At 72.4% G+C, this 51,989-nt stretch carries 51 protein-coding genes and 1 pseudogene (1 of these 52 running past the window's edge); 33 read left to right on the forward strand and 19 right to left on the reverse strand.

Features of this window, described 5'->3' with window-relative positions; genetic code table 11:
- A protein-coding gene (locus tag ACH4J0_RS11920; RefSeq protein WP_396238849.1) for a hypothetical protein crosses the window boundary here: on the forward strand, window positions 1-662 show its 3' portion. 343 nt of this gene lie to the left of the window's left edge; only the last 662 of its 1,005 coding nucleotides appear in the window; the start codon falls outside the window, past its left edge; the stop codon is at window positions 660-662.
- Between the two features lie 18 nt (window positions 663-680).
- Here ACH4J0_RS11920 and ACH4J0_RS11925 read toward each other — a convergent pair whose 3' ends face one another.
- The 4 genes from ACH4J0_RS11925 to ACH4J0_RS11940 form a co-directional block, all read right to left on the reverse strand.
- Window positions 681-800 (reverse strand): LuxR C-terminal-related transcriptional regulator, encoded by a 120-nt coding sequence (locus tag ACH4J0_RS11925; RefSeq protein ID WP_396238851.1) that lies wholly within the window; start codon window positions 798-800, stop codon window positions 681-683.
- A 174-nt stretch (window positions 801-974) separates the two neighbouring features.
- On the reverse strand, window positions 975-2,231 hold the full coding sequence (locus ACH4J0_RS11930; protein WP_396238967.1) for a hypothetical protein: 1,257 nt from the start codon (window positions 2,229-2,231) through the stop codon (window positions 975-977).
- A gap of 149 nt (window positions 2,232-2,380) precedes the next feature.
- The gene (locus tag ACH4J0_RS11935; protein ID WP_396238853.1) at window positions 2,381-2,989 is read right to left on the reverse strand and encodes a lytic polysaccharide monooxygenase auxiliary activity family 9 protein; all 609 of its coding nucleotides are present in this window, start codon (window positions 2,987-2,989) and stop codon (window positions 2,381-2,383) included.
- A 278-nt stretch (window positions 2,990-3,267) separates the two neighbouring features.
- The gene (locus ACH4J0_RS11940; RefSeq protein WP_396238855.1) at window positions 3,268-3,921 is read right to left on the reverse strand and encodes a TetR/AcrR family transcriptional regulator; all 654 of its coding nucleotides are present in this window, start codon (window positions 3,919-3,921) and stop codon (window positions 3,268-3,270) included.
- A gap of 128 nt (window positions 3,922-4,049) precedes the next feature.
- On the opposite strand from ACH4J0_RS11940, the gene ACH4J0_RS11945 reads away from it, so the two are divergent.
- Both ACH4J0_RS11945 and ACH4J0_RS11950 read left to right on the forward strand, forming a co-directional pair.
- The gene (locus tag ACH4J0_RS11945; RefSeq protein WP_396238857.1) at window positions 4,050-5,012 is read left to right on the forward strand and encodes an alpha/beta hydrolase; all 963 of its coding nucleotides are present in this window, start codon (window positions 4,050-4,052) and stop codon (window positions 5,010-5,012) included.
- A gap of 83 nt (window positions 5,013-5,095) precedes the next feature.
- Window positions 5,096-6,328, forward strand: a complete 1,233-nt coding sequence (locus tag ACH4J0_RS11950) for an MFS transporter (RefSeq protein WP_396238859.1) — start codon at window positions 5,096-5,098, stop codon at window positions 6,326-6,328.
- 376 nt (window positions 6,329-6,704) lie between these two features.
- Here the strand turns inward: ACH4J0_RS11950 and ACH4J0_RS11955 are convergent, their stop codons facing one another.
- Window positions 6,705-7,067, reverse strand: coding sequence for a hypothetical protein (locus tag ACH4J0_RS11955; RefSeq protein ID WP_396238861.1), 363 nt, complete (start codon window positions 7,065-7,067; stop codon window positions 6,705-6,707).
- A complete protein-coding gene (locus tag ACH4J0_RS11960) occupies window positions 7,064-7,411 on the reverse strand; it encodes a recombinase family protein (protein ID WP_396238863.1) in 348 nt (115 codons plus the stop codon). The genes ACH4J0_RS11955 and ACH4J0_RS11960 overlap by 4 nt, the downstream gene beginning before the upstream one ends.
- A gap of 127 nt (window positions 7,412-7,538) precedes the next feature.
- Between ACH4J0_RS11960 and ACH4J0_RS11965 the strand changes: the two genes are divergently transcribed.
- From ACH4J0_RS11965 to ACH4J0_RS11990, 6 genes are all read left to right on the forward strand, one after another.
- Window positions 7,539-8,390 carry a Scr1 family TA system antitoxin-like transcriptional regulator gene (locus ACH4J0_RS11965; RefSeq protein ID WP_396238865.1) on the forward strand — a complete coding sequence of 284 codons (852 nt, stop codon included), beginning with the start codon at window positions 7,539-7,541 and terminating at the stop codon, window positions 8,388-8,390.
- Window positions 8,372-8,581: a DUF397 domain-containing protein gene (locus tag ACH4J0_RS11970; RefSeq protein WP_396238867.1), complete on the forward strand. Its 210-nt coding sequence runs from the start codon at window positions 8,372-8,374 to the stop codon at window positions 8,579-8,581. The genes ACH4J0_RS11965 and ACH4J0_RS11970 overlap by 19 nt, the downstream gene beginning before the upstream one ends.
- A gap of 136 nt (window positions 8,582-8,717) precedes the next feature.
- Entirely contained in the window at window positions 8,718-9,746 is a 1,029-nt protein-coding gene (locus ACH4J0_RS11975) for a phosphotransferase family protein (RefSeq protein WP_396238869.1), read from the forward strand.
- 5 nt (window positions 9,747-9,751) lie between these two features.
- Window positions 9,752-10,981: an acyl-CoA dehydrogenase family protein gene (locus tag ACH4J0_RS11980; protein WP_396238871.1), complete on the forward strand. Its 1,230-nt coding sequence runs from the start codon at window positions 9,752-9,754 to the stop codon at window positions 10,979-10,981.
- A 58-nt stretch (window positions 10,982-11,039) separates the two neighbouring features.
- Window positions 11,040-11,504 carry a hypothetical protein gene (locus ACH4J0_RS11985; RefSeq protein WP_396238873.1) on the forward strand — a complete coding sequence of 155 codons (465 nt, stop codon included), beginning with the start codon at window positions 11,040-11,042 and terminating at the stop codon, window positions 11,502-11,504.
- Window positions 11,505-11,624: 120 nt separating this feature from the next.
- Window positions 11,625-12,902, forward strand: coding sequence for an alpha/beta hydrolase family protein (locus ACH4J0_RS11990; RefSeq protein ID WP_396238875.1), 1,278 nt, complete (start codon window positions 11,625-11,627; stop codon window positions 12,900-12,902).
- A 68-nt stretch (window positions 12,903-12,970) separates the two neighbouring features.
- Here ACH4J0_RS11990 and ACH4J0_RS11995 read toward each other — a convergent pair whose 3' ends face one another.
- From ACH4J0_RS11995 to ACH4J0_RS12005, 3 genes are all read right to left on the reverse strand, one after another.
- Window positions 12,971-13,450, reverse strand: coding sequence for a ricin-type beta-trefoil lectin domain protein (locus ACH4J0_RS11995; protein ID WP_396238877.1), 480 nt, complete (start codon window positions 13,448-13,450; stop codon window positions 12,971-12,973).
- 198 nt (window positions 13,451-13,648) lie between these two features.
- Entirely contained in the window at window positions 13,649-14,590 is a 942-nt protein-coding gene (locus ACH4J0_RS12000; RefSeq protein WP_396238879.1) for a RimK family alpha-L-glutamate ligase, read from the reverse strand.
- Between the two features lie 179 nt (window positions 14,591-14,769).
- Window positions 14,770-15,183: a winged helix-turn-helix transcriptional regulator gene (locus ACH4J0_RS12005; protein ID WP_396238881.1), complete on the reverse strand. Its 414-nt coding sequence runs from the start codon at window positions 15,181-15,183 to the stop codon at window positions 14,770-14,772.
- 79 nt (window positions 15,184-15,262) lie between these two features.
- Between ACH4J0_RS12005 and ACH4J0_RS12010 the strand changes: the two genes are divergently transcribed.
- On the forward strand, window positions 15,263-16,096 hold the full coding sequence (locus ACH4J0_RS12010) for an NAD(P)H-binding protein (RefSeq protein WP_396238883.1): 834 nt from the start codon (window positions 15,263-15,265) through the stop codon (window positions 16,094-16,096).
- Here the strand turns inward: ACH4J0_RS12010 and ACH4J0_RS12015 are convergent.
- From ACH4J0_RS12015 to ACH4J0_RS12025, 3 genes are read right to left on the reverse strand one after another with little or no spacing between them, the layout of a single operon-like run.
- Complete coding sequence (locus ACH4J0_RS12015; RefSeq protein ID WP_396238885.1) at window positions 16,082-17,056, reverse strand: NADPH:quinone oxidoreductase family protein; 975 nt, start codon at window positions 17,054-17,056, stop codon at window positions 16,082-16,084. The genes ACH4J0_RS12010 and ACH4J0_RS12015 overlap by 15 nt on opposite strands.
- The gene (locus ACH4J0_RS12020) at window positions 17,053-17,835 is read right to left on the reverse strand and encodes an SDR family NAD(P)-dependent oxidoreductase (protein WP_396238887.1); all 783 of its coding nucleotides are present in this window, start codon (window positions 17,833-17,835) and stop codon (window positions 17,053-17,055) included. The genes ACH4J0_RS12015 and ACH4J0_RS12020 overlap by 4 nt, the downstream gene beginning before the upstream one ends.
- A complete protein-coding gene (locus tag ACH4J0_RS12025; RefSeq protein WP_396238889.1) occupies window positions 17,832-18,590 on the reverse strand; it encodes an SDR family oxidoreductase in 759 nt (252 codons plus the stop codon). The genes ACH4J0_RS12020 and ACH4J0_RS12025 overlap by 4 nt, the downstream gene beginning before the upstream one ends.
- A gap of 201 nt (window positions 18,591-18,791) precedes the next feature.
- Here ACH4J0_RS12025 and ACH4J0_RS12030 point away from each other — a divergent pair, with 201 nt between their 5' ends.
- Window positions 18,792-19,418: a TetR/AcrR family transcriptional regulator gene (locus tag ACH4J0_RS12030; protein WP_396238891.1), complete on the forward strand. Its 627-nt coding sequence runs from the start codon at window positions 18,792-18,794 to the stop codon at window positions 19,416-19,418.
- Window positions 19,419-19,740: 322 nt separating this feature from the next.
- Here ACH4J0_RS12030 and ACH4J0_RS12035 read toward each other — a convergent pair whose 3' ends face one another.
- Genes ACH4J0_RS12035 through ACH4J0_RS12045 form a run of 3 tightly spaced genes read right to left on the reverse strand, consistent with a single transcriptional unit; the run spans window position 19,741 to window position 21,947 of the window.
- The gene (locus ACH4J0_RS12035) at window positions 19,741-20,829 is read right to left on the reverse strand and encodes a M14 family metallopeptidase (RefSeq protein WP_396238893.1); all 1,089 of its coding nucleotides are present in this window, start codon (window positions 20,827-20,829) and stop codon (window positions 19,741-19,743) included.
- Between the two features lie 15 nt (window positions 20,830-20,844).
- Window positions 20,845-21,177, reverse strand: a complete 333-nt coding sequence (locus ACH4J0_RS12040; protein WP_396238895.1) for a hypothetical protein — start codon at window positions 21,175-21,177, stop codon at window positions 20,845-20,847.
- A gap of 50 nt (window positions 21,178-21,227) precedes the next feature.
- The gene (locus tag ACH4J0_RS12045) at window positions 21,228-21,947 is read right to left on the reverse strand and encodes a TetR/AcrR family transcriptional regulator (RefSeq protein WP_396238897.1); all 720 of its coding nucleotides are present in this window, start codon (window positions 21,945-21,947) and stop codon (window positions 21,228-21,230) included.
- Window positions 21,948-22,291: 344 nt separating this feature from the next.
- Between ACH4J0_RS12045 and ACH4J0_RS12050 the strand changes: the two genes are divergently transcribed.
- Window positions 22,292-22,921: a maleylpyruvate isomerase N-terminal domain-containing protein gene (locus tag ACH4J0_RS12050; RefSeq protein ID WP_396238899.1), complete on the forward strand. Its 630-nt coding sequence runs from the start codon at window positions 22,292-22,294 to the stop codon at window positions 22,919-22,921.
- Between the two features lie 92 nt (window positions 22,922-23,013).
- The gene (locus ACH4J0_RS12055; protein ID WP_396238900.1) at window positions 23,014-23,403 is read left to right on the forward strand and encodes a hypothetical protein; all 390 of its coding nucleotides are present in this window, start codon (window positions 23,014-23,016) and stop codon (window positions 23,401-23,403) included.
- Between the two features lie 243 nt (window positions 23,404-23,646).
- Here the strand turns inward: ACH4J0_RS12055 and ACH4J0_RS12060 are convergent, their stop codons facing one another.
- Complete coding sequence (locus tag ACH4J0_RS12060) at window positions 23,647-24,075, reverse strand: hypothetical protein (RefSeq protein WP_396238903.1); 429 nt, start codon at window positions 24,073-24,075, stop codon at window positions 23,647-23,649.
- Window positions 24,076-24,313: 238 nt separating this feature from the next.
- On the opposite strand from ACH4J0_RS12060, the gene ACH4J0_RS12065 reads away from it, so the two are divergent.
- Entirely contained in the window at window positions 24,314-24,748 is a 435-nt protein-coding gene (locus tag ACH4J0_RS12065) for a hypothetical protein (RefSeq protein ID WP_396238905.1), read from the forward strand.
- A gap of 147 nt (window positions 24,749-24,895) precedes the next feature.
- On the opposite strand, the pseudogene ACH4J0_RS12070 reads toward ACH4J0_RS12065, so the two are convergent.
- Window positions 24,896-25,108 (reverse strand): annotated as a pseudogene (locus ACH4J0_RS12070) (diacylglycerol kinase); the annotation flags it as partial.
- 20 nt (window positions 25,109-25,128) lie between these two features.
- Here ACH4J0_RS12070 and ACH4J0_RS12075 point away from each other — a divergent pair.
- Window positions 25,129-25,296, forward strand: a complete 168-nt coding sequence (locus tag ACH4J0_RS12075) for a hypothetical protein (RefSeq protein ID WP_396238971.1) — start codon at window positions 25,129-25,131, stop codon at window positions 25,294-25,296.
- A complete protein-coding gene (locus ACH4J0_RS12080; RefSeq protein WP_396238907.1) occupies window positions 25,293-26,252 on the forward strand; it encodes a hypothetical protein in 960 nt (319 codons plus the stop codon). Before ACH4J0_RS12075 ends, ACH4J0_RS12080 begins: the two co-directional genes overlap by 4 nt.
- 79 nt (window positions 26,253-26,331) lie before the next feature.
- On the opposite strand, the gene ACH4J0_RS12085 is transcribed toward ACH4J0_RS12080, so the two are convergent.
- Window positions 26,332-26,850, reverse strand: coding sequence for a hypothetical protein (locus tag ACH4J0_RS12085; protein ID WP_396238909.1), 519 nt, complete (start codon window positions 26,848-26,850; stop codon window positions 26,332-26,334).
- Window positions 26,851-27,285: 435 nt separating this feature from the next.
- Window positions 27,286-28,029, reverse strand: a complete 744-nt coding sequence (locus ACH4J0_RS12090) for a LuxR family transcriptional regulator (protein WP_396238911.1) — start codon at window positions 28,027-28,029, stop codon at window positions 27,286-27,288.
- A 372-nt stretch (window positions 28,030-28,401) separates the two neighbouring features.
- Here ACH4J0_RS12090 and ACH4J0_RS12095 point away from each other — a divergent pair, with 372 nt between their 5' ends.
- The 17 genes from ACH4J0_RS12095 to ACH4J0_RS12175 all read left to right on the forward strand — a co-directional run.
- Entirely contained in the window at window positions 28,402-28,722 is a 321-nt protein-coding gene (locus tag ACH4J0_RS12095) for a phosphopantetheine-binding protein (RefSeq protein ID WP_396238913.1), read from the forward strand.
- A complete protein-coding gene (locus tag ACH4J0_RS12100; protein WP_396238915.1) occupies window positions 28,712-32,044 on the forward strand; it encodes an amino acid adenylation domain-containing protein in 3,333 nt (1,110 codons plus the stop codon). Before ACH4J0_RS12095 ends, ACH4J0_RS12100 begins: the two co-directional genes overlap by 11 nt.
- Window positions 32,041-34,185 (forward strand): beta-ketoacyl synthase N-terminal-like domain-containing protein, encoded by a 2,145-nt coding sequence (locus ACH4J0_RS12105; protein ID WP_396238917.1) that lies wholly within the window; start codon window positions 32,041-32,043, stop codon window positions 34,183-34,185. Before ACH4J0_RS12100 ends, ACH4J0_RS12105 begins: the two co-directional genes overlap by 4 nt.
- Window positions 34,186-34,205: 20 nt before the next feature.
- A complete protein-coding gene (locus ACH4J0_RS12110; RefSeq protein WP_396238919.1) occupies window positions 34,206-37,406 on the forward strand; it encodes an amino acid adenylation domain-containing protein in 3,201 nt (1,066 codons plus the stop codon).
- Entirely contained in the window at window positions 37,403-38,155 is a 753-nt protein-coding gene (locus tag ACH4J0_RS12115) for a thioesterase II family protein (RefSeq protein WP_396238921.1), read from the forward strand. The genes ACH4J0_RS12110 and ACH4J0_RS12115 overlap by 4 nt, the downstream gene beginning before the upstream one ends.
- A gap of 32 nt (window positions 38,156-38,187) precedes the next feature.
- Window positions 38,188-38,376 (forward strand): MbtH family protein, encoded by a 189-nt coding sequence (locus tag ACH4J0_RS12120; RefSeq protein ID WP_396238923.1) that lies wholly within the window; start codon window positions 38,188-38,190, stop codon window positions 38,374-38,376.
- 33 nt (window positions 38,377-38,409) lie between these two features.
- Window positions 38,410-39,990, forward strand: a complete 1,581-nt coding sequence (locus tag ACH4J0_RS12125; protein WP_396238925.1) for an amino acid adenylation domain-containing protein — start codon at window positions 38,410-38,412, stop codon at window positions 39,988-39,990.
- A 249-nt stretch (window positions 39,991-40,239) separates the two neighbouring features.
- Entirely contained in the window at window positions 40,240-43,290 is a 3,051-nt protein-coding gene (locus tag ACH4J0_RS12130; RefSeq protein WP_396238927.1) for a condensation domain-containing protein, read from the forward strand.
- 8 nt (window positions 43,291-43,298) lie between these two features.
- Entirely contained in the window at window positions 43,299-44,234 is a 936-nt protein-coding gene (locus tag ACH4J0_RS12135) for a TIGR03621 family F420-dependent LLM class oxidoreductase (protein ID WP_396238929.1), read from the forward strand.
- Between the two features lie 450 nt (window positions 44,235-44,684).
- Entirely contained in the window at window positions 44,685-46,568 is a 1,884-nt protein-coding gene (locus ACH4J0_RS12140; RefSeq protein ID WP_396238931.1) for an amino acid transporter, read from the forward strand.
- 8 nt (window positions 46,569-46,576) lie between these two features.
- Window positions 46,577-49,003, forward strand: a complete 2,427-nt coding sequence (locus ACH4J0_RS12145; RefSeq protein WP_396238933.1) for a DUF4118 domain-containing protein — start codon at window positions 46,577-46,579, stop codon at window positions 49,001-49,003.
- A gap of 154 nt (window positions 49,004-49,157) precedes the next feature.
- Window positions 49,158-49,589: a hypothetical protein gene (locus ACH4J0_RS12150; protein ID WP_396238935.1), complete on the forward strand. Its 432-nt coding sequence runs from the start codon at window positions 49,158-49,160 to the stop codon at window positions 49,587-49,589.
- 440 nt (window positions 49,590-50,029) lie between these two features.
- A complete protein-coding gene (locus tag ACH4J0_RS12155) occupies window positions 50,030-50,851 on the forward strand; it encodes an SDR family NAD(P)-dependent oxidoreductase (RefSeq protein WP_396238937.1) in 822 nt (273 codons plus the stop codon).
- Window positions 50,852-50,887: 36 nt separating this feature from the next.
- Window positions 50,888-50,962 (forward strand): 50S ribosomal protein bL37, encoded by a 75-nt coding sequence (locus ACH4J0_RS12160; protein ID WP_380419867.1) that lies wholly within the window; start codon window positions 50,888-50,890, stop codon window positions 50,960-50,962.
- A gap of 214 nt (window positions 50,963-51,176) precedes the next feature.
- Window positions 51,177-51,377, forward strand: coding sequence for a hypothetical protein (locus tag ACH4J0_RS12165; RefSeq protein WP_396238939.1), 201 nt, complete (start codon window positions 51,177-51,179; stop codon window positions 51,375-51,377).
- A 252-nt stretch (window positions 51,378-51,629) separates the two neighbouring features.
- The gene (gene kdpF / locus ACH4J0_RS12170; RefSeq protein WP_396238941.1) at window positions 51,630-51,719 is read left to right on the forward strand and encodes a K(+)-transporting ATPase subunit F; all 90 of its coding nucleotides are present in this window, start codon (window positions 51,630-51,632) and stop codon (window positions 51,717-51,719) included.
- A gap of 1 nt (window position 51,720) precedes the next feature.
- Window positions 51,721-51,989: potassium-transporting ATPase subunit KdpA (locus ACH4J0_RS12175; protein WP_396238943.1), on the forward strand; the 269-nt coding region annotated here is incomplete at its 3' end.

Below are 51,989 nucleotides of genomic sequence, written 5' to 3' on the forward strand. Positions count from 1 at the left end.
TCATGTCCGGCCTGGTGCCCGGCGCGGACATCGCCGCCCGGCTGGCCGCGCTGGCGGACCCGATGAGCTGGCCGCCGGAGTTCTTCGCGGCCGGTCCGCCGCCGGTCCGGTTCAACGCCCTGCTGGCCACCGCGGTCGCCACCGCCCGGAAGCACTTCACCGGTCCCGTCACCTACGCCGCCGGGCTCTGGGAGGACGTCGACTGGACGCCCTTCGACCTCGTGGCCGTCGACGCCTACCGGGACGCCGCCAACGCGGCCACCCTGCGCACCACGCTCGAGGAGCTGCACCGGCACGGGAAGCCGGTGGTGGCGGCCGAGTTCGGCTGCGCCGCGTTCACCGGGGCGGCCGACCACGGCGCGATGGCCTGGACCCTGGTCGACCGCTCGGACGGCGTACGCCGGCCGCGCCCCGGACTGGTCCGGGACGAGGCGGTCCAGGCCGGTGAACTCACCGCGCTGATCGAGCTGTTCACGGGCGCGGGACTGGCCGGTGCGTTCGTCTTCACGTACGTCACCCCCGCCTACCCGGCGTCCGAGGAGCCGGGGGAGGACCTCGACACGGTCGGCTACGGCCTGGTCCGCTCGTGGCCGGACGGGCGGACCACTCCCAAGGCCGCCTTCGAGGCCGTGGCCAGGGCGTACGCGCGCAGCACGGGCTGAGGCCCCCCGTGCGGTACCTCACTCCTCGGCGACGCCCTCCTGGATGGCCAGCACGGCGAGGCGTACCCGGTTGGCGGTGTCGGTCTTGGTCATCAGGTTGGACACGTGGGTCTTCACCGTGGTCAGGCCGATGTGCATCCGCGCGGCGATCTCAACTGTTGGACAGACCGCCCGCGATCAGCCGCAGCACCTCCCGCTCCCGCTCGGTGAACGCCGTGGTCCCGGCCGGCCGGGCGGCGCGGGTCACCGCGGGGCGGTTCCTCCTCCCCCGAACGGAGGAGCGGCCTCCTCCTTCTGGTCGGCTGCCCGTCGTCACTTGACGAGGCGGGACCAGTCGGCGGGCTGGCCGGGGTCCAGGGCGCGCAGCTTGTCGAGGACCTTCGGGTCCTGGGCGTCCAGCCAGTCGGCGACCTGGCGGAAGGAGACGCAGCGGACGCCGTCCCGGTGGCAGACGTTCTTCACCACGTCCTCGACGGCCTGCATGTAGATGCCGCCGTTCCAGTCCTCGAAGTGGTTCCCGATGAACAGCGGGGCCCGGCTGCCGTTGTAGACCCGCTCGAAGCCGGCGAGGTAGCTGTCGCGGGCCTCCTTCTCCCACTCGTCGAACTTCTTCGGATCGCCCTTGGTGGAGTTCCCGGACTGGCCGGCGAGGAAGTTGAAGTCCATCGACAGGCCCTGGCTCTCCTTGGCCGGGAAGGGCAGCATCTGGAGCGGGAAGTTCCAGATGCCCTCCTTCTTGCTGGGCCAGACCTGGAACTCGCCCGGGGAACTGGCGTCGTAGCGGAAGCCCGCCGCCTTCTCGGCCGGGAGGAGGTTCTTCTGCCCCTCCAGGCAGGGGGCGCGACCGCCGACCAGTTCCTTGGTGTAGTCGAAGGGGAGCGGAGGGAGGTCCTTGAAGCCGGTGTTGGTCTTCCAGTTGGTGACGAAGGAGACGGACTGGTCGAGCTCGCTCTTCCACTCGTCGGTGCTCCAGTCGCCACCGCCCTTCTTCCCGCAGAAGTGCCCGTTGAAGTGGGTGCCGATCTCGTTCCCGTCCAGCCAGGCCAGCCGCAGCTGCTCCAGGGTGTCCTTGATGTGGGGGTCGGTGGCGTAGTCGATGGAGGCGGCGCCCGGGTCGTGCTGGGGCGGGTGGTAGAGGGTGCGCTTGGACTTGGGCAGGGTGTAGATGCCGGTCAGGAAGTACGTCATCTGCGCGTTGTTCTCAGCGCCCAGTTTGCGGAAGCGGGAGAACAGGTGGTCGTCTCCCTCCAGGCCGCCGTCCCAGGAGAAGACGACGAACTGCGGCGGCTTCTCGCCCGGTTTGAGCTTCTCGGGCTTGGGCTGCTTGGGCTGCGGGCCGGTGTAGGAGGTGGAGCCGTCACCGAGGACGTGGACCTGGCCGTCCCAGGTCGGCGTCGGGGTGGGCGTGGGGGCTGGGGTGCCGGCGGGTTCCGGCTCCGGCTCCGCATCGGGGGCCGTGGGATCGGGGGCGGCGGCGTTCGATCTGCCCTCGGAGAAGGAGTCTCCCGTGGTGAGCGTGAGGGACGCGACGACCCCCACTGCCAACAGGACGGCTGCACCACGAGCAATCCGCACGGATTCCCCTTCTCCAGGCCTGCAGTTCGATCGAACAGAACATTCATGTGATCGATGACTTGAAAGACGGAAAAGGTTGCACGAATCGCGAAGAAAGTTCTGAGGAGGCTGCCCGCCACGGGCGGGCAGCCTCCCCTGCGGCACTACTGGGTGAAGTTCACGTCGATCACCTGGTAGAAGGCGTGCCCCGTGTCGGCCACCTCCCACACGCCGAGGATCACGTGGTAGCCCGAACGGTTCGGCAGCTTGACCGGGTGCGGCTTGTCGAGGTGCGGGTCGCTGTGGGCTTCCGGCATCTTGTCGTACGGCATGTCGCCGTACGGCTTGTAGGTCGCGAACGGCTCACGCTCGAACTGGGCGCGGCTCAGCGGAGCGGTCGGGTCCCAATCCTCCCTGGTCACGAAGTAGTTGTAGCGACGCGTCCGGTGCTTGGCCGAGAAGCCCCACTGGAAGGGCACCTCGACGCCCGCCCGGAGATCGACCTTCGGCCAGTCCCGCACCTCGTCGAGCACCGCACCGGCCGGCTCGCTGCCGCCGCTGGCGATCTTCCCGTCCGGCGGCACCGGCTTGGGGCCGCTCACGACGTCCGTCGGCACGTCCGGGTCCTTCAACCCCACCTGCGTCGCCGGGAAGAACTTTCCGGCTTCCAGCCCGTTGGACGGCCAGCCGCCCTTGAAGTGGATGTCGGCGCGAGAGCGAGGATTCGTCAGCCGCCCGTGCCTGGGGGCCACCTCACCGTTTTCCGCAGCCATTTCCATCTCCTCTCGGAGTCGGTTCGCACTGGACAGGGGCATGACAGCACACCGGGCAGGGGTCACCCGCACGGGAGCAAACTTGCTTTGCCCAGCGGAATTTGATGCTTCGTAGGCTACCTGCCGGAACCCGGTGGGCGGCGTCACGCCACTCGCAGGATCCTGTCGTGTTGTGAACCACCCGGCCCTTCACTGCCGGGCCGGTCGCTTCCCGGTCGCCGAACGGCTGGACCGGCTTCCGTGAGACGCCGAAGTCCTCGATCCGGGTATCCGGCAGGTCAGGGGATCCGGGCCTCGATGTGGCCGAGTTGGGCGGCGAGGATCTCTTCGAAGGCGGCGCGGCGGTCCGCGCCGAGGGGGCGGACGTCGCGGGCGAAGTGGGCGAGGGCGGGGAAGCGTTCGGGGTCGGCGCCGAGCACCGCGACGCGGAACTGCTCCATGCCCTGTTCGTACTCCTCGGGGGTGATGGTACTGATGCCGGCCTCGGACGAGATCAGCGCGGCGAGGAGGATCACGATGCGGTGGTAGCGCGCGGGGATCTCCTGGTCGGGCAGTCCGGACGCGCGCAGGGCCTGCAGCAGCTCCTCCATGACCAAGCGGGATCCGGTGCCGCCGGACGCATAGCGCCCCCAGATTCCGGCGAGTTGGGGTTGCTCACCGAAGGCCTCGTGCAGGCGCAGGGCCAGGGCGGTGATGCGCTGTTTCCAGTCGCCCTCGGGGCGGTAGCCGTCCATGGCGGCCAGCAGGATCCGGTCGGCGACCGCGCGCAGCAGTTCGGTCTTGTTGCGGAAGTGCCGGTAGAGGCTGGAGGAGTCGGTCCCGAGCGTCGCGGCGAGTTTGCGCACGCTGAACGACTCGGCATCGCTCGTGCGCAGCAGTTCCGCCGCCGTGTCCAGGATCTCCTCGGTCGACCATCGCCTTCGGCCGGTCATCTCGCCCCTCTCGTCCTGCCCAGCCTAACCTATGCACTTGGTGATGCACGCGGTGCGTGCATAATGGGGCGACCCAACTGTCCGGCCATGACGACATACCCGGCATCCGGCCGGGGGGAGAAGGGCACATGAGTGAGACCACTACCGCGGTACGGCCGCCGGAGCCGGACTTCTCGGCGATCACGGCCGAGGAACTGCGCGCCTACCGCGCCGCGGAGAACCGCTGGCGGGCCTCCGGCGCGGCGCGGACGATCCTCGGAGAGCCGGACGCCGGCGCCGCGATCGGCTGGCAGGGGATCGCGCTGCCCGGCTGCGACCTCCCGGTCCGGGTGTACCGGCCGGTGTCGACGGGAGACGGCGAAGCCGGCACCCGAACCGCGCTGCCACTCGTGGTCCACGTCCACGGCGGCGGATTCGTGGGCACGGCGGTGCAGTGCGACTGGACCAACAGCCACCTCGCCGCGCACCTGCCCGCGCTCGTCGTCTCGGTCGAGCACCGCCTCCTCGCCCCCGGCAGTCCGCTCGCGGACGCCGTCGACGACGGCTGGGAGGTTCTCCGGCACGTGGTGCGACACGCGACGCAGTGGGGCATCGACCCTGCGTGGGTGGCCGTCTTCGGTGAGAGCTGCGGCGCGCTGATCAGCGCGCTGACGGCGATCCGGGCCAGGGGGGCCGGCCTGGAGCTCAAGGCACAGGTGCTGGTCAACCCCGCGGTCGACCTCACCGAGGCGATGTTCGACCACCCCTCGATCACCGAGCACGCCTACAGTCCGACCCGGGCCCTGCCGCAACTCCGGCTCGTGCAGCGGCTCGCCGTCCCGCCGGGAGCCGACGCCCGTGCGCTCTCGCCGCTGTACGCGGACGACCTGAGCGGGCTCGCCCCGGCGCTCGTGGTGGTGCCCACCCGGGACGCGCTCGCCGACCACGGCCGCCGCTACGCCGAGCGACTGCGCGAGGCGGGGACCCCCGTGCGGCTCTCCGAATACCAGGGCGCGAGGCACGCGTTCCTCACGCTGCCCGGCCTGGAGCCCCAGGCGGGCGCCGCCCGGGCGGAGATCCTCGCGTTCCTCTCTGCGGCCCTGGCGAAGTGACGGGGGAACGACGAACCCCGCATCAGCTCGCATGCCGTCCGCTGATCACCGACATTGCCGATTCACGAATGATGGGAGGCGCCGTGTCGCGCTCCGAACCGCTGCCCCGGACCGTCCGCCTGTTGTTACTCGCCCGGGTCGTCAACCGACTCGGGGCCTTCTCGCTTCCCTTTCTCACCGCGCTGATCAGCACCGACCACGGCGCGAGCCTGACCGCTGCCGGGCTGATCAGCGCCGCCTTCGGGCTCGCGACGATTCCCTCGCGGCTGGTCGGGGGGCACCTGGCCGACCGGATCGGGCGGCGCACGACCATCGTGCTCGGGCTCTGCGGATGCGCCGCCGCGCAACTGGCGATCGCCGCCTCCGCGTCGCTCGCCTGGGCGGTCGCCGGGGCGGTGCTGCTCGGGCTGGCTTTCGAGCTCTACGAGCCCCCGAGCCAGGCGATCATCGGCGAGTCCGTGCCGGAGCAGCACCGGGTGCGCGCGTTCGGTCTGTTCAGCGCCGCGCTCGCCGCGGGCGGAATGGGCGCCGGACTGCTCGCCGCCCTGCTCGGACGCTGCGACCTGCGGTGGCTCTTCGTCGCCGACGCCACCACGTGCCTGGCCTGCGCGCTGCTGATCCGGCTGGCCCTCCCACGAGACCGTCCGGCGCCGCCCGGAGCGGACCATGACGACACCGCCGTACGACTGCTACGGGACCGCGCCCTGTTGAGCGTCCTGGCGACCGGAACCGCCTACGCCCTGATCAACCAACAGGCCGTGATCGCCCTGCCGCTCGCACTCGCACGGCAGGGCCTGCCCGCCGCCGACGCCGGACTGCTGTTCACCGCCGCCGCGGCCACCACGGTGCTCGCCCAGCCGCTGATCCGCCTGCCCTGGGTGATCCGGCTCACCACACCGGTCGCGCTCGCCCTCGCCCACCTCCTCCTGGCCGCAGGGCTGACCGGCTACGCCCTCACCCGCAACCTGCCGGCGCTGCTCGCCGCTTCCGCCGTGCGGAGCCTCGGTGATCTGCTGGTCATGGGGCGCGTCTACGCGCTCGTCACCGAGCTCGCGCCACCTGGCGGAAGCGGCCGCTACCTGGCCGTCTTCGGCACCAGCTGGGGAGTTGCCGCGACGCTCGCACCCGTCTTCGGCACCCAGCTGCTTGCCCGCGCGGGGACGACCGCACTGTGGTCCGCGATGGCCGCGTTCTGCCTACTGCTCGCCGCACTGCACCTCCGTGTGACACCGGGGTCGGCCCGGCCGCCGCGACGCCGCGCGCCGAGGAGGCGCAGTCCGACCGATCCGGCGGCCGCACCCGGCCCGCGTGGCTGACCAGCAGCAGTAAGGACCGCCGTCCGGTACCCGTGGCGGCTGCGCGGTGCGCTGCGCACGGAGCCGTAGCCATCACAAGCCTCGTGGGCCGGCAGTACCGCGACCGATCGACCAGGTAGCGGCCCTGCGGGTCCTACGTTGGCTCGCTTACTTCCGTGACCACCAGGCCGCGAGGGCGGTGACGCCGGCGGATGCCGTCGTGGCGAGCCATACCGGGATGCGCTGGATGGTCAAGCGCAGTCCTCCCCATCGGAGTTCGAAAAGAGGGCGCCCGGCTTCTCGCTTCGTTGTCGGCATGTGGACATCTCGGACGTGGACAGGGCGTTGAAGTCCATGTCCGAGACGCCCAGGTGGCGCCGCAGGTCCGGCAGTTCAACTAGCAGAGGGTTCGCCGGAACTCCTCGGCGGCGGCGCGGGTGTAGAAGCGTCTGATGCGGGAGGGGGAGCCGGGGGCGCGGAGGTAGGTGTGGTGGGTCGGGTCCCAGAGGCCCCAGCTCTCCAGCTGGAGGAAGTGGGGACTCCGGGAGTCGATCAGGCGGATCTGGTAGGGCGTGGCAGGGGTGGGGGCGTTCGCGCGGGTCCAAGCGTGGGCCTGGGCGTAGGAGTAGAAGCGGAGCGGTTCGTCGGCCGGGGGGAGGGCCTTGATGAGCTGGGTGGTGGTGCGGTCGCGGACGACCCAGACCTGGTAGGAGGTGCCGGGCGGGGCGTCGCCGGGGACGATGGCGTAGCGGTCGTTCATCGGCGGGTCGCGATCTGGATGAAGCCGGAGGCCTTCTCGACGCGCTCGGCGAACTCGTTGAACTCGCCGTCGATGGGGGAGATGGTCGCTTTGGTGGGGACGAGGATCGCGCCGGCCTGGCTGTCGCGGATCTGGCGGAGGGCGGCCTGGAGCATCGGGCGATGCTGGGGACCCTTCATGTCGACCTCGTCGTCGACGACGATCAGGGAGATGTTCCAGTTGAAGGCGTGGGCGTAGGCCTCACACGCGCTCAACTCGCGCTCCGGGAAGTAGGAGTTGGTCTTGGCCAGGTAGGCGACGACCTGGAAGTCGCGGGTGGGGGTGCAAGAGGTGTTGGGGGGCATGGGTGTCTCCATGGTTGCGCATCGCGGTCGATGCCTCACTTGGTGTAGTCATGGTGACTGACCGCCGCGTACCATCGGAAGTCGATCTGAAACTTGAATCGGATACTCGGCAAGTTGGTGAAGCGTGGTGAACATCAAGGAACTTGATCCGACATCAAGTCCATGGGCGGCGTTCGGCGTGCAGCTTCGCAGGTCGCGTCGGGCGGCCGGGCTGACCCAGGCCAAGCTGGCTCGGCTTGTGGGGGTTGATCCCTCCTATGTCTCCTATGCCGAACTTGCCCCGCTTGGAAGAACTCCGCCAAGCGAGAAGTTCGCCCGCGACGCCGACCGGGTCCTTGAGACGGGCGGGACGTTGCTGCTCATGTGGCTCCAGGCCAAGCACTCGGCTCTGCTGGAGGGCTTCCCCGAGTTTGCAAGCCAGGAGCAGAACGCCACAGAGATAAGGATCTACGAGGCGGGTATTGTTCCAGGGCTGTTCCAGACCGAGGCCTATGCGCGTGCGCTGGCGGCCGGTGATGTCCGAAGGGGGACGATCACCCAAGCGCAGGCGGATGAGCGAGTGGCCTTTCTGCTTGCCAGGCAAGAGCTGGTCCGGCGCAAGCGGCCTCCACTCGTCCATGCGGTTCTCGACGAGAGTTGTCTGCGGCGCCCCATCGGGGGCCGGGAGGTGATGCGAGCCCAACTTGCCCACCTGGAAACCCTGTACGCGGTGAAGAACGTCATCCTTCAGGTTGCGCCGTTCGAGCTCGGGGAGGAGAGGCCGTTCGCCCTGCCCATGGTGCTTCTCACCCTCGCTGACGCGTCCTTCCTGGGGTATTCCGAGTCAGAGGGGCGGAGTCACCTCGAACGGGATATTGAAAGGCTGGCCACCTGGAGGAAACACTACGATCGGCTCCAGGTGGGAGCGCTGGCCGAGACGGCGACTCTCGAATGGATGCGCGCTGCTCGGAAGGGAATCGAATGTCCGACATCAACTTGACGGCCACCCGGTGGGTGAAGTCGAGCTTTAGCCAGCAAGGTGGCAACTGTGTCGAGGTGGCTCCCGGCTTCCGTGACGTGATGCCTGTCCGCGACTCGAAGGACCCGGAGGGGCCGGTGCTCCTCTTCCCTGCCGAGGCGTGGAAGGCCTTCGTCGCCGCGACTGCCTCCGGCGAGTTCGGCGACATCTGACCCAGCCCGTCTTCCCCGCGAGCCCCCGGACCGGACAGTCCGGGGGCTCGCGGCATTGACAGGGGGCATCCTGGGTTGAATGCTAAGCAAGCGCTTAGTCATCGATTCCGCCGCCGTCGTCCCGAGGAGCCGCCCGATGTCCGAGACTCCTGCCGATCCGCCCGGGCTGGATCTGGGCCGCCTCCGCTCGTATCTGGACCGGGAGCTGCCCGGGACCGTTCAGGGGGCTCTCCGGGCCGACCTCGTCGAAGGGGGCCGCTCCAACCTCACCTACGTCCTCAGCGACGATTCCCGCCGCTGGGTGCTGCGTCGGCCGCCGCTGGGGCACGTCCTCGCGACCGCGCACGACATGGGGCGCGAGTACCGTGTGATGTCCGCTCTGCGTGACACCGACGTCCCCGTGCCGCGCATGCTGCTGATCGACCACGGGACCGAGGTACTCGGCGCCCCCTGGTACCTCATGGAGCACGTCACCGGCATCGCGCACCGGGACCGCGAGACGCTGGCCGCCCTCGGGGAGAAGCGGGTCGAGGCGCTCGGGCGCCGGCTGGTCGAAACCCTCGCCGCGCTGCACAAGATCGACCCTGTCGCCGTCGGGCTCGAAGACTTCGGCCGCCCGGACGGCTACCTGGAGCGCCAGCTGCGCCGGTGGTCCACTCAGCTGGAGAAGTCCCGGAGTCGCGACCTCCCCGACCTCGACCGGCTGCACGCCCTCCTCGCCGACCGCCTCCCCACCTCTCCCGCCCCCGCCCTGGTCCACGGCGACTACCGTCTCGACAACGTCCTGGTCGACGGTGCCGACACGATCACCGCCGTCCTCGACTGGGAGATGTCCACCCTCGGCGACCCGCTCACCGACATCGGCCTCCTGGTGATGTACACCGAGCTGGCCGGCGTCGGCGGCGGCATCATCCCCTCCGCCATGACCGCCCCCGGCTTCCCCAGGCCCGACGAGATCGTCTCGTACTACGCCGAGTTGACCGGCCGCCAGGCCGCCGACCTCGACTGGTACGTGGCCTTCGCCTCCTTCAAGCTCGCCGCCGTCGCCGAGGGCATCCACTACCGCTTCCAGCAGGGCCGCACCCTGGGCGCCGGTTTCGAGCGAGCCGGCGAGATGGCCCCGATCCTCGCCCGTCACGGCCTGAGCACCCTCAAGGAGGACTGACCACAATGGACTTCGCCTACGACGCCCGCACGAACGAACTCCGCGAGCAGTTGCTCGCCTTCATGGACCAGCACGTCCACCCCGCCGAGCCCGTCCTGGCCGCCCAGCTCGCCGACCCCGCCCGCGAACCCTGGTCAGTCCCGCCCGTCGTCGCCGACCTCCAGGCGGAGGCCCGTAAGCAGGGCCTGTGGAACCTGTTCTTCGTGGACAAGCACAGCATCCCGGGCGAGCACGGCGCAGGCCTCACCAACCTCCAGTACGCGCCGCTCGCCGAGATCACCGGGCGCAGCATCCAGCTGGCCCCGCCCGCGCTCAACTGCGCCGCCCCCGACACCGGCAACATGGAGCTGCTCGCCCAGTTCGGCAGCGCCGAGCAGAAGGAGCGCTGGCTGCGCCCGCTCCTCGACGCCGAGATCCGCTCCGCGTTCGCGATGACCGAGCCCGAGGTCGCCTCCTCGGACGCCACCAACATCGCCACCCGGATCGAGCGCGACGGCGACGAGTACGTGGTCAACGGCCGCAAGTGGTACATCACCGGCGCGATGAACCCGGACTGCAAGCTGTTCATCGTGATGGGCAAGACCGACCCGACCGCCGAGCCGCACCGCCAGCAGAGCATGGTGATCGTCCCGCGCGACACCCCGGGTCTCACCGTCAAGCGCGGCATGACGGTCTTCGGCTACGACGACGCCGACCACGGCGGCCACGCCGAAGTGCTCTTCGACGACGTCCGCGTTCCGGCCGAGAACCTGATCGGCGAGGAGGGCACCGGCTTCGCCATCGCCCAGGCCCGGCTCGGGCCCGGCCGGATCCACCACTGCATGCGGGCCATCGGCATCGCCGAACGCGCGCTGGAGCTGATGTGCCGCCGGGCGAGCGAGCGCGTCGCCTTCGGCCGTCCGCTGGCCGAGCAGGGCGTGGTGCAGGACTGGATCGCCGAATCCCGTGTCCGCATCGAGCAGTTGCGGCTGCTCGTCCTCAAGACCGCCTGGCTGATGGACACCGTCGGCAACCGTGGCGCGCACACCGAGATCCAGGCCATCAAGATCGCCACCCCGCGCACCGTCGAGTGGATCCTCGACAAGGCCGTCCAGGCGCACGGCGCCGCCGGGGTCAGCCAGGACACCCCGCTGGCCCAGCTGTGGGCGGGCAACCGCACCCTGCGCCTCGCCGACGGGCCGGACGAGGTCCACAAGCGCTCGCTGGCCCGCCGGGAGCTCAAGCGGTACCGCTGATGCGCGATGAGGCAGTCCTCGCGTTCGGTCCCCGGTGATCCCCTTCTACTCTGACGGCATGACTGAGGCCCTGATGAACCGCTACCGACCGGCTGTGCAACCCCTGCTGGAGCCGGGCGAAGACCTGGTGGACGTCGCGAAGGTGATCCCGGCCGCCGGGGCGGAGGGGGTCGGGGACGGCGCCGGAGCGGCGATCGGCAACGCGCTGGCGCGGATCGGTGCGGTGACGGGGGAGTCGGGCAGCATCGCCCGCAGCTTCCCGAAGGCGGAGGGCGGGGTGGCGGCCAAGCTGCTGGTGGTGACCGACCGCCGGACCGCCTTCGTCACGGTCGGGCCGGACATCCGCAAGGTCGGCCGACTGCTGTGGCACGTCCCGCGCAGCGTGGTGGCGCGGGTGGAACGGCGCCCGCGACTCCAGGCCATGGCGAGGTTCCGGCTGCGCTTCGCGGACGGCTCCGCGGTCTCGATGTACACCATGCGGCGCCGCACCGTGGAGGCCCTGGCCGACCATCTCGGGCGGTAGCGCCCGCACGAGGGTCATACCGGAGTACCCAGGACGACTTGGCTCCCCGGTATGACGGATTCCGACCGCCCCGCCCGTAGCGTCTCCCTCGTCAACGGAACACGACGAGGAGGCGGCAAGATGGGCAGGCGGGGACGGGCCGTGGCGGCGGTACTGCTGGTGGCGTCGGCGGCGCTCGGGGTGGCGGGCGCGCCCGGGGCGGTGGCGGCTCCGACGGACGGCGGCGGCGAGCGGCAGGCCACGGCGTGGCTGCCGCAGCCGACCGGACCGTACCCGATCGGGACCACCTCGCTGCACCTGACCGACGCGGGGCGGGAGGACCCCTGGCAGCCGGGGCGCAAGCGCGAGCTGATGATCAGCTTCTGGTACCCGACCGCCCGCCCGGCCGCCGGGCAGGAGCGGGCCCGCTACATGGAGCCCGCCGCCGGGGAGAACTTCGGCGGCACCACCGGGGCGGGGAAGGTCAACTACGGGGTGCAGACCGGCAGCACGGATTGGTCGGGCATCCTCACCCATGCCCGGCAGGACGCCCCGGCCCGCCCCGGCGGACCGCGCCCGGTGGTGCTGTACTCGCCCGGGCTGGGCGACCCGCGCAGCTGGGGCACGGCCCTGGTGGAGGACCTCGCCTCGCGCGGCTACGTCGTCGTCACCATCGACCACACCTACGAGGCCTCCGAAGTCGCCTTCCCCGGCGGCGACCTGGCCACCTCGGTGTTCCCCGCCATGATGGGGCAGCCCGGCCTGGACATCGGCGCCGTGCTGCGCAAGTCCCTGTCCACCCGAGTCGACGACACCCGCTTCGTGCTGGACGAACTCGCCGGGCTGCGCCGCTTCCCCGGCCTGCCGGCCGGCCTCGCCGCCTCGCTGGACCTCGACCGGATCGGCATGGTCGGCCACTCGGCGGGCGGCTTCACCGCCCTGCAGACCATGCACGACGACCCGCGGATCGCGGCCGGGATCAACATGGACGGCCAGATGCACTTCCCCGGCCCGGACGGGCAGACCGGCGTCTTCCTGCCGAGCGTCGCCCAGGACGGCCTGGACCGCCCGTTCCTGCTGATGGGCACCCGGAGCAGCGACTCCGGCAGCTACCACGGGCAGCCCGGCTGGGACGCCCTCTGGCAGCACAGCGCGGGCTGGCACGCCGACGTCACCCTGGACGGCTCCCGGCACGGCTCCTACACCGACGCCGAGTCCCTGCTGCCGCAACTCGCCCGCCAGGGCGCGATCAGCCCCGACGGGCTGGCCGCGGACGTCGGCACCATCCGCCCCGACCGGGCCGAACTCGCCACCCGCTCCTACGTGGCGTCCTTCTTCGACCGCTGGCTGCGCGGCCACGACGACCACCTGCTGGACGGGCCCTCGGCGCGCTTCCCGGAGATGACGTACGAGCGGTAGTCCCTTGCGCAGGACAGGGCCGTGCCCGGGGCCGACTGGAGTGGCCCCGGGCACGGCGGCGGGGTTCGTCAGGCGAGCGCCAGGCTGATCTGGTCGTCGAAGACCACCCAGTGCTGTCCGGGGTCGGCGGCGTTGCACGGCCTGGTGCCGACGCTCGGGCTCTGCCAGACGTTGGCGAGACAGTAGGCCGGGGCGAAGGTGAGGGCGATCTGCTGGCCCGAGACGGTCCAGTACTGCCCCTGGTCATTGGGGTCGCACGGCTTCGTCGAGACGGTCTGGGTACCCCAGGTGTTGGCGAGGCAGTAGCCCCGGGCGTTGCTGAGGGAGATCTGCTCGCCCGAGAGGGTCCAGTGCTGGCCGAGGTCGCTGGGGTAGCACGGCTTGGTGCTGATGTTCGGGGTGTTCCAGGTGTTGGCGAGGCAGTAGAGGCCGGGGGTGCGCGGGCTCGCCTGCGCGGTGTCGGCGGCGCCCGCCCCGACGGCCGGCAGGAAGGAGGCCGTCAGCGCGAGGGCCGCGACGGCGAGGGTCTTGCGGAGAGCAAACACCATGACGAGTCGGTTCCGTTCTCGCTGAAGGTCGTGCGGATCGCACACGACCGTGGTGGGCTTCAGCAGCTCGGGCTCGAGTGCGTGCCAATTTGAGCATCGCTCGTTAACGAACCAGTAGAGTCGGGTTACGTATTCATACGAACGGGTCATCATGGGCGGTCTGACGTTCGAGGGTTGAATTTCGGTCGAAACCTTGCTTCAGGAGTGCAGGTGGGCCGCGACGTACGGGACGGCGATCTGGTCCACCCCTCGGGTGCGGCCGAAGGCCGGGTGGACGTTGACCTCGAAGACCACGCCGCCGTTCTCGGCGGCGAGGTCGACGCCGGCCAGCGGGAGGCCCAGGGACTTGGTCGCGAGGATCGCCAACTCAGCCAGACCAGGCGGTAGTTCGTCGATCTCCAGGGTGGTCGAGGAGGCGCCCTGGCACTCGTTGCAGGGGGCGTCCGGATCCGGCTGGACGTGCTCCACCGCGCGGACGGCCCGGCCGCCGAGGACGACCACCCGGTACTGGTGGCGCCGCCCGTCGGCGGTGAAGTTCCGGGCGTCCCGGGCGATCAGCCAGTCGGCGTCGAGCGCCGCGTAGTGCCGTGCGGCGGCGACCAGTTGGGCGTGGGTGGTGACGTGGAAGACGTCGTCGCCGCCCATGCCGACGCACGGCCGGGCCCAGACGTCGCCGCCGAGCCGCTCGAAGGCCTCGGCGGCGGCCTCCGGGCTCGACCGGGAGAGCGTGAGCGTCGGCATCTGCGGTACGCCGTCACGGGTGAAGCGCTCGACCGTGCGGTCCTTCTCGGTCGCCGCGCGCCAGGCCTCGACGTCCGTGCCGAGGCAGCGGACGCCGGACGCGCGCAGCAGCCGTTGGCAGTGGGCGAAGGCGGGCCGCCGGTGCGGCGGGATCTCGTAGACGATCACCGCGTCCGTCGTCACGACGCTCCCCCCGGCCTCCAGCCGGACGGTCCCGTCGCCCACCGCCTCGATCCGGCCGGTGGAGGCGGCGTCGTCGGCGCCGTCCGTCATGAAGTGCCGCGCGTCCAGCAGGACGGGCTCGCGGCCGGTCAGCCGCCGGGCGGCGACGGCCATCGCCTCCCGGGTGCCCTCGGTCGAGCTGTGGTCGGTCAGAAGAACGAGATCTCGTCGGCCCATGCCGCCATGGAAACGGCGCGCTTCCGTACGCGGCAAGGAGGCCTCGTGAGCCATCCGGGTGCGACCGTGGCCTGAACCGGCCCGGAGCCGGCCGACGGTGAGCACCAGTGCCTCCAGCTCACCCACGGGCGCCCGGAACCCGGTCCTCCTGCCGGCCGACCGGGCCTACGAATTTCCCACTAGCGGATCTCCGAGCCCGGGTTGGCCTCGTCCCACTCCTGGCGGGAGGCGAGGATCGCGTCGTGGTGGGAGTAGGACCAGTCGACCATCGCCCGCACCAGGTGGGTGAGGCTGTGGCCGAGCGGGGTCAGCTCGTACTCCACCTGCGGGGGGACGGTCGGGTGGACGGTCCGGGAGACCAGGCCGTCGCGCTCCAGGCGGCGTACCGTCAGGGTCAGCATCCGCTGGGAAATCCCTGGCAGGGCGCGCTGCAGTTCGCGGAACCGCCGTACGCCCTGGGCGAGTTCGACCACGGCCAGGACCGACCAGCGGTCGCCGAGGCGGTTCAGCAGGTCGCGGATGCCGCAGTCCGCGCCGTCGTCGCACCAGACCACCGGCCGCCGGGTGGTTACCGCGGTGTGCCCTACTGACATGGAAGTGCCTCCTTACGCCGGACGCCCAGGCTACCGAGGATGGTCACGTCCTCAACGACCAGCCGACCGAAGGAGAAGCATGCTGCTCGTCACCGGTGTCAACGGAGGTCTCGGCGCCCTCGTCCTGGCGCGCCTCGCCGGCCGCACGGACGTCGTCGCCGGGAGCCGGACGCCCGAGCGGGTCCGGACCGAACTGCCCGTCCGGCTCGTGGACTTCGACCGGCCGGAGACCCTGGCGGAGGCCTTCGAGGGCGTCCGGACGCTGCTGCTGATCTCGGCGGGCGCGGCCGAGGACGACGTGGTGACCGCCCGGCACGGTGCGGCGATCGAGGCAGCCGAGAAGGCGGGCGTCGAGCACGTCGTCTACACCAGCCTGTCCGGCGACGGCGACCACCTGCCCTACGCGCTGGCGCACCGCTGGACCGAGCGGCGGCTGCGCGAGTCCGGCACCCTGCGCTGGACGGTGCTGCGCAACGGCCTCTACGCGGAGCTGCTGGCCGGGATCGCCGCCCCCGGCCCGGACGGGGTGATCACCGCGCCGCTGGGCGCCGGGCGGCTGGCGGCGGTGGCCCGGGCCGACCTCGCCGAGGTGGCGGTGAACGTCGCCCTGGCGCCCGCCGGGCATGCGGGCCGGACGTACGAGCTGGTGGGGGAGCGGGCGGTGGGCGGCGGGGAGGTGGCCGGGGTGCTGGGCGCCGAGTACCGCCCGGGCCGGCTCACCGAGGCCCGGGCGGCGTTGGCGGCCTCGGACGCGTTCGACTTCCAGGTGCCGATGGTGGTGGGCACCTGCTCGGCGATCGCCCACGGCTTCCTGGCCGGGCCGGGCGGGCCGGGCGACCTGGCGGCCCTGCTCGGCCGCCCGCCGCGCCCGGCCCTGGAGGTCATCGCCGAGCTGGCCTCAGGCAGGCCCTAGCACCGCGATCCGGCCCGTGCTGCGCCCGTCGGCGACCAGCTGGACGGCCTCCGCGGCCTCGGCCAGCGGCACCCGGGCGCTGACCAGGGGCCGGACCACGCCCTGTTCGGCGAGCTTGGTCAGCTCGTCGTGGGCGGCCCGGACGGCGCGCGGGTCGTGGGTGTTGTAGAGGCCCCAGTGCAGGCCGAGGATCGCGTAGTTCTTCACCAGGGCGTGGTTGAGCGCCGGCGCCGGGATCTGCCCGGCGGCGAAGCCCACGACCACGATCCGGCCCTCGAAGGCCACGCACTTGGTGGAGCCGGTGTAGGCCTCGCCGCCGACCGGGTCGAAGACCACGTCCGCGCCGCGCCCGCCGGTGAACTCCTTGACGGCGGAGACGAAGTCCCCGGCCGTCCGGTCGACCACCAGGTCGGCGCCGAGCGCGCGGGCCGCCTCCGCCTTGGCCGGGCCGCCGACCACGGCGACCACCCGGGCCCCGGCGGCCCGGCCGAGCTGGACGGCCGCGCTGCCGACCCCGCCGGCCGCCGCGTGCACCAGCAGGGTCTCGCCGGCCCGCAGCCGGGCCCGGCGGTGCAGGGCGAACCAGGCGGTCTGATAGCCGATGTGCAGGGCCGCCGCCTCGGCGTCGTCCAGCGACTCGGGCGCCGGGAAGGCGGCTGCGGCGTCCAGCAGCGCGTACTCGGCGAAGGCGCCGTGCGGCAGCACCGGGTTGCCGATCAGCCGCTCGCCCCGCCGGGCGCCGTCCGCGACCTCGCCGCACAGCTCCACACCGGGGGTGAACGGCAGCGGCGGACGGACCTGGTACTGCCCGCGCACCATTAGCGCGTCCGGGAAGTTCACCGCCGCCGCCCGGACCCGGACCAGCAGCTGCCCCGGGCCGGGCACCGGCCGTGCCACGCCGTCGGCCAGCCGCATCACCGCGGCCGGCTCGCCGAGCTCACCCACCTGCCAGGCCCTCACAGCGCCTCGCTCCTCTCCAGTCCCTGCTGGAGCCGGTTCATCCCGGCGATCCAGCGGTCCGGGTCGGTGGCCCGGATGCGGTAGTACTCGGCGGTCCCGGGGTGCGGCAGGATCAGGAAGCGCTCCTCGCGCAGCCCGTCCAGCGCCGCCCGGGCGACATCCTCCGGCTCCAGGGCGGTCGGTGCGAGCAGTGCCTCGCCGACCGGGCCGGTGGAAGCCAGCATGTCGGTGCGCACGCCCTGGGGGCAGAGCGCGTGCACCTTGACGCCCCGGTGCCGGTAGGTGGCGGAGAGCCACTCGGCGAAGGCGAGCGCGCCGTGCTTGCTGACGGCGTACGGGGCCGAGCCGAGCATGGTGAGCAGCCCGGCGGCGGACACGGTGGCCAGGAAGCGGCCCTGGCCGCGGTCCAGCCAGCGGGGGAGCAGCAGTTCGGCGGCGCGGACGTGGGCCAGCACGTTGACCTCCCAAGCGCTGGCCCAGGCCGTGGCGGGTGCGTCGGCGCCGCCGACCGGGGCGACACCCGCGTTGGCGCACCAGACGTCGATCTCGCCGAGCTCCGCGCGGGCCCGGCCGACCAGGGCGGCCAGGCCGGTGGCGGAGGCGGCGTCCCCGGGCAACGCGGTGCCGCCGCAGTCCTCGGCGACGGCGTGGGCGGCCTCGGCGTCCAGGTCGTTGACCACCACCCGGGCGCCGGCCGCGGCGAAGGCCCGGGCCAGCGCGGCGCCGATGCCCCGGCCCGCCCCGGTCACCACCACGCCCTGGCCCTCGAACGCGGTCACATGCCACCGCCGAGGGTGACTCCGCCGTCCACCACGAGGGTCTGGCCGGTGATCCAGCCGGCGTCCGGGGAGAGCAGGAACGCGACCGCGCCCGCGATGTCCTCGGGTATGCCGAGGCGGCCCAGCGGGTAGGCCTTGGCGACCTTCTCCTCGCGGCCCTCGTACAGCGCCTCGGCGAACTTGGTCTTCACCACGGCGGGGGCGACGGCGTTGACCCGGATGCCCTGCGGGCCGAGCTCGGCGCCGAGTTCGGTGGTGAGCCGGATCAGCGCGGCCTTGCTGATGCCGTACATGCCGATGCCGAGCGAGGAGCGGATGCCGGCGATCGAGGCGACGTTGACGACCGAGCCGCCGTGCCCGCCCATCCAGGCGGCGTGCGCCCGGCGGGTCCAGGCGAGCGGGCCGAGCACGTTGACGGCCATGATCTTGGCGGCGGCGGCCTCGTCGGTCTCCAGGACCGGCCCGTACACCGGGTTGATGCCGGTGTTGTTGACCAGGTGGTCGAGCCGGCCGAAGGCCTCCAGGGTGCGGGCGACGGCCTCCTCCTGGTGGGCCGGGTCGTCGGCCTTGCCCGCGACGGCGATCGCGTTCTCCGGGCCGCCGAGGTCGCGGACGGCCTCGGCGAGCGGCTCGGGGTTGCGGGCCGTGAGGCAGACCTTGGCGCCGCGCTCGACCAGTTCGCGCGCGATGCCGAGGCCGATGCCGCGGCTGGATCCGGTCACGACGGCCACCCGGCCCTTGAAGGAGTGCACCACGGAGGGTCCTGCCTTTCCGGCGAGGGTCTAGTTCGGAAGCGCTGGACTTGGAGTCGCTCAGGTTCGGAGTCACCAGGGTTCACGGCGGTGACTAAGCGCTTGCTCAGCATGGTGTCGGTGCGGCAGCCTGTCAACAGTCCGCCGGACCGCAGCGGACGGCCGACGGGAAAGCCCGTACGAATCCTCTGGGAGGATGGCGCCATGACCAGCACGCCGATCGCCGACCTCTGGCCCACCCTGCCCGGCGCCGACACCCGCCCCGAGGCGGCGTACCGGCTGCTCCAGGCGGCCGTCGAGTCGTTCGCGGAGCGCGGCTTCCACGCCACCACCACCCGGGACATCGCCACCGCCGCCGGGATGAGCCCCGCCGCGCTGTACATCCACTACCAGTCCAAGGCCGCGCTGCTCGCCGAGATCAGCCAGGCCGGGCACACCGCCACGCTGGCGCTGGTGCGGGAGGCGGCGGGCGGGGACGGCGGCCCGGCGGAACGGATGCGGCGGCTGGTCGAGCAGTTCACCGCCTGGCACGCCCGGGCCCGGACCGTCGGCCGAGTGGTCAACTACGAGCTGCACGCGCTGCCCGAGGACGCGTACGCCGTCGTCGCGGCGTTGCGCCTGGACATCGAGCGCGAGGTCAGCGCGCTGATCGGGGCGGGCGTGGAGGCCGGGGAGTTCGAGGTCGCGGAGGTGCGCACCGCGGCCCGCGCGGTCACCTCGCTGGGCATCGACGTCTCCCGCTGGTACACCGAGCGCTCCTCCGGGACGCCGGAGGAACTCGGCCGCCGCTACGGCGATTTGGTGCTGAGAATGCTCGGCGCCCGGGTCTGACGTCCGGCCCTCGCGCCACACCCTTGACCGGCTCCGGGGATGCGGGCAGACTCGTATACGAAGTACGTGTGCCTCGTAGGCGTACAGCGCCGGGCACTCCGGACAACGCCGACTTCCCGGTCGGCGTGGGCTACCAGCGCCACGCCGACTTCGCCACCACCAACTGGTCGCCCCAACTGGTCGCCCCAACTGGTCGCCCTCGACGACGGCGTCTCCCGGGTGCTGCCGCCCCTCGACCCGTTCTTCTTCCACTGGGCCGCCTGGGCGCAGTCGTCAGGGCGCCCGCCACGACCGGTCGTGGCGGGCGCTCCGCTGTCGGGCACTATGGCTGAGGGGACCCGGCGGTGGCCAGGCAGAACCGGACGAGCCCGGCGTCCACGTCGAGGACGACCTCCTCCATCTCCTCCCACAGCGGGTGGAACTTCTTGCCCCACTCGACGGTGAAGCCGAGCACCTTGCCCCGGCCGGAGTCGACGAAGTGGCGGGAGAACACGTAGTCGTCGCTGGTTCCGCTGGTCGGGTAGAGGTGGAACCCGGTCAGCGGCTTGTAGGCCCTCCCGTGCACGCCGTGGGCGCCCTGGCAGAAGGCGGTGGCCAGTTCGAGGGCTCGGTCGGCGTCGTCCTTGGGGATGTACTCGGCGTACGCGGTGTCGTCCGGGAGCCCGCGCTTGCCGTCGTACCGGGGGTTGCGGAAGTTCATCGACGGGTCGTCGGACTGGTTCTCGTCGTCCCCCCAGTTGTAGAGCATGTCCTCGGAGTAGCTGTGCACGTCGACGAACCACCTGGTCTCCGGGAACCGGTCCAGCAGCCAGCGGACGTTGCGGGTCTCGGGCTCGGAGAAGGCGCTCGGGCCCTCGTAGACCTGCTGGTCGCACGGATCGGTCGAAACCTGGGGTGTGGCGGTCGGCGCGAACGCCTTGGTGAAGTCGAAGAGGAAGTCGTAGTTGCGGTTGATGTCGACGCCGATGCAGTCGGGGTTCGAACTGCCGCCGGAGTTGGCCGGGTTGCGGTTCTTGCGCCACATCGGGTCGACGGTCTGGCTGTGCAGCCGGCCGTCCGGGTTGACCAGTGGGAAGACCACGAGGTCCAGCCGGGTGAGCAGGTCGTGCACCTGTCGCGCGGTGACGGTGGTGGCGCCGTAGCCGAGGCCGGTACCGGACTGGTAGGCCTCCAGCAGGTCGGCGGCGAAGTGGACCAGGATCTCGCAGCTGCCCCACTCGCGGGCGTGCACACCGCCGATCAGCATCACGCAGTGCTTGGGGGACGGGGCGGGTGCGCCGATCTGCAGGGCGTGGGCGGTGCGGCCCTCGATCGAGGGCTCGGGCAGGGTGATGAGCTGGGTGGTACCGGGGTACGCGGCGGCCAGGCTGGTCACCGCGGACTCGACCTCGGTGATGTTCAGGTACGACATGACGGGCCTCCGGGCTCAGCGGGTGAGCTTGGCGGCGAGGCCGCGCGGAACGGCGTCGGCGGCGGCGAACCGGTCGCCGGTGCCGACCTCGGCCTGGGCGGCCCGCCCGGCCTCGCTGGCGTTCCCGATCCGGGTGACCGTGACGCCCTCGCGTTCGAGGGCCGCCACCCGGTCTTCGGGGGCGTAGACGTCGATGCCGACGCGACCGTCCGGCTCCCGCTGCTCGCGCCCGCCGGTGTCGGGGCGGGTCTCGCGCAGCAGGGCGCCCAGGATCTCCGCGTCCCTGGCGGTGACACGGAGCTTGAGGATGTCGGGGCGGGTGGGTGGGGTGGAATGTACGGCGGACATGACGACCTCTGGTGACGAGTACGGATATGTCCGACGTGTACCTCGTATCCTCAGGATCCGCCGTCGCCGTAGAAGGCGTCAAGGGGCGGCTCCGGCATCCCGTTCAGCAGGCTGTCCAGGCCGGCCAGCATCTCGGCCCGGTCGTCGAAGTCGGTGAAGCGGGGGACCAGCGCACGCAACCGCGGATAGTCGGTGGCGGACAGCAGGTGCAGGCCCAGCCGCAGTGACGGGTCCGGTTCCTCGGGGTTGTCGACCACCTGGCGCTTGTCCACCAGCAGGCAGCCGAGGCTCCAGGCGACGAAGGTGCGGTAGATCGTCAGCGCGGTGGCGTCGTCGAAACCGGCCCGCCCGAGCACCGAGAGGATGTGCTCGGTGAGTTCGAGCGCCGGGGCCGGGCGTCGGGACACCGGGATGGCCAACGGGCGGGTCGCGACCAGCGGCAGGATCTCGGGGTGGGCGTGCGCCACGGCGGCGAAGGCCTGGGCGATCCGGCGCAGCTCCATCCGCCACCCGGGCTCGTGCGGGCCGCCGGCGCTGGTGCGCAGCCGGGCGTTGGTCTCGGTGAAGTAGGCCTCGGTCAGGCCGTCCAGCAGGGCTTCCTTGCCGGGGGTGTAGCGGTACAGCGCCATCGACTCGACTCCGAGCTCCGCGGCCAGCCTGCGCATGGTCAGCGCGCCGAGCCCCTCGCGGTCCACCAGTGCCACGGCGGCGTCGAGCACCAGCGGGCGGCTCAGGCGCCCCCGCTTCTCGGGGCCGTCCCGCTCGACCATGGCCGTACTCCTCCGAGTCGGTGCCGACACCGTCGGCCGCACCGTGCCGTGCCCGAAGTCGGGCAGGTGGGGCAGGTGACGCAATGGGTGCAGGTTACGCAGCGGATACAGAACCAGGATACAAGGTATGAATAGGTGGAAAACAGGCCTCCAAGCCCCCTGGTGGATCACGGATGGTAGTCGGCGGGCGGGCGGGCGGGCGGCGGTGGTCCCGGGTAGCGGACGGGGGCGGTGTCGGTCATGGGCCCGGTGGTGGCGGCCGGACCAGGGGGGGTGCAAGCGTTCTGCCGGTGAGGGCGGGTAGCGTGGGGCACTCCGGTGGACACGGGTTCGAGGAGGAACCGATGGGCAGTCAGAACTACCGCGTGGGCGAGCTGTTGACCGAGGCCTGGGCGTCCTGGGCGGAGCGCGGAGCGGCCCTGAGTGCCGAGGACTGGGACCGGCCCACCCGGCTGTCCGAGTGGACCGTCCGGGACCTCTACGCGCACGTGGCCCCGGCGCCGGAGCAGTTCGCCGGGCTGCGCGAGGCCGTGGTCGAGGGCCCGGCCGGGCTGACCGGCGGGGCGGACGTCCTGCGGACGTTCAACCAGCCGGGCGGTCTCGCCCACACCGCCGCCGGGCAGATCGCCGAGATGGCCAAGGAGGCCGCCAAGGTGACCGAACCAGCCGTGCTGATCGCCCGGTTCGGCACCGAGGGCCCCGCCGCCCTGACAGGGATCGCGGACCTCTCGCCCGACACCGTGGTGGCCCACCAGCTGCTCGGGAAGGTGACGGTGGGGGCGCTCGGCGAGGTGGCGCTGATGGAGGCCACCGTCCACCTGCTCGACCTGATCGCGGCGGTCGGCGGACCGGCGCCCGCCGAGGGGGCGCTGCACTTCACCCGGGCGCTGCTGGCCGAGGCGACGGACCCGGTGGCCTTCATCGAGGCGGCGGCGGGGCGCAGTGCGGAGCCGGTGCTGCCGATCATCCGCTGAGGCGCCGGGTCATCCGCCGAGGGACCGGGGGTCGGGCGTCCCGGTCAACCGTCTGCGCTGGTCAGTCGTATGATCTGCACCAGTGATTCGGCATGGGTGGGGGGACGTCGGTGGACTCGTTGTGGAACCTGTGGTGGCTGGTGCCCGCCGTCCTCTACGGAGGCGGATCGATCGCCAACCGGGTGCGCCGGGACGTGAAGGACCGGCACGAGCGCAAGCTCGAACTGCTCGACGCCCAGCACCAGCAGCGCCTGGCGCTGGAGGCGGCCAACCGGCCGCCCGAGCCGGTCTGCGGCTGCACCCACCACCTGGCCAAGCACGACAAGCAGGGCCGCTGCCACGAAGTGGTCGAGACGCCCACGGCCTGGGACGCCGAACGCCGCCCGGTGCGCTACGAGCCCGGGCAGTGCAACTGCCAGCAGTACGTGGGGCCGGAGCCGCTGGGCACGGTGTACGCGCCGGAGCTGATCGACCCGCGCTGAGCCGTTTGCGGGGAGGAGCGGGGGGGGGGGCCCCCGGGGGGGGGGGGGGGGGGGGCCCGCGCCCCCGCCCCAGCCCGGGGGGGGGGCGGGCCCACCCCCCCCCCACAGAGAGCGGGGGCTGTGGTGTGGGGGGTTTGGCGGCGGGGGGGCTGGTGTCCGGGGCGGGTGTGTACCCCCCGGGGGGGGGGGGTGGGGGGGGGGGGGGGCCCCCGCCGCGGGGGGGGGGCGCCCGCTCCTGCGCGCTCAGCCCTCGAAAGTCCTGGTCGTGCCGACGCACAACGCCCAGATGACGAAGGCGTCGATCGTGATGAGGACGATCGCCCAGAGCGGGTAGTGGGGCAGCCAGGCGAAGTTGGCGATCATGCCCAGCCCGGCGACGACCACGCCGACGGCTCGCGCCCAGACGGCGCCACCGAACAGCGCCGTTCCGGCCAGGACGAGGAGCACCCCGAGGGCCAGGTGGATCCACCCCCAGCCCGTGGTGCTCCACGTGTACGTGTAGCTCCGGGTGACCACCACCAGGTCGTCGTTCACGATCGCGGCGATCCCCTGCAGGACCGACATGATGCCGCCGAAGAGCAGCATGACCGCGGCCAGCGTGGTCCACCCGCCGGCGTAGGCCCGCTCCACGGTCAGGGTCCTGCGGCCGTTCTCCGTGACACCACCGGACATGGCGTGGACTCCTTCCGAAGCGACCGCGTCACCCGCACGAGGTGACCTGCCCAGGGATCTCCTCCTCCAGGCTGCCACGCACCCGCGTTCCCGGCGAGGGCGGCCTCGCCCCGGGCGCCGGACGGTCCGGGGAACGGTGGAGTCGCAGCCGTACCGCGGTCGTGGGAAGTTGGTGGACGGAGGCCTCCGACCGGGTCGCACGGGAACGAGCGACGACCTTCTCCGAAGGAGTCCGAGCATGGCCAGCAACATCAGCGGAGCACCGGCCGGTACCACGGAAGTGAACCGGGAGCCCTTCGCGACGGGTTGGACCGTCTTCGCCGCCTGTCTGATGATCTTCGGCGGGACGATGGCGGTCCTGGAGGGGATCGCTGCGGTCGTCAACGACGAGCGCTTCATCATCGCGGGCAGCTACGTCTTCAAGTTCGACACCACCGGGTGGGGCTGGGTGCACATCGTGCTCGGCCTCGTGATCGTGGCGGCGGGCTGCGTGCTCTTCCGTGGCGCGCTGTGGGCCAGGATCCTCGGTGTGGTCGTCGCGGGCCTGAACATGATCGCGAACTTCCTGTGGCTGCCCTACTACCCCTTCTGGGCCGTCGTCCTGATCGCCATCGACGTGTTCGTCATCTGGGCGCTGACGGCGGGGACGCACCGGCCGGAGCACGCGGTCTAGAGACCCTGGGTCGGCCCGGACTCCCCACCACGGCCCCGGGCGGTCGGTCTCCGCCCGGGGCCCGCTCAGCGCGTGCGGGCCCCGTCCATCGGCCCGGTCCCCTCACCGGTCGGCGCCGGGCGCCCCAGGGCCAGGGCGAGGAGCCCGCGCCAGCGCGTCGAGTTCCTCGCCGGAGTAGCCGAGCAGCAGATCGGGCAGCGCCCCCAACGCCGTGCCCGTCTTGGCATCGCGGTACTCCGGGCTCTGCACGATCTGCGCGTACACCCCGAAGGAGACGGTGTTGACGAACGGGTGGCCGCTCACCGTGCCGAGGTCGACCAGCAGTTCCTCACCGTCGGTCAGCGCGGCCAGGCTGCGGGAGGCGCGACGGAAGGAGACCCGTGCCTGCTGGTGTGGACCTGCGCGACGACCTCGACGCGTACGGGCCGAGCGAGCCCGTCGGCGCCGACCGGATCCTCCCCGCGCTTCCCACCACGGTGAGCGCGTACCGCTCCCGGGAGCGGGGCGAGCGGGGCGGGGAACGGGCGAACGGAACACCGCCCCGGTGAGCGAGCACCGGAGCCCGGACCTGCCGGGCGAGGAACTCGACCGGGTGCCGCCCGCACTGGCGCGGTCCCTGCTGCGCGGTATGCTCGCCGACCCGCGTCACCTTCCCGAGTTGCTGGCCGCGTTCGCCGTCCGCAACATGGGCCCCCGGGCGGCGACCGCCGTCGCCCGGCTGCGTGCCCAGCGGCCGGACCTGGACCGCGAGCAGCAGCGGATCCTCCTGACGTCGCGGGGAATCCGGATAACCACCACCGAGGGCGCGTTCGTCGGCGGTCCCTCCATGCTGCTGATCCCGGTCGCGTTCTGTGCGGCACTACTGGTGCAGGCCCAACTCGTGCTGGAACTGGCCGTGCTGGCCGGGCTCGACCCGACCGAACCGGAGCGCGGGGCCGAACTCCTCGTCCTCCAGACCGCGTACGCCGACACCGGTGCCGCGCGGGAGGCGATGAACGCGCTACCGGCCGTGGCGGACGACCGCGCCCGCCACGGGCCCGCCGCGGTCTGGGCGGTCTGCCGGCGCATGGCTCATCTGCTGGGTCTGGTCTCCCCGCTGCAGGAGGGCGAACGGCGGCCGTCGCGGCTCGAAAGGGCCGGCCGGTGGGCCCTGCTCGGCGCGGTCCTGTGCGTGGGGATGGCGGCGCCCCTGGTGTGGCTGCCGTATCTGGGCGCCAGCTACCGGTCCTCGACCATCCGCATCGCACGGCGTGCCGGCAGACGGTACCTCGACAGCGCCGAGCCGTCCGGCATCGAACCGGCGCGCACCGACCCGGGCGTCGTGGCGGCGCTGCTCCGTGCCCTGCTGTCCGTCCTGTTCACCCTGGGCCTCCTGCTGCTGGTGCCGCTCGTGGACCTGAGGATCGCCGGAAGCCGAGGAGCGGCGCTGGTCCTGGCCGTGGTCCTCGGGTCCACCACGGCCACGCTCCTCTGGTACCGCCGGCGACGTCGCAGGCACCGGTAGAGCGGTGCGGCTTCCGCCCGGCGCCCGCCCCGACGACCCTTCCGCCGACACCGGCTCCCGGTGGCCGGACCGGGAGGCGTCAGTGGCCGATCGTGGCTTTGAGGGCCACGATGACCAGGCCCAGCAGGAGGTGAACCACGGCCTCCGCGGCCGCCTGCCGACGTGATGCGAGGGCGCGCAGAGCGCCGAGGTAAGCCCAGGCGACCTGCTGTGCCACGGCCGTGGCCAGGGCGAGCCAGGCGGTGGCGGTCAGTCCGAGCCCGAGCAGCGGGCTGACGGCCACGGCGGCGGCGGGGAGTACGGCCGCTTCGACGATTCCCCACTCCTTCCGGCCGACCCGGCGCACCTCCGCCCGGTCCGCGGGCCTGCCGGCCGTCCGTTCCCCGGCGAGGATCGAGTACACGTGGGCGGCCCAGAACACCAGCCCGGTGACGAGGAGGAGGACCGTGACCTCGACCCGGGGGAACTTCCCGACGCTGCTCGCGGAGGCGATCACCGAGGCTGCGAGGAGCGAGCCGTAGACGGCGCCCGCACAGTCGGTCCGCTCGCCGTGGCCCCCGCGACCGGGCTTGTGGAGCCAGGGGAAGAAGTGCTTCACCGGGCCACCGTACGGGTGCCTCCTCGACCCCCGCCCCTGCCACGCCGGTGTCGTGAGGCGGCTGCCCGGCCCGCTCCGTCACGGTCTTCTCGACGTCGGGCCGGATCTGGTGCGGGTTGATCCGGATCGTCCAGCGACCTCCCCCGCGTCCACGGTGGCCGGGACGTGTGGCGTCCGACGGGCGGTACCCGCGCCGCGGACTACGCCGCGGTGGCGCCCGTGGTGTCCAGCAGCTCGGTGAGCTGGGAGCGGTGCAGCGCGACGACGGGTTCGAGCACCGGGGGGCTCGGTCGGGTCAGCCCAGGGCGAGCGCGCTCAGCCGGTCGGAGGCGCCGTTGCGAGGAGGGACCGTAGAATGTCCCGCTGGCGCTCTCGCGGCCGTGCGATTCCGAGAGCGAGCGAGTCTCATGTCTGAGGCCAACGTCGAGCGCCCACTCAGATGACCCCGGCCTGGAGGGCGTAGACCACGGCGTGGGTGCGGTTACGCAGGTTGAGCCGGGTGACCACGCCGTGCACGATGCTCTTCACGGTGCGCTCGGAGTAGCTGAGCTTCGCGGAGATCTGCTTGGTGCTCAGGCCCTCGGCCAGTAAGCGCAGGACTTCGACCTCCCGGTCGGCCAGGCCGGCCAGGTTCAGACCGGCCGGCTCCAGCGCCTTGTCCCGGATCGCGCGGATCTGGGCGATGAGCGCCTGCTGCACGCCCGCCGAGGACTCCCGGCCCCCTGCGGCGGCCTCCTGAACGGCGCGCTTGATGTCGTCGAAACCGCTCTCCTGCCGGTGCAGATAGCGCACCAGGCCCAGGTCGATGGCCCGCAGCATGTGATGCTCGGGAAAATCGTTGGCGACCAACACCGTCGGCAGCACGCTGTCCGGAGTTTCACGCTGGACCCGTTCCACCCGGGAGAGCATGTCACCGGTGATCTCGGTCGCTAAGACCAGGAGGACATCGGCGGGATGGCGCCAGGTCCAGTAGCTGGCATCGATGTCCTTGCACGAAGAGAGCCACCAGACGGCGCCCTCTCCGGTGACGGGATCGTTCGCCAGAACGGCCACGGTGACGGGTTTGGCGGCCTTATCACTCATGGTCTTTCTCCCGGTCACTCGCAGGACGGAATTCCCCGCGGCCTTGCCCACGGGGCCGTTCGCGCTCACCCCTGGCGCCGTCATGGTGCGCTGCATCAATCTCACAATCGTGAGACGTCCGACGGTACGTCAGGAGTTCACCGACCGCCGCGGGAGTGGCCCCGGGCCTGCCCGTTGGGGCAACCGGAACTGCCCGAAAGCGCGGCCGACGCCGCCCGGCAACCGCAGAAGAGCAGGTGGCACGGCCTGCCGCCGGCGATCACGCCCCATCCGAACGCTGACGGGAGTCCGTGCCGCCCCAACGTGCGACGCTCCCTGCCCCAAGGGGCAGGACGGCTTGCGTGACCTCTCTCGTGCCGTTCATCTTGGGACCGGTGCGACGCTCCGTTCACAGCGCGAAGGTCTCTGCAGCAGGCCCGAATTGAATCCCTTCCCCCAATACTCCGGACAGAGAGGAAGCCTGCGGCCATGACCCTCCATGGGCATTCGACGGACAGCGCGGTACAGCCTCCCGAAACCCCTCCCGGTGCTCGTTCGCTGGACGAACTGCGGGCCGTCATCACCCGCATCTGGCAGGACGTGCTGCGTCTCGAAGACCTGACCGCCGAGGACAACTTCTTCGAACTGGGCGGGCATTCGCTGACCGCCTCGCAGGTGATCTCCCGGATGGCGCAGGCGTTGCGGGTGGAAGTGCCGCTGGCGGCCTTCTTCGACCACCCCACCGTCGCCGAACTCGCCGCCTTCACGGCGGCGGCGCAGCAGGCCGGGGCGCAGACCGGTGTCCAGTAACCTGCTGCCCGGCCAAGCCTCGCCGCTGTCGGCAGCTCAGCAGCGGCTCTGGTTCTTCTGGCAGCTGCGCCCGGACAGCAGCGAGTACAACGTCCCCAGGGCCACCCGGCTGCACGGCCCGCTCGACCTGCCCGCCATGGAGCGGGCCGTCGCACGGCTGACCGAGCGACACAGCATGCTGCGCGCCACCTTCCCCCTGGTGGACGGCGCGCCGGTGCTGCGGGTCGCGCGGGCCGTCACCGTGCCGATGACCGTCACCGACCTGACCGACCTGCCTGCCCCGGCCCGCGAACGCGCGCTGGCCGAGGCGGTGGACCGGCTGGCCCTGGCGGCGTTCGACCTGCGGGACGGCCCGGTGTTCCGGGCCGGGCTGATCCGGCTGGCGGCCGAGGAGCACGTGCTGGTGCTTGCCTTCCACCACATCGTGGTCGACGGCTGGTCGCTGGGCATCATCGAGCGCGACCTGGCCGCCGAGTACACTGCCGGGCTCACCTGCCCCGGCGGGGACGCGCGGCCGCTGCCCTCCTCCTCGTACGACTACCGGGACTACGCGGCCGCCGAGCGGCAGATGCTGGCGGGCCCGCGCAGGGCCGAGGCCATGGCCTACTGGCGGCGGCAGTTGGCCGAGGCGCCCGCGCAGCTCCAACTACCCACCGACTGGCCTCATCCGCGCGTCCCGAGCAACGCGGGAGACGCCGGCTCCTTCCCGGTGTCCCCCCAACTCGCGCAGCGGGCTCGGGCCTTGGCCACCGAGCAGCGGGTCACCAAGTTCATCGTGCTGCTCAGCGCCTACGCGGTGCTGCTGGCCCGGCTGGCCGGGGCCGAGGAGGTGGTGATCGGCGTGCCGGTCAGCGGCCGCACCACGCTGGAGACCGAAGGGGTCGTCGGGCTCTTCGTCAACATGCTGCCGCTGCGGGTGCGCCTGAGCCCCGGGCTGACCTTCGCCGAGCTGCTGCACCAGGTCCGCGACACCTTCCTGGCCGGTCACGAGTACCAGGACCTGCCCTTCCAGCAGGTCGTGGAGGAGCTCGCGCCCGAGCGGTCGACCTCACGCCACCCGATCTTCCAGAGCGTCTTCACCTATGAGGAGCCGGCCGCCACCGAGTCCGGGATGCCCGGGCTGACCGCGAGCCCGGTGCCGATCCGGATCGAGACCGCGAAGTTCGAGCTGACCCTGCATCTGGCCTTCGGTGCCGAACAGGCCGAGGGCTGGATGGGCTACCAGAGCGACCTGTTCGAGGCGCGCACCGCGCAGCTGCTGGGCGAGCGGTACGTGCGGCTGCTCTCGGCAGCCCTGGCCGCACCGGATGCGCCGCTCTCCCGGCTGCCCCTGCTGGGCGTACAGGAGGAGCGGACGGTGCTGGCCGGCGCACTCCAGCCGCCGGCGCCCGTCACCGAGTGCGTGGACCGGATGGTCGAGCGGCAGGCCCGGGAGCGACCGACGGCGATCGCGGTGCGCACCGCGGACCGCGCCCTGTCCTACGCCGAACTCAACCGGCAGGCCGACCTGGTGGCCGCGCGGCTGCGAGCGGCCGGCGCCCGGCCGGGCAGCCTGGTGGCGATCTGCCTGCCGCGTGGCGCGGAGCTGGTGGTCGCCGAACTCGGCATCCTCAAGAGCGGCGCCGCCTATCTGCCACTCGATCCGGCCAACCCTCCGGGCCGATTGGCCGCCGTGCTGGGCGACGCCGCTCCCCTGGCCGTCCTGACGGACCGGCAGCACCTCCAGCTGCGCGAGGATGCCCTTGTCCTCGAGGACATCCTCGGGCACAGCGACGCGCAGCCGGTGGGGCCCGAGCCCGCACCGCGCGCCCGGGCCACCGACCTCTCGTACGTCATCTACACCTCCGGTACGACCGGCCTGCCCAAGGGCGTGATGATCGAGCACCGGGCGCTGGCGAACCTGGTGGCCTGGCACCACCGGGAGTTCGGCCTGATGCCCGGCGATCGCACCACGCTGATCGCCGCCCCCGGCTTCGACGCCTCGGCCTGGGAGATCTGGCCCGCACTGGCCGCCGGGGCCACCCTCGAAGTCCCGGATACCGCGACCGTGTTGTCCCCGACCGAGCTGACCGACTGGCTGGTGGCCCGCGAGGTGACCAGCTGCTTCGTGCCCACCCCGCTGGTCGAGCGCATCGCTGCCGCCCCCTGGCCGGCCACCGGCGCCCCGCGCTCGGTGCTGACCGGCGGCGACCGCCTGCACGGCATCGGGCGCCGGGAGCTGCCCTTCCGGCTGGTCAACAACTACGGCCCGACCGAGAGCGCGGTGGTCGCCACCTCGGGCACGGTCACCCCCGGTGTCCGTGACCGTGGTGCGCTGCCGGACATCGGCCGCCCGATCGCCGGCGTCGAAGCCTTCGTGCTGGACGAGCAGTTGTGCCCGGTCCCGGTCGGACTGCCCGGGGAGCTCTATCTCGGCGGGGTCGCGCTGGCCCGTGGCTACCTGGGCCGGCCCGAACTGACCGCCGACCGCTTCGTCCCGCACCCCTACAGCCACGCTCCCGGCGCGCGGCTCTACCGTACCGGCGACCTGGTGCGCTGGCGTTCTGACGGCAGCATCGACTTCCTGGGCCGCAACGACCGGCAACTGAAGCTGCGCGGGTTCCGGATCGAGGCCGGTGAGATCGAGAACGTCCTGCGCGCCCACCCCTGTGTGCGCGACGCCATCGTGGCGCTCGCGCCCGTCGGCCCGGACGGCGCCGAACCCGCCCTGGCCGCCTACCTCGTGCTCACCGACCCGGCCGCGCCGCCCGACCGGGCCGAGCTGCACGAGCACGTGGGCCGCCAACTGCCCGGCTACATGCGCCCGCACGAGTACCGGGTGCTGCCCGCGCTGCCGTTGACCGCCAACGGCAAGGTGGACCGCGCCGCGCTCGCCGGGCAGGGGGCGCTGCTGGCCACCCGGGCCGCAGCACCCGACACCGGCACCCGTACACCACTGGAGCAGCGGATCGCGGCCGTCTGGGCCCGGGCGCTCGGCCACGAGAGCTTCGGCACCCGGGACAACTTCTTCGACATCGGCGGCCACTCGCTGCTACTGGCCGGCGTCCGAGCCGACCTGGCCGAGGAGTTGGCGCGCGAGCTGAGCATCCTCACGCTCTTCGAGCACCCCACCATCGCGGCGCTGGCCCGCCAGCTGGACCGGGCTCCCGACCCTGTGGCACCCGCCGCGAGCCCCGCGGACGATCCCGCCGGTGCTCGTCTGCGGCGCGGCACCGCCCGGCTGAAGGCGCTGCGGACACAGAACCGGCGCGCGGCTGCCGCTCGCACCCCGGACCCGGCCGCCCCTCTCCCCGACACCACTGTTGGAAGGACTGACTCATGATCGACGCCGACTACGACAGTGGCAACGACACGCACTTGGCCATCATCGGCCTGGCCTGTCGGTTCCCGGGCGCCGCCACGCCCGAGGAGTACTGGGACAACCTGGTGGCCGGCACGGACTCGGTGCGGTCCTTCACCGCGGAGGAGCTGCGCGAGTGGGGCCACGACCCCGCCGCGCTGGACGACCCGCGCTACGTCCCGATGCACGGCGTCGTCGACGGCGTCGGGGAGTTCGACGCCGACTTCTTCCAGTTCTCCACCCGTGACGCCACTGTGCTCAACCCGCAGCACCGGCTCTTCCTGGAGTGTGCCTGGGAGGCACTGGAGCGAGCGGGCTACGACCCGCGCGCCACCCCCGGCACGGTCGGCGTCTACGCCGGCGCGGGACGCAACGGCTACCCCGCGCTGGTGCGGGCCCAGGCCGACCGGTTCCCCGGGGTGGACGACCTCGCGCTCACCATCGCCAACGAGCCCGAGCACCTGGCCACCCGGGTCTCCTACAAGCTCGGACTGACCGGGCCCAGCATGGCGGTGCTGACGGCCTGTTCGAGCTCGCTGGTCGCCGTCCACGAGGCCGGCCGGGCACTGCTGGCCGGTGACTGCGACGTGGCGCTGGCGGGCGGCGTCACACTGCGCCTGCCCCGGGCCGGCTACCGCCACCTGGAGGGTGGCACGATGTCCCCCGACGGCCGCTGCCGCACCTTCTCGGCGGACGCCAAGGGCATCGTGGGCGGCGACGGGGCGGGCGTCGTGGTGCTGCGCCGCCTCCAGGACGCGCTGGACGACGAGGACCACGTGCACGCTGTGATCCGCGGCTCGGCGGTGAACAACGACGGCAACCAGCGGGCCGGCTTCACCGCGCCCGGCGTCCAGGGCCAGCGCGAGGTGATCCGCCTGGCCCACGCGGCGGCCGAGGTGAGCCCCGCCTCGATCTCCTACGTCGAGACGCACGGCACCGGGACCCCGGTGGGCGACCCGATCGAGGTCTCCGCCCTGGCCCAGGCCTTCGCCCGGGAACCGCTGCCGGCCGGCTCGGTCCTGCTGGGGTCGGTCAAGACCAACATCGGCCACACCGACACCGCCGCCGGGGTGGCCGGCCTGATCAAGACCGCGCTGGCGCTGGAGCACGGGACCATCCCGGCCACGCTGCACTTCGCGGGCCCCAATCCGGTCATCGACTTCGCCGCCACCCCCTTCGCGGTGAACACCGAGTGCCGCGCCTGGGAGGCCACCGCGTCCCCGCGCCGGGCAGGCGTCAGCTCCTTCGGTATCGGCGGCACCAACGCGCACGTGGTGCTGGAGGAGGCGCCGCGGGTTGCGGCGCCGACCGAGCCCCCGGCGCGCAGCCAGCTGCTGGTGCTCTCCGCCAGGTCCCCCGCCGCGCTGGCCGCGATGGCCGAACGCCTCGCCGAACACCTGCTGCGGCGGCCCGCACCGGCGTTGGCCGATGTCGCCTGGACGCTGCAGACGGGCCGGCACCCCTTCGCGCACCGCCGCTACGTCGTCTGCGCCGACCACGCCCAGGCCGTCGCGGCCCTCAGGGCTGCCGCGGTGCCCGGGCCCGGGTCGGGCGACCCGGACCAGTTGCTCCCGGACCAGTTGCTCGACCGGCTCGGCGAGCCGGAGCTGCCGCAGGCCGACCGCGTCGCGCTGCTCGCCGCCTTGGGGCGGCTCTGGCAGGACGGGACGGCGATCGACTGGGAGCGCCTGCACGGCACCGCGCGCCGTCGCCGGGTGCCACTGCCCAGCTACCCGTTCGAGCGCCGGCGTCATCTGGTCCAGCCGGAGCCCTTCACCGATGGCCTGACCCCCTCCGCCGGGGTGGGCGAGGAGTCGGTGCCGCACATCCGGGGGACCGAGGAGGGGGCCGCGCGGTCCATCGAGGACCGGCTCGCCGTGCTCTTCGCCAAGGTGCTGGGCGAGAGCGACGACCTCGTCCAGCAGGACTTCTTCGAACTGGGCGGCGACTCGCTCACCGCCGTGCAGCTGTTCTCGCTGATCGAGGACGAGTTCGGCGTGGCGCCGCCGCTGGAGGCCATCTTCGATGCGCCCACCGTCCCCGAATTCGCCTGCGTGATAGTTGAATTGCTCGACACCCTGCGGGCCACCGAGGCGAGCAGCGACGTCCGGGGGACCTCGTGACGCACACCGGGATCGCACAGGTGGATCAGCAGGCGGCGGCTGCGGCCAGGCTCGCACCGACCTCCTTCGCCCAGCGACGGCTGTGGTTCCTGGACCACTACACCGGCGGCAACAGCGCCTACAACCTGGTCTCCGCGCTGCGCCTGCGCGGCCCCCTGGACGTCGGTTCGCTGCACCGCTCCCTGCAGCACCTGGTGGACCGGCACGAGAGCCTGCGGACCACCTTCGAGCTGGAGCACGGTGAGCCCAGCCAGCGGATCGCCGCCGAGCTCCGGCTCGCCCTGCCGGTCACCGACCTGCGCGGCACCCCTGCCGGTGGGCGCGTCGCGCAGGCCACCGCAATGGTCGAGGCGGACGCCCTGCGCGAGTTCGACCTCGCCCAGGGGCCGCTGATCCGCACCAGCCTGCTGCGGCTGGACGACGAGGACCACGTGCTGGCGGTGGTCTGCCACCACATCATCAGCGACGGCTGGTCGATGGGCCGCTTCCATCTGGAGCTGTCCGCTCTCTACTCCGCCTGCCGAACCGGGGCGGAACCGCACCTTCCGCCGTTGCCCATGCAGTTCGGCGAGTACGCGGAGCGCGAGCGGGCCGCGCTGCTCGGCGAGCAGGCGCAGCACGCGCTGGCCCGGCTGCGCGAGCGGCTCGCGGGAGCACCGGCGGTGCTGGAGCTTCCGACCAGCTTCACCCGCCCGGCCGTCCAGGGCTTCGGCGGCGGGACCTACGACCTGGCCCTGGACGCCGGATTGTGGCAGCGGGTGCTGGCCACCGCGCGCCGGCACCGGGTCACGCCGTTCATGACCCTGCTCTCCGCCTTCGCCCTGACGCTCTCCCGGGTCTGCGGCACGCAGGACCTGGTGATCGGCAGCCCATCGGCCGGGCGGACCAGCACCGCCGTCGAGCCGCTGATCGGGATGTTCGTCAACACGCTTCCGTTGCGGCTCGACCTGTCCGGCGATCCCAGCTTCGCCGAGCTGCTGCACCGCACCCGCCGCACCGCCCTGGCGGCCTTCGCCGACCAGGGTGTGCCGCTGGAGCGGTTGGTGACGGAGCTCCAGCTGGACCGCGCGACCAGTCACGATCCGCTCTTCCAGACCATGTTCGCGCTCCAGCAGCCGCTCACTGTGCCGGAGTTGGCAGAGCTGGCGGTGGAGGTGCTGCCGGTGCGGCCGCCGACCAGCTTCACCGACCTCTGGCTCGAGATCCGCCCGGTCGACGACGGTGCGCTGGCCACCTTCCGCTACCGGAGCGAACTGTTCGACGAGCCGAGCGTGGCACGGATGGCCGAACAGTTCCACAACCTGCTGACCGCCGCCCTCGACGATCCGCAGATCAAGGTCGGCGAGCTCTCGCTGCTGAGCGAGCGGCAGGCCGAGCAGATCCTGTACGAGTGGAGCCGCAGCGCCGAACCGTACCCGTGGGACGGTCCGTTGCACGAACGGATCGCGCGCCAGGCCGTCCGTACCCCTGAACGCACCGCCGTGACCTTCGAGGGCGCTGCGCTGAGCTATGCGCAACTGATCGAACGGGCCGAGCTGTTCGCCGCCCGGCTGGCCGGGAAAGGCGCCCGGGCCGGGGGCGTGGTGGCGCTCTGCCTGCCGCGGGGACTGGACCTCGTGCCTGCGGTCCTGGCCGTCCTGCGCGGCGGCGGTGCCTACCTGCCGCTGTCGCCCGAGGACCCGCCCGGACGCCTGTCGCGGCTGGCGCAACTCTCGGGCGCGAGCCATGTGCTGACCACCGCCGAACTGGCCGGGGCCTTCGCCCCGACCGGGCTGCCGGTACTGGCCGTCGACACCCTCGTGGTCGGCGCCCTTCCGGTTCCCGAGCCGGCCCGGGTGGCCCCGGACGACCTCGCCTACGTCATCTACACCTCCGGCTCCACCGGCGAGCCCAAGGCGGTGGGCGCGCCGCACCGCGGGCTGGCCAACCGGGTGCACGCCCTCCAGGACTCCCAGCGCCTCACTCCCGCCGACCGGGTGCTGCAGAAGACCCCGTACACCTTCGACGTGTCGGTCCAGGAACTGCTCTGGCCGCTGACCGTCGGGGCCAGGCTGGTCATGGCCGCGCCCGGCGGGCACCGCGACCCCGGTTACCTGGTCGATCTGATCGAGCGGGAGGCGGTCACCACGGTGCACTTCGTACCGCCGATGCTGGAGGCCTTCCTCGACGAGCCCGACCTGCACCGGTGCGCTTCGCTGCAGCGCGTGTTCTGCAGCGGTCAGGCGCTGCCTGCTCAGCTGGTGGACCGCTGCCTGAGCCGGCTGCCGGTGCGGCTGTCGAACCTCTACGGGCCCACCGAGGCCTCGATCGAGGTCACCGAGTGGCAGTGCCCGCCCCTGGGCGCGGCCGAGCCCGGCGCCGCCCGGCAGGCGAGGGTGCCGATCGGACGGCCCATCGCGGGCGTGGAAGTCTACGTCCTGGACGGGCAGTTGCGCCCCGTCCCGGTCGGCGTACCCGGGGAGCTCTACCTGGGTGGGGTCGCGCTGGCCCGCGGCTACCTGGGCCGGCCCGAACTGACCGCCGACCGCTTCGTTCCCCACCCCTACAGCCGCACCCCCGGTGCGCGCCTGTATCGCACCGGTGACCTGGTGAGCTGGCGCGCCGACACCACCATCGACTTCCTGGGCCGCAACGATCACCAGATCAAGGTTCGCGGCCTGCGGATCGAGCCCGGTGAGATCGAGAACGTGCTGCGCGCCCAGCCCGAGGTGCAGGACGCCCTGGTCACCACCACGCCCGCCGCCGCCCCCGGCGGCGAGCCGGCCCTGACCGCCTACCTGGTGCTGGCTCAGGACGCCCCCGCCACGTCAGAACAGGAAGCGCAGACCTCGGCCCTGCGCGAGCGGCTGCGTGACCAGCTGCCCAGGTACATGGTCCCCAGCCACCTGCTCGTGCTGCCCCGCTTCCCGCTCAACTCCAGCGGAAAGGTGGACCGAGCGGCGCTGCCGCTGCCCGACCGGGATTCCGGCATTGCCAGTCAACGCGTGGAACCGCGAGGCGAGTTGGAGCGGTTGCTGGCCGAGATCTGGAGCCAGGTGCTGGGCCGGCCGGGCACCGGGGTGGACGAGGACTTCTTCGAGATCGGCGGCGACTCGCTGAAGAGCATCCAGGTGGTCCATCGCGCCCGCGAGGCCGGGCTGAGCCTCAGCGTCAGCCAGCTCTTCCACCACTCCACCATCGAGGAGCTGGCGCGGCGCCTGCGACAGGAGATCTCGGGGTGAAGACCCGCTGGCTGCTGCGGTTCCCACCGCGCCCCGGCGCGCGGGTGCGCCTGCTCTGCCTGCCCGGCGCCGGGGCCGCCGCCGCGATGTACCGCTCCTGGCACGAGCTGCTGCCGGCGGAAGTGGAGGTCTGCGCGGTCCAGCTGCCCGGTCGCGGCGCCCGGCTGCGCGAGCCGCTCCACACCGCGATGGATCCACTCGCCGACGCGCTGGCCGACGCGGTGCTGGCCGAGCCCGCCCTGCCGACGGTGGTCTTCGGGCACAGCCTCGGCTCGGTGATCGCCTTCGAACTGGTCGACCGGCTGAGGGATTCGACGACCCACGCTCCCGTTTCGCTGGTGGCGGCCGCGCACCGGGCCCCACGGCTGGGCAGCGCGGGCCTGCCGTACCACCGACTGCCGGACGCGGACCTGGCCAGGGTCATGGTCGGGCTCGGCGGCACGCCCGAAGCGGTCCTGGCACGGCCCGAGTTGATCCGGCTGGCCGCGCCCTCGATCCGCGCCGACTTCGAACTCGACTACACCTACCGCTACCGGCCGCGTCCGGTGCTGTCGATCCCGATCAGCGTCTTCGGCGGCCTGAGCGACTCCACCGTCACCGAGCCGGAGCTCGCCGCCTGGCGCGAGCACACCAGCGGCGGGTTCAGTCTGCGAATGCTGCCCGGCGACCACTTCTTCGTCAGCGGCCCCAGCCGTGCCGAGCTGCTCGGCCGGCTCGCCGCGCAGTTGCTCGGCGCACCGATCCGCTGACCCCGTTCACCTCTGGAAGAGAAGGACACGACATGTTCGAGGACGGCGACGACCGTCAGTACCTCGTGGTGCGCAACCACGAGGACCAGTACTCCCTGTGGCCGGAGGGCCGGGAGGTGCCGGCCGGCTGGGAGGGCGTCGGTGTGACGGGTGACAAGGCCACCTGCCTGGCCCACATCAAGGAGACCTGGACCGATCTGCGTCCCCTCAGCCTGCGCTAGCCAGCCCTGACGAGAAGTGGGAGAAGAACTACCGTGCAGCCAGAACTCTGCCTTCACCGGATCTTCGAGCAGCAGGTCGAGCTGCGGCCCGACGCGCCCGCGGTCTCGGACGACGAGGAGGAACTGACGTACCACCAGCTGAACGAGCGGGCCGCCCGGCTGGCGGCGGCGATCCTGCGCGAGACGTCCGGGCCCGGCGTCCGGGTCGGCCTGCACCTGCGGCGCGGAAACGCCGTGGTGGTGGCGATCCTGGCCGTACTGAAGGCCGGCTGCACCTACGTGCCGCTCGATCCCTCCTACCCGGCCGAACGCGTGCAGTACATGGCTGACGACGCGTCGGTGGAACTGGTACTGACCGACGCCGGCGGCGAGGCCACCGCCCCGGCGGCGCGGCGGGTGCTCGGCATCGATGCGAGCCTGTGGGCCGAGGACGCACCTCGGGCCGCCGAGGTGGCGGTGACGGCCGACGCGCCGGCCTACGTCATCTACACCTCGGGCTCCAGCGGCACGCCCAAGGGCGTCGAGGTCTCGCACCGCAACGTCACCGCGCTGCTGGCCGCCTGCGCGAAGGTGGTGGAGACCGACAGCAGCGACGTGTGGACGCTCTTCCACTCCTACTGCTTCGACTTCTCCGTCTGGGAGTTCTGGGGTGCGCTGGCCCACGGTGGCAAGCTGGTCGTGGTCTCCGCGCAGGCCGCCCGGTCTCCCGAAGCGCTGCTGGAGCTGCTCGCCGCCGAGCGGGTGACCGTGCTGAACCAGGTCCCGTCCGTCTTCCGGTACCTCTCCCGAGCCGGCACGGCCCCGGGATCCACCGGCGGCGCCCGGGCGGCGCTCTCCCTGCGCTACGTGATCTTCGGCGGCGAGGTGGTGGATGTCGACGCGGTCCGCGAGTGGCGCCAGGTCCACGGCACGGCAACGGCGTTCGTCAACATGTACGGCATCACCGAGACCACGGTCTTCTCCACCGGCCGGCATCTGCTCGCGGCCGAGATCGACGTGCCGGTCGGCTCACCGGCGCCGCCGGGAGCCGCCGACCCCTCGCTCAACATCGGCCTGCCGCTCGACGGCTTCGAACTCGCCGTGCTCACCGCGCAGGGCGAGCCGGCCGCGCCCGGTGAGATCGGTGAAATCCACCTGGCCGGGCCGCAGGTGGCCATCGGTTACCTGAACCGCCCGGAGCTGACGGCCGAGCGCTACCCGGTGCTGGCGCTGCCGGGACAGCAGCCCCGCCGCTACTACCGCAGCGGCGACCTGGCCGTGGTCCGGCCCGACGGTGCCATCGAGTACGCCGGGCGCGCGGACGACCAGGTGAAGGTCAACGGCTACCGGATCGAGATCGGCGAGGTCGAGCAGGCCCTGCGCACGGCACCCGGTGTGGGTGACCTGGTGGTGGTGCCCACCACCAGCCGGGTCGGCGAGCGGATGCTGGTGGCCTTCTACACCGCCCCCGTGGACAGCACTCCGGACGACGGCCTGGCCGACCGCCTGACCAGTCACGCCCGGGCCGCGCTGCCCGCCTTCATGGTGCCCGGCCGGTTCGTCCGGGTCCCCGCGCTGCCGCTGAGCCCCTCCGGCAAGACCGACAGGCGGGCCCTCGCCGAGCAGCTGCGCTGAGAGGGTCTGCGAGTAGGGGACGGCGTCGCGCTGCCCGGTTCCCTCCCCAGCCGTCGGCGGGAGTTGCCCGAGGACGGCCTCCGCGCAGTCGCCGACGCTTCCCGTGGACTCCTTCCCGGCCTTCGGCCGGGAAGCGCCTCCGTCGTCGGCGCCGCGCGGACCCGTCCCGCGGCAGCCATCGGCCGCTCGCACGGCGGCCCGCCTTCCACCCCTACTGGCAGACCCGCAACCAACATCCAGGAGGTCCCGATGGACCAGGCCGCGTCCACCACGCCACGTCCGGCGACCCAACTCCCCCTGTCGGTCACGCAGGAGGCGATGTGGGTGACCTGGCAGCTCGATCCCGCCAAGTGGGAGCACATCCTGCCGCTCGCCCTGGCGGTCGAGGGCGAGTTGGAGCTGCCCCGCCTGCGCGCGGCCGTGGCCCAGCTGCTGCGCCGCCACCCGGCCCTGCGGGCGCGGGTGCGGCGGAGCTCCGAGGGGATGTGCCTGGACTGGTCGGAGACCGCCGAGGACGCCGTCCCGGTCAGCGTGCGGACGGTGACCACGTCGCGGGCGGCGGCCCTGGCGGCGGCCCAGGTCCCGTTCGACCTGGACGCCGGCCCGCTGACCCGGGTCGAGGTGCTGACCGGGGCGGACTGGACCGTCCTGCTGGTCACGGTGCACCACATCACCCTGGACGGCACCTCGCTGCCCATCCTGCTGGACGACCTGCGCCGGGCCTACGCGGGCGAGGAGCTGGAACCGTCGGCCGACCTCGCACCGCTTCTCGAGCACGCCCGGTGCTCCCGGGAGGCGGCCGAGGGCGAACGCGGCGAACCGCTGCGGGCGTACTGGCGCGAGGCGCTGGCGGAGCTGCCGCCGGCCCGGCTGCTGCCCGAAGCGGCGGGTGGCACCGGCGAGGACGGTGCGCCGCCCGGTCCCTTCGCCGTCGATGCCGAGTTGACGCTGCGGGTGCGTGAACTGGCCCGGGAGCTGGGCGTGTCCTACTTCACCGTGATGCTCGGTGCCCTGTTCGTCACGCTGCACCACCACACCGGCAGCAGCGACCTGATCATCTCGGCTCCCTACCACGGCCGTTCGAACAAGGCACTGATAGACCGGGTCGGCTTCTTCGTCAACGTCCTGCCGTTCCGTCAGCGCATCCGCCCCTCGGACAGCTACGCGGACATGCTGCGGGAGCTGCGCTCGACCGTTCGCGCGGGTCTGCGCCACGGTGACCTGCCGCTGCCCAGCATCCTGCGCAGCGCCGACCTGCTGGGCCCCGCCGGGCGCGACCAGAGCCACCAGGTGGTCTTCGAGTACTGGAACTCGGCGGGCGACGTCGGACTCGACGTCTACGACTTCGAACTCGTCGGCGAGCGAGCCCGCTGCTCGGTGCGGCTGCTCGACCCGACCGACGTGGCCGACTACCGGCTCACGGTGATGCTGACCGAGGGCAGCAACGGCAGCCGGATGCTGTGGAAGGACGCGGTCGGCTCGGTCGGCCCCACCGTCACCGCCGAACTGGCGCGCGACTACCTTGCCGTGCTGGCCGACCTGGTCGCCGCGCCGCACCGCAGCCTGGCCGAGGCGGCTGCCCTGCTGCCCGCGGTCACGCACGCGGTCGCCACACCGGGCCTGTCCACCCGAGCAGCCGGGGAGCCGTCCGCCGCCGCCGCGACCGTCGCCGAGGTCCGCGCCATCTGGACCGAGGTCCTGCGGGTGCCCGACATCCTGCCCGAGGACTCCTTCTTCGAACTGGGCGGCCACTCCCTGATCGCCGCCACCCTGCTGGCCCGGATCAACGAGCGTCTGCGCGTGGAACTCACCGTCCGCGAACTCTTCAGCCACCCCCGGCTCGTCGAGCTCGCCGCGCTCGTCGACCGGCAGCGCGCCGTCCCGCCGGCGGCCGCTGCCGAGGTACCGGAGCACCAGGACGGCGCATGGGGCCGGGTCTTCCCGGCCGCCGGCTTCCAGGAGGGCATCTGGCTCGCCGAACGGCTGGACCCCAGCCACGCGAGGTACCACATCCCGCTCTTCTGGCGCGTGGAGGGGGCGTTGGACCCGGCGCGGCTGCGTGCCGCGCTCGTCCTGCTCGTCGCCCGGCACGAGATCCTGCGCACCCGGTTCGTCGACCACGACGGTCGACTCTTCCAGGAGGTCGGGCCCGCCTGGGAGCCCGAGCTGGCGCAGGTGTCGCCGGGCGTCGCGAGTGGCGCCGAAGAGCAGCAGTGGCTGCACACGTGGTCCGAGGCCGCCGCCGGCACCTTCGCCCCGGCCGCGGGACGGCTGTTGGCGGCAGCCCTGGTCACCCTGCCGTCCGGCGACCGGCTGCTCGCCCTGTGCATCCACCATCTGGTCGTGGACGGCGAGTCGGTCCCGCTGTTGCTGCGCGAGCTGGAGCTCTGCTACCAGCAGAGCGGCGATGCGGCCGCGCAGCTCCCGCCGCCTCGCCAGTACCGGGAGTTGGTCCACTCCCAGCAGGTCGGCACGGGCCGGGCACGGGCGACGGCGGACCTGGCGTACTGGTCCGCCCAGCTGGCCGGCGCCCCCAGCACGCTCGGACCGAGTACGGCCGTCGACCTCTCCGGCCGGACCCCCGGCAGCACCGTACTGCCACTCGCGACCGACCTGACGCAGCGACTGCGCGGGGTCCAGGAACAGTGGCAGGCCTCACAGTTCATGGTGACCGCGACGGCGCTGGCCGCCGCCCTGCACCGCTGGTCAGGTCGGCCCGACCTCACATTCGGCGTCCCGGTGGCCAACCGGGCGGGCGGTGCCTTCGACGAAGTGCTCGGCCCGTGCCTGAACACCGTCGTGCTGCGCTCGCGGTGCGCGCCCGACACCACGCTCACCGAACTGCTGCGGGCCACTCGGGAGCGCGTGATCGAGGCGTTCGAGCACCAGGGCGCACCTTTCGACGAGGTGGTCCGCCGGCTGCGGCCGGCGCGCACCGCCGGCCGTACCCCCTATGTCGACTGCATGCTCAACAGCGTCGGCACCGCCCGCTGGTCGGCCACGCTCGGTGCGGCCCGGCTGGCCGCGCTCGACCACGACCTGCAGAACGAGGAGACCAACAAGTTCGGCCTCACCGTGACCTTCAACCAGCGTGAGGACGGCCTGCTGGGCACCCTCGCCCACCGGAGCGGATTCCTCCGGGCCGATGAGGCGGTGAAGCTGGCCGCAGAGCTGGCCGACCTGCTGAACCGCTTCGAGGAGCTGGGCGACGAGCCGGTCCTCTCCGCGCCGCTGATCCCGGCCCCGGCCCCGGGCCCCGGTGCGAACCCGACGCCGATCCCGACGAGCGAAACGAGCTGACTTCCCCCATGCGAAACTTCCGCTTCGGCGTCAACCTGGTCCCCACCGCCGGGCCCCGGCAGTGGTCGCAGAGTTGCCGCACCGCCGAGAGCCTCGGATACGACGTGATCGCGGTCCCCGACCACCTGGGTGTGCAGTCCCCGTTCCTCGCCATGGTGGCCGCAGCCGCGGCGACCGAACGGGTGCGGCTGACCACCTACGTCCTCAACAGTGCCTTCTGGAACCCGGTCCTGCTGGCCCGCGACCTCCTGAGCGCCCACGAGTTGACCGAGGGCCGGGTGGAGGCCGGGCTCGGCACAGGCTACGTGCGGGCCGAGTTCGAGAAGGCCGGCCTGGACTGGGGCACCGCCGGCAGCCGGGTCGGGCGGCTGGCCGAGACCGCGGCCGCCCTGCGCGAGCTACTGGCCGACCCGCGCGCCCTCGGTTTTTCCCGGCCGAGCCAACCGATTCAGCCAGGCCAGCCGGGTCGGCCGACCCAGTCGCCGCCGCTGCTGATCGGCGGCAACGGCGACCGGGTGCTTCGCTTGGCCGCCCGCCACGCGGACATCGTCTCCTTCGCCGGCGCGGTGCTCGCCGCCGGTTCGGCGCGCGGGACCCTGCAACTGATCGACGCCGAGGCGCTGGACGAGCGGGTGGCGTTCTTCGCCGACGAGGCCGGCCCGCGCGCCGCCGAGCTGGAACGCAACATCCTGGTCCAGACGGTCGCCGTGACCGAGGACCGCCGAGCTGCCGCGCAGACCATGCGTCGCCGCATCCCGTACCTCACGGCCGACCAGATCCTGGAGGTCCCCACCCTGCTGATCGGCACCCCCGCCCAGATCGCGGAGTGCGTACTGGCCCGCCGGGAGCGCTACGGCATCTCCTACGTCTGCGTGCAGGAACGCGACATGGCGGCCTTCGCCCCGGTCATCGAGCTGCTCCGGCAGCTCGACGCGAAGAAGTGACGGAGCCGCGGTCGCGCAGCGGAGCCAGGGCCGTGATGCGGACGGGGACCTCGCCGGCGCCGCCGTGGGGGATTCGCGTGTGCCCGGTGCCGCCGTCAGGGTGCTGGTAGAAGTCGTGCCGGTCCCACGGTTCCCGGGCCTCGGGGCAGCCTTCGAGGGGTGCGGCCCACTGTGGACGGCTCTGGCCGGACCCATGCTGACTCGACGCCGACTCCGGTGATGACCCGTCAGGTTGTCGGCGCGCCGGATGGCCGCTGGACCAATGGGGCGACACCGGGCGGGCGGTTGCCGGGAGCGCAGTGGCAGGTCGCATAGCCTTTCGCCCTGCCGCCGCCTCGGTGGCGCCGGCAGCAGGGACGTGGACAGGGGCGCAGGGTGAGTTCGTCGGGTGCGGCCGCGTCGACGCGGCGTTCCAGGTTCCGGGCATGGCTTCTGGAGGGCCTGTCCGACATGGCGAAGCAGTACCCCGGGCCGCACGCGGAGGCGCCGGTCGAGCACAAGGGGCAGGCCTGGTGGCGGGTGATGTGCCTGACCGGTCTGGACTACTTCTCCACGCTCGGCTACCAGCCGGGCATCGCGGCGCTCGCGGCCGGGCTGCTGTCGCCGGTGGCGACCGTCGTGCTGGTGGTCGTGACCCTGTTCGGCGCGTTGCCGGTGTACCGGCGGGTGGCCGAGGAGAGCCCGCACGGCGAGGGCTCGATCGCGATGCTGGAGCGGCTGCTGTCGTTCTGGCAGGGGAAGCTGTTCGTCCTGGCGCTGTTGGGCTTCGCGGCCACCGATTTCATGATCACCATTACCCTGTCGGCGGCGGACGCGACCGCGCACCTGGTGGAGAACCCGAGCCTGCACAGTGCGCTGGCCGGCAGGCAGATGCTGATCACCCTGCTGCTGGTCGCGTTGCTCGGCGGTGTCTTCCTCAAGGGATTCAGTGAGGCGATCGGCCTGGCGGTACTCCTGGTCGGGGTCTACCTGGCGCTCAACGTCGTCGTGGTGGTGAACGGGCTCTGGCACGTGCTGGAGAACCCGGACGTGGTGACGGACTGGACGGATGCGCTGACCGCCGAGCACGGAAACGCGGTCGCGATGATCGGCGTGGCGCTCGTCGTCTTCCCGAAACTGGCGCTGGGCCTGTCCGGCTTCGAGACCGGTGTCGCCGTGATGCCGCACATCGAGGGCGACACCGGGGACACCGAGGAGAAGCCCACCGGCCGGATCCGGGGCGCCCGCAAGCTGCTCACCACAGCCGCACTGCTCATGAGCGCGTTCCTGGTCACGACGAGCTTCATCACCACCGTGCTGATTCCCAAGGCCGCGTTCCAGGCGGGCGGCCCGGCGAACGGCCGGGCCCTGGCCTACCTCGCGCACGAGAACCTGGGCAGCGGCTTCGGCAGTGTCTATGACCTGTCGACCATCGCGATCCTCTGGTTCGCCGGTGCCTCGGCGATGGCGGGCATGCTCAACCTGCTGCCCCGGTACCTGCCGCGGTACGGCATGGCGCCGCACTGGGCGCGGGCGGTACGGCCGATGGTGATCGTGCTGACGCTGATCGGCTTCCTGGTGACGTGGATCTTCGACGCGAACGTGGACGCCCAGAGCGGGGCGTACGCGACCGGCGTGCTGGTGCTGATCTCCTCGGCCGCCATCGCCGTCACCATCGCTGCCCACAGGGCCGGGCAGCGCCACTGGACCGTCGGTTTCGCCGTGATCGCGGCAGTGTTCCTGTACACGACGGGCACGAACATCGCCGAACGTCCGGACGGCGTGAAGATCGGCGCCTGCTTCATCGGCGGGATCGTCCTCGTCTCCTTCCTGTCCCGACTCAAGCGGGCCTTCGAGCTACGGGTCACCCACGTGGTGCTGGACGAGCCCGCCGAGCGGTTCGTCCGCGACTACACCCACCGGCCGATGCGCTTGATCGCCAACGAGCCGAACAGCCGCGCGCTGGCGGAGTACCAGGAGAAGAAGCGGGAGATCCGGGCGCACCACGACATCCCGGCCGACATCGACCTGGTCTTCGTCGAGGTGACGGTCCGCGACCCGTCCGAGTTCGAGTCGGTGCTGGACGTGCACGGCGAGGTGCTGCACGACCGCTATCGGGTGCTGTCGCTGGAGAGCTCCAGCGTCTCGAACGCGCTGGCGGCCCTGCTGCTGACGATCCGGGACCGCACCGGGCAGATCCCGCACATCTACTTCGAGTGGACCGAGGGCGGTCCGGTCGGCCACTTCCTGCGCTTCTTCCTGTTCGGCCAGGGCGAGGTCGCCCCGGTCACCCGGGAGGTGCTTCGTGAGGCGGAGCCGGACCGCTCCCGGCGCCCGCGCGTCCACGTCGGGTAGGGCGGAGCATGGACCTGGAAGCGGAGAGAGGCGGCGGGACGGCGGTGGCCGGGAAGCTGCGGGTGTTCCTGGGGGCGGCGCCGGGGGTGGGGAAGACGTACGCCATGCTCCGGGAGGGGCGGCGGCTGCGCGCCGAGGGGCTGGACGTGGTGGTCGGCCTGGTCGAGACGTACGGGCGGCACGGGACGGAGAAGCAGCTGAGGGACCTGCCGGTGCTGCCCCGGCGGCCCGTGTCGTACCGGGGGGTGGAACTGACCGAGCTCGATCTGGACGCACTGCTGGCGCGCCGCCCGGCCCTCGCCCTGGTGGACGAGCTCGCGCACACCAATGTGCCCGGAGGCCGGAACGAGAAGCGCTGGCAGGACGTGCGGGAGCTGCTGGACGCCGGGATCGACGTGGCGACGACGCTCAACATCCAGCACCTGGGGAGCCTCAACGATGTCGTCGAGCAGATCACCGGCGTCGCCCAGCGCGAGACCATCCCCGACGAGGTCGTCCGAGCCGCCGACCGGATCGAACTGGTCGACCTGAGCCCGGACGCGCTGCGTACGCGGATGGCGCAGGGGGAGATCTACCCGACCGACCGGATCGACGTGGCGCTGGAGCACTACTTCCGGGCCGGCAACCTGGGCGCCCTGCGGGAGCTGGCGCTGCTGTGGCTCGCGGACCGGGTGGAGGAGGAGCTGGCCGACTACCGGGCCCGGCACGGCATCCGCGCGCCCTGGGAGACCAAGGAACGGATCATGGTCGCCCTCAACGGTGCCCCGCAGGGCGAGCACCTGATCCGCCGGGGAGCACGCACCGCGACCCGGGTGCACGGGGATCTCATCGGCGTGCACGTCCGCCTGGACGACGGCACGGTCGATCGCGAGCCGCCGGGCCTGGCGCCGCAGCGGGAGCTGCTCCGGGAGCTGCGCGGCACCTACGTGGAGGTGAGCGGCGGTGATGTGGCCCGGTCGCTGGTGGACTTCGCCCGGTCGGAGAGCGCCACGCAGCTCCTGCTCGGGCCCACCGGTCGGAGCAGGCTGCGCGAGCTGGTCTCCGGGTCGGTGATCAATCGGGTGATCCGGCTGGCCGGCCCGATCGACGTGCGCGTGCTGCCGCCACCGGAGCCGGGGTTGTTGACGGTGCCGCCCGCGCCCCGCAGGCGCCGCCCGGCGCTGGTCCCGGTCCGGCGGCGTCGCCTGGCGTGGCTGCTCGGGCCGGCCGGGGCGGTCGCTCTGGCCTGGGTGCTTTCGCCGCTGCGCGACCCGCTCGGCCTGTCCGGCGTGCTGCTGTGCCTGTTGCTGGTGGTGGCGGGGACGGCCCGGCTGGGCGGGCTGCTGCCGGCCGCGGGCAGCACGGCGGCCGGGGCGCTGGCGGCGGACTACTTCTTCACCACGCCCTGGCACAGCCTGACGGTGGAGCAGGGCGCTGACATCGCGGCGCTGCTGGTCTTCCTCGCGGTGTCCGGGGTGATCTCCCACCTGATCGACGGTCTGACGCGTCGCTCGCAGCAGGCGGACCGGGCGCGGGCAGAGGCGGCCGTCCTCACCAGGCTGGCGGGGGAGACGGTGGAATCGGGGGCACGGGTGTCGTCCGACCTGGTGGCCGAGCTGCGGCAGGTCTTCGGGCTGGACGCGGCTGCCGTACTCGTTCGTACGGGCGCGCTCTGGCAACCGGCGGTTTCGGCCGGGGCCGAGGTGCCGCTGCTGCCCGACGAGGCGTCGTTCTCCGTCGACCTGGGGGACGAGGCGGTCCTCGTCCTGCGGGGGACACCGCTCACCGAGGAGGACACCCGGTTGCTCGGGCCGTACGTCACCCAGCTGAAGCTGGCCCGGGAGCGGGAACGGCTGGTCGCGCAGGCATCGGCAGCCGAGGTGCTCGCGCACGCCGACGCGCTGCACACCGCGCTTCTGGAGGCCGTCGGGCAGGACCTGCGCGCGCCGCTGGCGGCGGTGCGCCAGGAAGCGGAACGGATGCCGGACCCGGGCGGGCAGCGGATCGGTGACGAGGTCGACCGGATGGAGCGGCTGATCGCCAACCTGCTGGACCTGAGCCGGCTGCGGGCCGGCGTGATGCCGGTGGTGCTCCGGCCGACGGCGGTGACCGAGGTGGTGCGGGCCGCTGCCGAGGGGTTGCCTGGCGTGCGGGTCGACCTGGGGTCGGAGCTGCCGCGGGTGCTCGCCGATCCCGGGCTCCTGGAGCGAGCGTTCGCCGACCTCCTGGCCCCGAGGGGGGCGGGAGCAGGGCCGCTGGTGGTCGACGCCGGCCTGGTGGCCGGGCGGGTGGACGTCCGGGTCGCCGTCCACGGCGACGAGGCCGTCGGTCGGGAGGGGGCGGGGCCGGCGGTGGCGCGGGGCTTCGTGGAGGCGATGAACGGCGAGCTGGCCGTCGAGGAGGCACCGGGCGGCGGCACCGCCTACGTGATCAGCCTGGTCCGCGCGGTGGCCTGATCCGACGGCGCGGCTCGGTCGGCGATCCGGGGCGTCAAGATCGCGTTGTGAATCCGGGTGCCGGCGTAAGGATCTCGTCAACGCGGGGCGAGGGGCCGTGGGCCCGTGGGTTTGCTGGCCTCGAACGAACTCGCGGCGAAGCTGGGACAGGACGATGCGCATGTACTCCGCCCGCCCCGGCGGCCGTCGCTACCACCCCGTGCTCGACCGCCTGCCGGTCTCGGTGTCGGGCACCGTGGCCCTGGTCGCCGGGGGCGCGCTCGCGCTCGGCCTCGGCTGGCTGGGCGAGCTCCACGCCGGCTGGTTCCCGTACATCGCGTACATCGGGCTGGCCGCGCTGGCCGGAGCCTTCTCCCGGCCGGTGGCCGCGCCGCTGGTCGGCCTGGCCGCCTGGCTGTGCTGCAACGCCTTCGTCGAGCACCGCCATGCCGAACTCGGCTGGTCCGGCGTGGGGACCGAGAGCGAGCACTTCGTCCTCTTCGCCGGCGCTGCCCTGGTGCTCTCCCTGCCCGCCGCGTTGCCGCGTCGGACGTTCCGCGTCGAGCGCCTTCCGGTCGGCAAGGGGGCCGGGCGTCACGTCGGTTGACGCCCGCCGCCTCGGTGTCGTTCCGAAGACGGCTTGACCAGTGGCCCGGCCGCGCGTCAGGGCTTCGTCAGGGAGGGTGAACGAGCTTGCCCCCGGCACCGGCGGAGGCTTTGATGGGGGACATGCACCGCTCGACACGCCACCACGACCGCCCGCCGCATAGCCGGCCGCGGATCGTCGCTGTCGCGGTCGCCACCGCCGTCCGGTAGGACCGAGCCGCTACTCCGCTCGCCGCCGGCCGCGAGCACGGGCCGGGTGCCGTTCGTCCAGCCCGTGCCGATCACCGCCGTCCTCCCCTGTCCCGACCGGCTCCGGCGGTCAGGGGAGGACGAGCCTTCCCCCGCAACACTCCCTTCTCGCACCGGAGGCCCCGGTGGCGAGCGGCTTCGCGCCGCTTCGCCCCCGCACCCCGCCGATGCCTTCCACCCCTTGGATGGGTCATGTCCGACGCTGTTCTGTCCGTCCGCACCGCCCTCGTCACCGGCGCCTCGTCGGGGATCGGGTGGGAGACCGCCCGGCTGCTCGCCGGGCACGGCGCCACCGTGCTCGTGCACGCCCGCACCACCGGGGAGGCGGAGGGCGCCGTCGAGCGTCTGGTCGCCGCGGGTGCCCGGCGGGACCAACTCGTCGAACTGGCGGCGGACTTCACCAAGCTGTCGGAGGTCGCGGTGCTGGCCGGCACGGTCGTCAAGCACTACCCGGCGCTCGACCTGCTGGTCAACAACGCCGCCGCGGTGGCGCCCGAGCGCTGCACCCTCACCGACGACGGCAACGAGGTCTCGCTGCAGGTCAACTTCCTGGCCGCGCACCTGCTGGCCAAGCTGCTGCGGGCCCCGCTGTCGGCGGCCGGCGACGCCCGGATCGTCAACGTGTCCTCGTCCCTGCACCGCACCGCCTCGATGAACTGGTCGGACCCGCACCGGGTGAAGAAGTACTCGCGCGTCGCCGCTTACGCGCAGTCGCAGCTCGCACTCACCATGGCGACCGCCGACATGGCGCCGGCCGGCTCCGGCATCACCGCCGTCAGCGTCAACCCGGGCCTGTGCGACACCGCGCTGCTGCCGCTGTACGGGCGGGTCGGTGCGCCGGCGGCGGAGGGTGCGGCAGCCGTGGTGGGGCTCTGCCTGCCGGAGACGGTCGTCGCCAACGGCGCCTACTTCGACGGTGGCGTCATCGCACCGACCGCGGCCGCCGCCCAGGAGGAGCGCTCGCTGAAGCGCCTGGCCAAGCTCGCCGACCAGCTGGTCGGCCGGGCCGTCTGAACCGTCCCGAACCCAGATACCGAGAGAAAGAGCACGATGTCCAAGCGCGCCCGTAAGAAGAAGGCCCGGCGGAAGAAGAAGGCGAACCACGGTCGCAAGCCCGGGCAGTAACCCGGCAGACCCACCCGGTGCCGCGTGCCACCGGCACCGGGTGCACCCCGGCGGCCCCTGAGGCCCGCCGTCCGGCTGTGCGGACGGGCGGTGCCTCGGGGGCCGAGTCGTTGCGCCGGGTCGTCAAGGGCGCGTCGAGGTCGGTGCCGGCGCCCCGCCGATCGCCGCGTTCGTCAACCGGCTCGGCGAGGAGCACGCCCAGGACCGGCTCACCGTGCTGATCCCCGAGGTCGAGCCCGCCCACCGGTGGCAGGGCGCGCTGCAGAACCGCCGCGGCGCCGTGATCGACCGCGCCCTGCGCCGGCATACCGACGCGGTGGTCTGCCGGCTGCGGATGCGGATGTGGGCAGGTGAGGGGATGTGCCGATGGGCCTCATCGAAACGTTCAGGACAATCCGCGGTCTCGGATGAATGACGGCGGCATAAGGGCCGCGTCAATGTTTCCGGATCACCCGTATGGACGGCATCAGGGACGCACTGCGCGCCCCCGGGGACTGGTTGGCTGCTCCCGCCGGTCTTCCGCCGGTGCCGTGAGGCCCTCAGGGCCCGTTCACGGGTACGTCCCCTCAGCCACTCAGGTGGAGCCCATGTCGGATGTCATCTACGTCGGTGTCACGGTCGCCGTGTTCGCCGTCATCGCCCTGATCGCGCGGGGGGTGGAGAAGCTGTGAGCGCCGAGAACATCGCAGGTCTCATCGTCGCCGTCGCCCTCGTCGGCTACCTCATCGTCGCGCTGGTCTACCCGGAGAAGTTCTGACATGAGCTCCACTCTCGCGGGCTGGCTGCAGGCCGTCGCCCTCGTCGGCGCGCTGGCCCTGTGCTACCGGCCCCTGGGCGACTACGTCGCCCGGATCCTCACCACCTCCAAGCACCTCAGAGTCGAGCGTGGCATCTACAAGGTGATCGGCGTGGACGGTGACGCCGACCAGCGTTGGCCGGTGTACCTGCGTTCGGTGCTGGCCTTCTCGGCCGTCTCGGTCCTGTTCCTGTACGGCCTGATCCGGCTCCAGGGCCATCTGCTGCTGAG

Source organism: Kitasatospora sp. NPDC017646 (assembly GCF_044329365.1).
Classification (GTDB): Bacteria; Actinomycetota; Actinomycetes; order Streptomycetales; family Streptomycetaceae; genus Kitasatospora.

Bases quoted from the DNA above. Each gene is read 5' to 3' on its own strand.
- ACH4J0_RS11925 (WP_396238851.1), bottom strand. From the start codon at position 800: ATGCACATCGGCCTGACCACGGTGAAGACCCACGTGTCCAACCTGATG.
- ACH4J0_RS11935 (WP_396238853.1), bottom strand. From the start codon at position 2,989: ATGGCTGCGGAAAACGGTGAGGTGGCCCCCAGGCACGGGCGGCTGACG.
- ACH4J0_RS11940 (WP_396238855.1), bottom strand. From the start codon at position 3,921: ATGACCGGCCGAAGGCGATGGTCGACCGAGGAGATCCTGGACACGGCG.
- ACH4J0_RS11945 (WP_396238857.1), top strand. From the start codon at position 4,050: ATGAGTGAGACCACTACCGCGGTACGGCCGCCGGAGCCGGACTTCTCG.
- ACH4J0_RS11955 (WP_396238861.1), bottom strand. From the start codon at position 7,067: ATGAACGACCGCTACGCCATCGTCCCCGGCGACGCCCCGCCCGGCACC.
- ACH4J0_RS11960 (WP_396238863.1), bottom strand. From the start codon at position 7,411: ATGCCCCCCAACACCTCTTGCACCCCCACCCGCGACTTCCAGGTCGTC.
- ACH4J0_RS11970 (WP_396238867.1), top strand. From the start codon at position 8,372: ATGTCCGACATCAACTTGACGGCCACCCGGTGGGTGAAGTCGAGCTTT.
- ACH4J0_RS11975 (WP_396238869.1), top strand. From the start codon at position 8,718: ATGTCCGAGACTCCTGCCGATCCGCCCGGGCTGGATCTGGGCCGCCTC.
- ACH4J0_RS11980 (WP_396238871.1), top strand. From the start codon at position 9,752: ATGGACTTCGCCTACGACGCCCGCACGAACGAACTCCGCGAGCAGTTG.
- ACH4J0_RS11985 (WP_396238873.1), top strand. From the start codon at position 11,040: ATGACTGAGGCCCTGATGAACCGCTACCGACCGGCTGTGCAACCCCTG.
- ACH4J0_RS11990 (WP_396238875.1), top strand. From the start codon at position 11,625: ATGGGCAGGCGGGGACGGGCCGTGGCGGCGGTACTGCTGGTGGCGTCG.
- ACH4J0_RS11995 (WP_396238877.1), bottom strand. From the start codon at position 13,450: ATGGTGTTTGCTCTCCGCAAGACCCTCGCCGTCGCGGCCCTCGCGCTG.
- ACH4J0_RS12000 (WP_396238879.1), bottom strand. From the start codon at position 14,590: ATGGGCCGACGAGATCTCGTTCTTCTGACCGACCACAGCTCGACCGAG.
- ACH4J0_RS12005 (WP_396238881.1), bottom strand. From the start codon at position 15,183: ATGTCAGTAGGGCACACCGCGGTAACCACCCGGCGGCCGGTGGTCTGG.
- ACH4J0_RS12010 (WP_396238883.1), top strand. From the start codon at position 15,263: ATGCTGCTCGTCACCGGTGTCAACGGAGGTCTCGGCGCCCTCGTCCTG.
- ACH4J0_RS12030 (WP_396238891.1), top strand. From the start codon at position 18,792: ATGACCAGCACGCCGATCGCCGACCTCTGGCCCACCCTGCCCGGCGCC.
- ACH4J0_RS12035 (WP_396238893.1), bottom strand. From the start codon at position 20,829: ATGTCGTACCTGAACATCACCGAGGTCGAGTCCGCGGTGACCAGCCTG.
- ACH4J0_RS12040 (WP_396238895.1), bottom strand. From the start codon at position 21,177: ATGTCCGCCGTACATTCCACCCCACCCACCCGCCCCGACATCCTCAAG.
- ACH4J0_RS12045 (WP_396238897.1), bottom strand. From the start codon at position 21,947: ATGGTCGAGCGGGACGGCCCCGAGAAGCGGGGGCGCCTGAGCCGCCCG.
- ACH4J0_RS12050 (WP_396238899.1), top strand. From the start codon at position 22,292: ATGGGCAGTCAGAACTACCGCGTGGGCGAGCTGTTGACCGAGGCCTGG.
- ACH4J0_RS12055 (WP_396238900.1), top strand. From the start codon at position 23,014: ATGGGTGGGGGGACGTCGGTGGACTCGTTGTGGAACCTGTGGTGGCTG.
- ACH4J0_RS12060 (WP_396238903.1), bottom strand. From the start codon at position 24,075: ATGTCCGGTGGTGTCACGGAGAACGGCCGCAGGACCCTGACCGTGGAG.
- ACH4J0_RS12065 (WP_396238905.1), top strand. From the start codon at position 24,314: ATGGCCAGCAACATCAGCGGAGCACCGGCCGGTACCACGGAAGTGAAC.
- ACH4J0_RS12090 (WP_396238911.1), bottom strand. From the start codon at position 28,029: ATGCAGCGCACCATGACGGCGCCAGGGGTGAGCGCGAACGGCCCCGTG.
- ACH4J0_RS12095 (WP_396238913.1), top strand. From the start codon at position 28,402: ATGACCCTCCATGGGCATTCGACGGACAGCGCGGTACAGCCTCCCGAA.
- ACH4J0_RS12105 (WP_396238917.1), top strand. From the start codon at position 32,041: ATGATCGACGCCGACTACGACAGTGGCAACGACACGCACTTGGCCATC.
- ACH4J0_RS12120 (WP_396238923.1), top strand. From the start codon at position 38,188: ATGTTCGAGGACGGCGACGACCGTCAGTACCTCGTGGTGCGCAACCAC.
- ACH4J0_RS12130 (WP_396238927.1), top strand. From the start codon at position 40,240: ATGGACCAGGCCGCGTCCACCACGCCACGTCCGGCGACCCAACTCCCC.
- ACH4J0_RS12135 (WP_396238929.1), top strand. From the start codon at position 43,299: ATGCGAAACTTCCGCTTCGGCGTCAACCTGGTCCCCACCGCCGGGCCC.
- ACH4J0_RS12140 (WP_396238931.1), top strand. From the start codon at position 44,685: ATGGCGAAGCAGTACCCCGGGCCGCACGCGGAGGCGCCGGTCGAGCAC.
- ACH4J0_RS12145 (WP_396238933.1), top strand. From the start codon at position 46,577: ATGGACCTGGAAGCGGAGAGAGGCGGCGGGACGGCGGTGGCCGGGAAG.
- ACH4J0_RS12150 (WP_396238935.1), top strand. From the start codon at position 49,158: ATGCGCATGTACTCCGCCCGCCCCGGCGGCCGTCGCTACCACCCCGTG.
- ACH4J0_RS12155 (WP_396238937.1), top strand. From the start codon at position 50,030: ATGTCCGACGCTGTTCTGTCCGTCCGCACCGCCCTCGTCACCGGCGCC.